Source organism: Symmachiella dynata (assembly GCF_007747995.1).
In the GTDB taxonomy this organism is placed as follows: Bacteria; Planctomycetota; Planctomycetia; order Planctomycetales; family Planctomycetaceae; genus Symmachiella; species Symmachiella dynata.
Window position 1 is genome coordinate 5,023,523 of the sequence record NZ_CP036276.1, and the last position, 57,671, is coordinate 5,081,193.

Genomic DNA, 57,671 nt, shown 5'->3' on the forward strand with positions numbered 1-57,671 from the left:
CGCATTACTCCCCGACGGCACCGCCTGGCTCGCCGACTGCAACCGCGCCGCGACGGAGGAATTCCTGACCGCCGCGCGGGAGCGCGGGTATGAGATCAGCAGTCGGGATTTACCGGCGATCGATTTCCCGGACCGGCCAAAATCTGCATCCGTCGTGCGGCAGCTAACGCGCCGCAATTGAGTAAACACAAGTGCCGAGCGGTATCGTAGGCAGTCCCCAAACCGACGGCTTCGCCGTTGTGCACGTTGTGCGATTGTAGAACTTCGGTAAGGCTTGATTCACGGGCCGATTTCTATTTCCAGATCGGAAAAAACAAGTCGCCTTCTACTGTTCCGCCGAGTGAGTCATAGCATCGCAGCTGGATCGCTTTGATTGCAGACGGTGACAATCGCAAGTAACGGAGCGGTTCTTCCTTAAACATCACGGTAAATTCTGTCCGCTCACCTGGCTTTAGCTTGGTTGTCGATTTCCAATTTGCCCCCAAGCGAAAAATACCGCTGAGAGAATGTCTCTCACCTTTGTCGATCGCAAGGTAGACAACGCCCGGCTCTAACGCCAGCCCCGGCCCTTCGTTCGGTTCGGCTGGGCCTATTGCCATGACGACGTCCCGTTTTGAAATGTTGATAATCGTGATGCGGAAAGTGTGTTCCTCGCCCTTCACAGACTCGACCTGCGCTCGTCCGACAAGGCATTCTGCGGCCCTAGGTACGCGCACTTTCTTATTGTCCGTCTTCGAGCCTGCCTCCTGAACCGGATGAGGTACTCCCTCTTCCAGTTTATCTGCGGGGTTGCGATTTTGACGAACTGCATCGGCTTTTTCGCTCGCACTCACTTGATTGACCATGCGAAGCGTCGCTAAATCTGCGCAAGCCGCGAGAATCAAGAACAACGCGCACAGGGCCAATAACCGTACAGGTCGTTTAATGGTTGAGGGAAACTTGCTCATCGAAATCTCTCCTGAAAGTTCTTGGTCGTCTGGTCCATTACGCTGATGTCTCAGCCAGCCCCCGATTCTATCCCTACCTACTCGCGACTTTCACCTGTTTGGCCGAAGACCTCAGAACATCATAGCGAGGGGCAACGCCCCTGGAATCGGTAACCGCAAATCCCCCTCGTTGGCCAACGGCCAACATCACCCGCCCATTCATTCGTCGCGCGTTGAATATGGCCTATGGCCAAAAAACGTGTCGTCGTTCATGCACCCTACGGCGTTGCCGCAGGCTATGGTGTCGGTTGGCCTTTGGCCAACGGTTTTTTGGAATCCGCTCCGCTCTTCTGGCGCTTTCTTACTTTCCGAAACGTCACCCTACCAAGAATACCCCCGTTCCATCCTCCATTCACCATCAACGATCTTTAAACCGAAAAACACATATGTCTTCTCCGCTTCTTCTTCGAAATCGACGCGTACCGTCCAAAAACCACTTTTACCTTTGTGTGCCCTCGATATTTTGCATTTTTGGGGATCGATTCTCTTGTATCCAACACAAAATTCTTCAAACGTCCTTGGCGCTCCGATTCTATTGGACGGCCCGTAAAACAACTTCCGTGCGGCGTCATAATTGTCCGCTGCGACAAGTTCCAGGAACTTCCTCACCGAGTCATTCGGCAGGTTGCCCTTCTGATCTTCTGGCGGACAAAAATTGTCGTAAACGTAAACGCTAAAACCGACGAGGACAAATAACCCCAGCGGGATAAACAAGAAAACGGATTTCTGGTTTGTCGGTGCATCTGCCTCGTAAATATTTCCATGTGCTTGCTCATGCATTCTATTTTCTCGGCTATTTCGTCAGTCGTTGGAATGGACGGACCACGTAGCGGCCAATCCAATCCTGAACTGACCGATCACGAAGTGCACATACTCGGCCGAAGGCCATTCAACATCATAGCCAGGGGCAACGCCCCTGGAATCGGTAACCACAAATCCCCATCGTTGGCCAACGGCCAACATCACCCGCTCGATGATTCGTTGCGCGTTGAATATGGCCTACGGCCAAAATTCGTGCCGTCGCACAAGATTACCTACGGCGTTGCCGCAGGGTCTGGAGCGTCTCTGCCTTGCAGCTTACTTGGGTCGACTACGAAATCGTCTGCGGGGACGAATTTGCTTGAATCATATACATACAGTTTGTCTTCAATCGTATCCTTCATCAAATCCGCATATTTTAATCCAAAAGTCTCGACCGTGAAATTCACAGGGTCGATCGGTTGGTTGAGCTGGGTTAACGTAAAAGAGACCTCCTGCAAGAGTTTGATTTGTCCCGCATTGACACCATCTTTCACATAGCTGCAATAACGATGATGAGTAGGTACAAATATCTTGCCTCGCTTCTGATATCGTATCGTTCGTTCGGCAAGCATCTGCTTGCCGTGCGATTGAACCCACCGAGTCACATTGAACCCAACAGCTGAGTCGTAGGTGACCTCGAGAAGGTTGCCCGACCTGGGGAAAGTCGTTTTTACGGTGTAGAGCACGTGGTCGCCGTCAGTCTTCTTGTGAATCGATAAGTTGTCTCGACTACTGCGTCGGCCGACATCCGCTGGGCTGGGCGACAACACCTTTACCCACGATTCACACGTCTCCCAGAAAAAGCGGCGTCCATTTCCAAAAACATCTCTCGGATCGAATACCGTTAAGAATTTGTCAGCCTTGGATCGTTCGCGTTTAAACACCACCCGGTTGGAGCGGTCTTCAAGACCGACGACGGCTGGAAGTTCCTCCGAAAAACCGTATCGCTCATTGCCTGCAAACAACAGCCAGTGTTCTGGCGTTGTCACCCACTGCTTGTCCGCCTTGCTTAGCGACCTTTCAATCTCCTTACCAGTTAATACCAAAACAGTACGAGGCGAAGCGACTGCTTTCAAACGGCCTGACATCTTGTTGTCTGCGAGATCCAAATAAAAATGACCGGCTTCCTTAGTCTCTTGCCACACCGATTTGTCCGCCGGTAGAGGAAATAGAGTTTTCTGGTGTCGTTGTATTTCACCTTGCCAAGTATGGATCAATTCATAGTTCTTCCGCATTTGGGATCCGAGCATCTTCATCACCGTTTGATACTCGGACGAATCCACCGCAGCACCTGAGTTGGTGTTGGGTGTCGGCGGAGCCGCATAAACCGATGCACCGCAGCTAAGTAGAACACAGGCTGTCAAACTGAACAGTTGCCGGTTCAGTGTATGCATTGCGGAATTCATTGGAAATCCTTTGCTTTCTTGCAACAAGTAACATAGGGCAGACGCCTGCCGGCCGGCTTTTGGATTGAGGACCAACATTGCTCACGGCAGGCGGGAGCCTGCCCTACGGCCCTTTGCCGGCCGCAACGATCACACGTTTGGCCGAAGGCCTCTCAACATCATAGCCAGGGGCAACGCCCCTGGAATCGGTAACCGCAATTCCCCCTCGTTGGCCAACGGCCAACATCACCCGCTCATTCATGCATCGCGCGTTGAATATGGCCTACGGCCTAAAAACGTGTCGTCGCACATGCTTCCTACGGTGTTGCCGCAGGCTATGATGTCGGTTGGCCGTTGGCCAACGTTTTTGGGAATCCGCCCCGCTCTTCTGGCGCATTCCCTTTATCGCCGCATCTCCCAACCTGGAACCCCTCCGCCCAAAACAGTACGATACCCCCCACCACATTAGAAACTGTAAACGACAGAGGAGATGACTGCGATGGAGAAATGGCCAATTGGTGTGTTCGCTTCGGTCGATGCCGGGCTGGGGGTGCATCTGGATGTTGCGCAAGAACTCGGGGTGCCGACCGTGCAGGTGCATGCGCCGCACCAAGCGACGCGGACGGAAAAGACCGCACAGGAGTTCCTTGCCAAATGCAACGATGCGGGGATCACGATCACAGCTGTGTTTGGCGGGTTTGATGGCGAAAGTTATGCCGACATCCCCACCACCGTCCGCACTGTCGGTTTGGTGCCGGAAGAAACCCGGGCGGCGCGCGTGCAGGAAATGAAAGAGATCTCCGACTTCGCGAAGTTGTTGGGGTGCGACACGGTGGCTTTGCATATTGGCTTTGTGCCGGATGCTGCTTCGGACAGTTATCAAGACTTGCTGACCGTCACCCGCGACTTGCTGGATCATGTTGCTAAAAACGGCCAACAATTGAATCTTGAAACCGGGCAAGAGTCGGCCGAGCATTTGCTGGCGTTCATCTCCGATGTGCAGCGGGACAACCTGTTCATCAATTTCGATCCAGCCAACATGATCCTGTACGGCAGCGGCGAACCGATTGATGCCCTGAAAAAAGTGGGCCATCTGGTGCGGAGCGTGCATTGCAAGGATGGGACTTGGGCGGCGGATGGCCAACGCGGCAAGGAATGGGGGGCGGAAGTTCCGCTCGGCGCGGGAGATGTCGGTATGGAAACGTACCTGCGGACGCTGCAGGAAATCGGCTACGACGGGCCGTTGACCATCGAACGAGAAATCGCTCACGACCCAAAACAGCAAAAAATTGACATCGGAGCGGCTGTCTCGCTGTTGCAGGAACTGCGTGCGAAGATTCTCTGAGCGATTGGCTGCAGTAAGAATTGGCGTGTGGGGTGGCAAGAATTTCGAGTCACTCAAACAAATTTCGGTCGGCGGGGTATCCTTATCCACAGGGAATACTCCGCCGTTCGTAATTTCGGGTGGCGGCCGCCCCGTTCACCATTCGTCTCGCCTGTCAGGTAACATCGCGATGAAAACCTGCCCGAATTGCACAGCTGCGGTTCCCGAATTGGCCAGTTTTTGCGCCAGTTGCGGCTCTGAATTCCACGGCGCGGATGCGGTTCCGCTCGAATCCGCACCCCCGCCTCCCGTCCTCCCACCGCGTCCTTGGCTGTGGGTTGCAGGAATTGGAGCTTTTTTTGTGTTGTTGGTCGGCTGTTTCGTGTCAATACAAACGATTTTGATCTATCGGCAAGCAGCCATTCCGAGACCGACCGTTGCCGCCCCCTCCAATTTCACCTTGAACGAGAGAAATTTCAAACAGATCGGAGTGGCGCTGCATAATTATCACGATGTTTTTAGCGTGATGCCTGCCGGGGGTATTTTTGACGAACAGGGAACGGAGTTTCATAGCTGGCAAACCGCGCTGCTACCGTTTCTTGGTTACGGGGAAACGTATGAAACCGTTTTCTTCGAATTGCCCTGGAATGCTCAGGAAAACCAATGGCCGATGGGGGAAGGGATTCGGCAGTATCTCAATCCAGCCATCCCGCAAACCCATACCGGTAGCGGCTATGCCCTCAGTCATGTCGCCGGGAATTCGCAGGTCTTTCCGGACAACAAAGGACTGGCTTTCAAAGAAATCGTGGACGGAACTTCGAATACTCTAATCGCCGGAGAAGTGGTGGACGGTTTTGCGCCGTGGGGATATCCACGAAATGTCCGCGATCCGGCGGATGGGCTTCACGGGGACAGTCGTACGTTTGGTAGCCTAGGGAAAAAGGGTGGCGTCATGTTTCTCAAGGCGGATGGCTCGACGGTGTTTGTGAATAATGATGTCGACCCCAGCGTGCTGAAGGCGCTGAGCACGCCTGCAGGTGGCGAAGAAACGCCTGAAATGCCCAGCATGCGCAATCCTCCACCGTAAACGCTGTTGCCCGCCGACAATTCGCAGAAAACCTTGCTCACCTTTTGAGACGAGGACGTTGGCTTAAAGTAGCCCCCCGTTACGGTTCGATGAGATTGATATCAGATGCTCACAATCTGGATCGATCGACGCACGTCATAGGTCGACTGCCGGTTTACTTGCGAATCGGTCCACTGAGATTGTCGGGGTCTGCATTTATGTCCACTACCCCCGCGGCGTCTCAAGGACCGAGGCCATGTACGAATCACATTTTCAATTCCAACGGCGTCCATTTTCGGCAACTCCCGATTCCGACTGTCTGTTCATCACGGACAACATCCGCGAGACCATTGCGGAGTTTGTGATCAGCATGCAACGGGGACAGGGGATTGGCGTTTTGACCGGAGCCGCCGGGATGGGCAAAACATTGCTCTGCGGCCGGCTCGCCGAGGAGTTGTCCGAGCAATTTCAAGTGGCGCTGCTCAAGAATGCGAACTTCGCCACCCGTCGGTCCTTGCTGCAAAGCGTGCTCTTTGAATTGGGCCAGACCTACACCGGCATGGCCGAGCAAGAATTGCGGTTGGAATTGGAAAAGTATTGCGAGTCCGCATTAGCGGATAGCGATGGCGTGGCGTTGATCATCGACGAAGCACACTTGATGTCGCAGCGTCTGCTGGAAGAAGTCCGTTGTATCACCAACCTGACGGCCGGTGGAATTCCGCTGGTTCGCGTTGTACTGAGCGGGCAACCGGCGCTTGAGGAGACCTTAGCGAAACCGGGCATGGCGGCGCTCAACCAACGCATTGCTTCACAACATTATTTGGAATCATTGTCCCGTTTCGAATCAAAGCAATACATCGAGTACCGCACGAACTGGGGCGGCGCGAATCCGCAGCAGATCTTTACCGACGACGCAATGGCCGCCATCGCCCATGCGGCCGACGGCGTGCCCCGCGCATTGAACCAACTTTGCGACCACACGCTGTTATTGGCGTTTGTCTCGAACCAACCCTGTGCCGATGCGGAACTGGTCGATGAGGCGTTGGAAGACTTGCGGCAATTGCCACTACATTGGAACGAGCGAAAACACATTGCCGGGCCGCTGGATGCCTTGAAAAAGAAGTCCACCGATTTGGCCGAATTCGCAGACGCGGATGAAGATGTCGAACCATTTGACTTCGAGGCGTTCTCCAACGACGGAATGGAGAGCATTGAAATCGGCGGCACCAGCGAAAGCCCCGTCGAAAACGAAATCCTGGACGAAGAAGTCAGCCTGCCGGTGGAAGAAGAGGAACACATTGTCTATGCCTTGGCGCACGACGATGAAGAGATTTCCATCGAACCGGTGATCTCGGAATCAGATGACGTCATCGAGATGGACAGACTGGAACTCGAAACCGAAAACGAGGAGGAAGTTCCCATGGAGACCATTGACATTTCATCGCAGGAATTGCCTCACAAATCCAGCGCGATCGCGGGGGTTGTGCCGTTGGTCGACGATCACCAAAGCGGAGCGGTGATGTTCGAAGAGGAACTCGTGATCGATCGATACGCCGCACTGGATGCAGAGCGCCGTGAACGGCCACCTTTGACGGCTGCCAGTCACACCGAAGAACCAAAGCCGGAAATGCCGATGGAAACTCCGGTTTTTGAAGAACTGGAAGCTGTCGAAGAACTGGTGACGGCCGAGCCGGTCGCAGCAGACATGCAAGATGTGCCCACCGATTCTCTTGAGCTAGAGAACGAAAACGATACGGTACAGCCAGTCGAAGAACCGACCGGCGATGCACTCGAAGCAGCCAATTTGAACAAAAGTCTGAAATCGCACCGAAACGTCATTGATCAAATCAATGCCCTGGACTTTGGCGAAGTTGCCACCTCAGAGGCATCTGACTTTGACGTTGTGGAATTGGAACCGGCAAAGCCATCGCAAACTTTGCGACATGACCGGCAACCGGCTGCAACCGATCAATCCGCTACGAATGAAACCGAAGAGAGCGCCGTGCCGCGTCCCAACCTGCGGCGGTTATTCACCAAACTTCGCCGCGTGCAACATGAACGCTCGGGACGGTAGTGACACTCGAGATCTTGGGGTGTACCTCAGTAACTCAATTGGCGAAGCGACTGATGGAGTGAAATTCATTGCGTAGCCAGATGCGGAAGTCCGCATCGATCTCGTCCATCGATTCGACCCCGAGCACATTTTGTAACGTCGCCTGCCCGTTGGGGTCGTTGCCAACCGCTGTGCGGAATTGGCGGTAATACTCTTTCAACAACCCGCGCCGTTGGAGGTATAGGCATAGGTAGCGGACGTGGGCGTACTGCAACCCCTCGCCCTCTTGGCGAAATGTCCGTGCATGGATCAATTCCTCAATCGATTTGAGCTGTCCCGACAGCAACGCTTGTTTGAGCGAATTGAGCCGCCAATTGTGATGCCCCAGCAACGTTCTGCCATCCTCACTGAACTCTCCCTGTTCGTGTAGCGACGCTAAGCCTTCGTCGAACCACTCTGGACCGGTGGGAAAATCGAAGCCAAACAGAGCATGCGTCAATTCGTGCGCCAATGTGCCGTTGCCGCTCGAAAGATCCAGCATGATCCGCCGTTGATCTCTGCGAAAATAACCGTGGTAGTGCGTGGCGTCATAATTATCCAACTCGCGAGCGGCCCGGCGATAATTCCGAACCGTGCTCAACATGACGATGGTGATTGGCTGATTGGGACTCGTCTCGAAATAGCTGCTTTGCAAAGCGTGGACGATCGGCGTGATTGTGGTTTCATAATGCCTGCGCAAATCGGCCTCAGGCATATCCCCGGCAATTACAAAGGGAGACTCAACCGCAACGCGGTACTGCTCGCCTAAGCGGAGAATGAGCGCCGCAGCAGCCTTGTTGCAGTCTTCCACTAAAGCGGGATGATCGGCGGCGGATTGATCGCCTTGCCCCAAATCGAATTGCGGTTGTGCTGGATCAATAGCCGTGGCGGCCATGACCTCCCGCGCATCGTGGGGGAATTCAAATGTGACCCAGTAACTCCCGGCGATTAAAACCACCGGTCCGATAACCAGGACCAGAAAACGATAAGTGCTCACGGTGAGTCTCTCAACTGTTGCAGATTCGAAACGGGGTGCATCCGACCTGTTTCGCAAAGTGTACGTCAGAATTGGAAAGGATTCAGAGTATCTCTTGAGGGATATCCAGGAATTCTCCACAATTGCACATACGGTCTGCGGAAAATGTGTTTCAAACGGGCAACTTCACGTGTTTGCCATAATCGCTGGATTGCTCAAGGTGACTTGTTGCGAGGCAACAATTCTAAGGAATGCGAATGGCACGATGGATTTGACACAAAAGTGCCTGAGTAGACAATGCGGCAATTTAGGTAACTGTAGGAAGAGGTACCTAAGTACATGAATGAGTATCTGTTACGGCGTTTTTCATTAAGAATCAGTCGCCTGACTGGAAATCGCGATCAGCCCTCAAGTGCAGGCCCCTAGGCGGACGAAATCCAATTAGGAGTCTTGTTTTAATCCTCATAACCGACATGATGGTCGCATTCGGGGCGCTTCGCCGATTCCGAGTCGTTGAGGTCGCTGCCTGGGTGTGGACATCGCAGGACGTGCGCCAATCGTGTTGGTTACCGAATCAATGGGTCTAGTTTTCTGGGCCTTGCCTATTTTTTTTTGAAGTGCAGAAAATCATGGACGATCTTTCGCCGAAATCGATATCACGACGCCCCTCCGTCCCGTGGCGGAATTCCAACAATCGCGTTCGCAGTTGCGGTCCGTTATTTACTGAAACCGATATTCAAAATATGCGCAATGGCATGCACGCTTCTATCTATCAATTTCAGGGTGCTCATCTCGACGAAGTCGACGGGATTGCCGGGACCCGATTCGCCGTCTGGGCGCCGAACGCCCGCGAAGTCTCCGTTCTCACCGACGCCAACCATTGGACGCACGGTCGCAATGCGTTGCGTCCCTCGGACGAGGGAATTTGGACCGGCTTTGTTCCCGAATTAGCGCATGGCGATGCCTATAAGTTTGGCATCAAGGAACAATCCGGCGTCGTCACCGAACGTAGCGACCCGTTTGCATTTTTTCAGGAGTTGCGGCCCAAGACCGCGTCAATCGTCTATGACATGAGCGACTTTGTCTGGCAGGACCAGGCGTGGATGTCGCGACGGGAAATGACCGACTGGATGGCGCAGCCCATTTCCATGTACGAAGTCCATCTGGGATCGTGGAAAAAGCCCACCGATGGTCGGGAGTTTTTCAACTACCGCGAATTGGCGCACATGCTGGTCGATTATTGCCGAGAAATGGGATTCACCCATTTGCAACTCATGCCAGTCAGCGAACATCCGTTTGACGGCTCGTGGGGTTATCAGGCAACGGGTTATTTCGCACCCACCAGTCGTTTTGGTACGCCGCACGACTTCGCCTATTTTGTGGACTATTGCCACCAGGCAAACATCAGTGTGTTGATCGATTGGGTCCCTGCGCACTTCCCGATCGATGGTCACGCACTGGCCCGTTTCGATGGCACAGCGCTCTATGAACATGCTGACCCCCGCCAAGGGTTCCATCCCGATTGGGGCACCGCTGTCTTCAACTACGGCCGCAACGAAGTCCGCAACTTTTTGCTTTCCAGCGCGCGGTTTTGGCTAGACAAATATCACGTCGATGGGATCCGCGTCGACGCCGTCGCCTCGATGTTGTACTTGGATTATTCACGCAACGCCGGTGAATGGGTCCCCAACGAATTCGGCGGTCGCGAAAACCTGGAGGCGGTTCGCTTCCTCAAGGATTTCAACGTGATGGCCCACGGAGATTTCCCGGGAATCTTGACCGTGGCCGAAGAATCGACCGCCTGGGGCGGCGTTTCGCATCCCGTATACAACGGCGGACTCGGCTTCAGCATGAAGTGGGACATGGGTTGGATGAACGACTCGTTGCGCTACATGCAACTCGATCCGATTCATCGTGCACACCACCAAAACGACCTTTCCTTCCGCATGGTGTACGCCTTTACGGAAAACTTCGTCCTGCCGTTATCGCACGACGAAGTCGTCCACGGAAAACGTTCGTTGCTCTCGCAAATGCCGGGCGACCATTGGCAACAGTTTGCCAACCTGCGGATGCTGTACGGTTACCAATACACCATGTCCGGCAAAAAGTTGCTCTTCATGGGTGGGGAATTGGGACAATGGCACGAATGGGACCATGACGGTGAAATTGACTGGAATCTGCAAGGCCACAAATACCACGATGGCTTGCGGCGTTATATCGGAGATTTGAACGAACTGTATCGCAGCCAAGGCGCGTTGCACGAACTCGACTTCTCCGGAGAAGGGTTTGACTGGATTCAGTGTGATGACTCCGCGAATAGCGTCTTCGCCTTTTTGCGCAAAGGCCAAGAGAAGGATGACTTCCTGGTCATCATCAGCAACTTCACCCCCGTTCCACGAGAGAAATACCGCATCGGGATTCCTCGACCCGGATTTTATTCCGAAGTGCTCAATAGCGATGCCGGAATCTACGGGGGGACGAATATCGGCAACCTCGGCGGCGTCTATAGCGAACCGATCCCCAGCCACGGTCACAAGCAGAGCATCGAAGTGCATCTGCCGCCGCTGGGCATCGTGGCAATGAAACCGATGTCGACGCCCAACGCCTAATCCGCAGACTCTTCTCCCCCCCCTCCGGTTCCGCCGGGGGGAGAGGGGAGAGATCACGTGCGACCGGATCACGCGCCACCGGACTGCCGTCTCAAGACGACCAATTCCCCGCGACGCTCGACTACGATTCCGCCCGGTAAGTCCGCCGTTCCTCCGTTTTGCAACAGTGTCGCCAACCGGTCGTAGTGCGAATAATTCATCCGCTGCCGCGGCCATTGCTGTTGCTTCCACAACATCGCAAAGCATTCGCGGATGACGTGCCGCGTTTGTTCGTTAAGCGGTTGCCACCTTAGCCGCACAATGTCTGCATTCACGTCGAGCAAGGCACCGCGCAGTTGCTGATGCACGATCTGTTCTAGCGCTTCTTGCAGGTCACCGGCCTGCTGGCTCAATTTGCTCAACGCCTCCCGAATGTTGGGATTGAACGACGATTCCAACTGCGGCAGTAACTCGTGTCGAATTCGGTTGCGCGTGAATGCCACATCGACGTTCGACGGGTCGTCACGGTAGTCCTGGCTGACGGTCCGCAAATAATCGACCGCCTCCGCGCGCGTGACTGCAAGCATCGGGCGCAACAAGGCGATCTCCGGTTGACCATCCGACGGCGGAACGAGCACACGCCGCTCTGGCATCCCCCGTAAACCGGCGACACCGGTGCCTCGTAACAGGTGATGCAGAATCGTCTCCACCTGATCATCACGGGTGTGGGCGACAAGGATGTGTGTAAATCGGTTGTGGAGTGCCGTCTGCTTGAGGAAGGCGTAGCGGGCATTGCGGGCGGATTCCTCAATCCCCTGCCCTGTTTCAGCGGCGAGTTGACCGACATCAGCCGCCCCCAGATGGAAGGGGATCGCGAGCCGTTCACACGTCTGTTGCAACCAACGGGCGACGTTGTCGGAGATGGCTGGTTGTAGGTTGTGGTTAAAATGGGCCACCGCTAAGCGGCCGGAATGGGTTTGGTTCAGGTCCAACATGCCCCGCAGCAGCGCCATGCTGTCCGCTCCACCGGAGACCGCCAACAATGCGTCACCGGCGTCCCAAACCGTCTTCACGGCATGACAGAGCGAACCGAGGAAGGAGTGTTGGTGGGGATCTGACATGTTTGAATCGTGTGAAAGTGCGGAGTCCGCCCGGATGATCTTGGAATCACTGACAATACCAACCCAATTGTCGTTTCTCGGTTGAATATCGGTTTTGCTTTGGTAGTATGGACTTACGATTATTCATCGTCCAGAGGTCGGGCGTAAAAAATTGATGCCCAGCGTCTCTGGGGGATGGACAACTTCGTTGTCTTCGATGAATCTTTCACAATTCGACACTTTAGGGTGGCGACGTCGGGGAGAAACGGGGAAACACAACGGCAGCCGTTTTGCGGTTTTATCTCAGTCTGAATGTGTTAAGCGTGGTATCCAGTAACCTACTGCGGACTGTAGGGCGATGCTTCATAAAATTCTACTGGCGTTGATTTCGATCATCCGGCTTTGGGGCCGGATTGGGACGACACCCGCGCGGGCGGCTTACACCGCATTGCGCGAGGACGTGGCGCTGCGGAATTTTTGGATGAATCTCGCTATCGAAAGTCCGTGGTTACGTTCCATCTTGTCCAGCCGCAGGATGCGGGCTTATGTTCCGGTGTTGGCGCGGATTCCGCGCGAATATTCCGGATGGCATCCGCCGCTCCCGGCAAGCAAGAACACGTTTTTGCATCCCAGATTGAGGTAACGACCGGTCTGCGGTTCGCTGCTGCGTTCGACCATTTCTTCATCAAACGGAACTCGATCTTTTCATGGCGAGATTTGGCCACTGAAAGTCGCGCGTCCGTCGCTTCGCTCCCCTGTAATTTGTCATATGACCGTGGCATCGGTGCGTATCGATATCCGGTTGACAATTCAGTTCAACACGGGAAGCCCCTGCCACTCGCTTTGGCGAGCGCCGGGATTTCCGTGATTACAAAAATAATGAAGGAATCGGTCTATGGGGAACGAAATTACTGCGGTGCTGGCGGTATCCGAAACGGTCACCGCCATCTCCGCCGCCCTGGCTTTGATTGTTGGTCTGGGAATCGGACTGGTCATTGAACGAATCAGCCGTGGAGCCGCCTACCAACGCCGCGACGAGATCATCGAACAGGCTCGACAAGAAGCGGAGAACGTCAAGAAGTCACAGGAACTGGAAGCCAAGGAAGAGCTGATTAGCCGCCGCGAAGCTGTCGAGAAAGAACTGAATGCGGCGCGCGAAGAACAACGCGAACAAGAACGCCGACTCGACCGCCGCGAAACCACGCTTGGCGAACTGCAGCAGGACATCAACAAGAAGGAACGGATGATCGAGGGCGTCCAGACGAAACTCGCCGATCGCCAAAAGCAGATGGACGCGCGTGAGGCGGAGTTGGAACAAGTCCTGCGCGAGGAACGGGACCAACTGTTCCAAATCAGCGGACTCTCTCCCGAAGCGGCCCAAGACAAGCTGCTGACGCAACTGCGTGTGGAACTGAAAAACGAAACCGGCGCGGTGATCCTGAAACACAATCAGGAACTCAAGGAAACGTGCGACAAATTGGCCCGCGAAGCGGTCGGCATGGCGGTCCAACGTTGCGCCGCTAGTCACGCCTCCGAGACGACCGTCTCAACGGTCGATATTCCCAACGACGACATGAAAGGCCGCATCATCGGCCGCGAAGGACGCAACATTCGCGCCTTTGAAAAAATCACCGGCGTGGATGTCATTGTCGACGACACCCCCGGCGTGGTGATCGTCTCCGCATTCGATACCGTCCGGCGGGAAATCGCCAGGTTGTCGCTAGCGAAGCTCATTCAAGACGGTCGGATTCATCCTTCACGCATTGAGGAAATCGTTAACGAAACCGAAAAGGAAATGGATGAACACATCCGCACCTTGGGGAACGAGGCGATTCAGGAAGCGGGGATTGTTGACGTCCATGAAAAGCTGATCATGCTGATGGGCCGTTTGAATTTCCGCGTCAGCTACAGCCAAAACGTCCGTCGGCACTCGATCGAAGTCGCCTATCTGACCGGGCTGTTGGCGGAATCCTTGGGACTGGACGGAACTTTGGCTCGCCGCTGCGGATTCTTCCACGACATCGGCAAGGCAGCCGACCACGAAATGGAGGGGGGACACCCCGCCGTGGGAGCCGAGTTGCTCAAACGTTACGGCGAAGGCCCCGAGGTCGTGCATGCGGCATTTGGACATCACGACGATATTCGCGTGGATCATATCTACACGGTGCTCGTCGCTTCGGCCGATGCGATTTCCGCAGCCCGTCCCGGTGCACGCCGCGAAACCTTGGAGAAATATGTACGGCGGTTGGAAGAACTAGAAGCCTTGGCTTGCGGTTTTCCCGGCGTCGATCATGCCTACGCCGTCCAAGCGGGTCGCGAAGTCCGGTGTATCGTCGACGCGAAGCAGGTCAACGACCGCGAAGCCGCCAAGATGTGTCGCGACATTGCCAAAGGTATTGAACAAGCACTCACGTATCCCGGTGAAATCAAAGTCACCGTGCTACGCGAAACGCGGACCATCCAATACGCGAAGTAGTTCGCAGTTGCCGCAAAAGTGATTCCCACAGATAGCCATAACGAACTCGAACCAGTTTCCAGGAGATACGGCTGATGCGTTCCCTCTTCCCTTTGACCATCGTTGGTTTGCTGTGCGGCGGAATTTCTGGAGTCGCGACTGCTGAGGAAAATCACCCCCTGCCGCCGACTGTTGCAAGAGGTGCCGAACTGGTGGAAGAATACGGGGATGATCGATTTTTCGAAGGCCCGACTTGGGACCCGCAGACGCAGCGGTTGTACTTCACCGCTTTTCGCGACAAGGACACGCAGATCCTACGGCTGGATGGTCCCGGCAAGGTGCATGTCTGGCTGGATGATACCAAGGGAGTCAACGGGACCTGCTTAGCACGCGATGGCCGGTTGCTGGGTGCACAGGCGTATGGCAACAAGCTAATGAGCTACCAAATCGCCCGCGAAGCTCCCAGCGACACGAAGATCCTCGTGGATGATCCAACACTCAATCAACCGAACGACGTCGCCGCTTCGCCCAAAAAAGGGGGCGGGATTTATTACACCGACCCTGATTTCAAAAACCGCGCCACCAGCGCGGTCTATCACCTTTCGACGACCGGCAAAGTGACCCAGGTCTTAAACGACATGCAGGTTCCCAACGGCTGTTTGGTCTCCAACGACGGAAAAACGTTGTATGTCGGCGACAGTTACCTGAAGCATTGGCGAGCGTACCCGATTCAAGCGGATGGTTCGCTCGGGCCGGGCATTTTGTTTTTTGATCCCGACACCGAGCGCGACGACTCTCCTGACGGCATGACGATCGACGAGCGGGGAAATTTGTACCTCAGCGGCCGCGGTGGCGTTTGGGTCTGCGACAAGTGGGGCAAATCACTCGGTTTGATCCCGGTCCCCGAATTCTGCTCCAACGTCACCTTTGGTGGTGAAGATGGCAAGACGCTGTATCTGACCTGCGCGACAAAACTGTACAGCCTCAAGATGAACACCCGCGGAACGAAGCCCGCCGGCAAAGGCAAATCCAAAAAACACTAACCCAAACCGACTGCTCGCAGTCCACAGCAGCGCCTGATTTGGAGAACCACCATGCCACGTCAAAACTTGCTGATCTATATGTTGGGAACGGCCGTTTGTCTCGCGATGACGTGTATGACACACACGGTTCATGCCGAGGAACCGGCGGAGATTGAATATCACGAGGATGTGATCTACGGCGTCGGGGGCGACGAACAATTGAAGTTGGATTGGGCGCGCCCCAAGAAATTCGACAAGCCGCTGACAGCGATCATCTATATTCACGGCGGCGGATGGACCTTTGGCAACAAGAACGGCCATCGCGACGAGATTCAAAAGGCGGCCCGTGAAGGTTATTTTTCGGCGACGATCGGTTATCGATTGGCCCCGGCACATCGCTTTCCGGCTCAGATCGAGGACTGCAAATGCGCGATTCGTTTTTTGCGAGCCAATGCCGATCAGCTGGGTCTGGACCGCGAAAAAATCGGTGCGATCGGGTTTTCCGCCGGCGCGCATCTGGTGATGATGCTCGCCACGATGGATGATGAAGACGGGCTAGAAGGCAAAGGAGGCTGGTTTGGTTGGTCCAGTAAAATCCAAGCCGGCGTCAGTTTCTTTGGACCGACGAATCTGCAATCCGAATTCCCAGAGAGTTCGAATAAACTCGTCGTGCAATTCCTCAATGGAACCGCTGCACAGCAACCTGAAGCATATCGTCTTGCCTCGCCGATCACGTATGTCAACGCCGGCGATCCTCCGCTGTTGCTGTATCAAGGGACCAAGGACACTCTCGTCCCCCACGATCAAGCGTTACAAATGGTCGAGGCTTTGACCGCGGTTGAAGTCCCCGGACGCGTGGAATTTTTGATCGGCCAAGGGCACGGTTGGCGTGGCCCCGAAGCAGAGCGCACGTTTCAAGCGGCGATTGACTTCATTGCTGAACAGACCAACAAAACCGAATAACAGATCGTTGCCGTAAGTGCGCTGCTGCGCGACAACACCTTGCGTGGCCAATTCGCCACCTGATAAGAATAGCCAATTGGCGGTCGGCCGTTTTCGTTGGGCCGCGCGGTCACTCGACACGTCAATGGGCGGAGAACAGCATGCCGGATTCATCTCGTACTGACGCGCCGACAGTGACATCAGCGGACCGCCGCTTGGTCGCCGAGCATCCTACATCCATGGCGCTGGAATTGGTCGTCCATGATCCTGATACAATCGCCGAATTGACGAGTCTAGCCGCGGGGGATCCTCGCGAGCAGTTCGCGCTTTCGGCGCTACGGATCGGCGTGTTGGCGTTGCGGCAGGCGCGGGGGCAAATCGACACCGAACAAATCCGCCGCGAAAGCGAACGCATGCTCTCCGGCCTGGACAAACAACTCAGCGAACATGGCCGTGACGTACACACCAAAATGACCGCGATGCTCAAGGAGTATTTCGATCCTGAGGACGGACGGCTGCAGGAACGGGTCAATCGGTTGATCCGCAAGGATGGCGAATTGGAAGAACTGCTCCGCCGGCAAATTGGCGGCGAAGATTCAGAACTTTGCAAAACGCTCGACAGCCATTTCGGACACGGTAGCCCGTTGATGAGTCTGCTCAGCCCCGAGGAATCGCAAGGCTTGTTAGCAGCGTTTCGCGAGACCTTCGAAAAGCAGCTGACCACGCAGCGCGAACGGGTACTGAATGAGTTTTCGCTCGACAATGGCGAAGGGGCTCTGGCGCGGCTGGTGAAGGAGCTCAACGAAAATCATGGCAAACTGAGCGGCGATCTGCAGAAAAAAATCGATGTCGTAGTCGGCGAGTTCTCACTCGATGAGGAAAACTCAGCCCTGAGCCGGTTGGTCCGCAACGTGGACCGCGCGCAGAAAACGATCACCAGTGAGTTTTCGCTCAATGACGAAAACTCGGCCTTGTCACAACTAAAATCGATCTTGGACAGCACCAAGGACACGATCAATAATAACCTGACGTTGGATGATGAAAAATCGTCATTGGCTCGTTTGAAAGGCGAAATCCTCAAGGTGCTGGAAACGCATTCCGAAGCGAATCAGAAATTCCGCGAAGAGGTCAAGCTGTCACTCAACGAAATGGTCACCCGTCGCGATGAAGCAGCACGGTCGACGACGCACGGCCTCGACTTCGAAGATGCGGTCTATACGTTTATACAACAAGAGTCACAACGGACAGGTGACATTGCTTCCCACACCGGCAATACCACGGGGCTGATCAAGAATTGCAAAGTGGGGGACTGCATGATCGAACTCGGCCCGGAAAATGCCGCCGCCGGGGCGAAGATTGTTGTCGAAGCCAAACAGAAAAAAGAATACAACGTCGCCAAAGCGCTGGAAGAGATTGAAACGGCTCGCAAGAATCGCGCAGCTCAGACCGGTCTGTTCGTCTTTTCCAAAAAGTCCGCTCCCGACGGCATGGAACCCTTTGCCCGCTACCGCAACGACGTGCTGGTTGTCTGGGATCCGGAACAACCCGACAACGATCTGTATCTGAAAACAGGCTTAACACTGGCCCGCGCGCTCTGCGTCCGTTCCGGGCAACACAGCGAAGCAAAAGCCGCCGACTTTCAAGCCATTGACGTCGCCGTATTGGAGATCGAAAAGCGGACCGGCAACCTCGGCAAGATCGAATCCTCCGCTCAATCGATCAGTAAACAAAGCGACACGATCCTCAAAACGGTTGAACTCTCACGACGTTCCATCGAACGGCAATTGGAAATCTTGCGGGACAAACTCGGCGACCTCAAACGCCAGGAGGCCGCTGGAGAGAACACGTAGCGCGCGTTTTCGCTTCTTTGAAAGAAAACCTCACGCAAAGACGCGAAGCCGCAAAGAATGAAATAGGCGAACATTTCAGTCCCACCAGAGTGTTTCTTGGCATCATGTCTCTATGTGATTCATTATGCTTTACAACTTACATCGGGATTACAGCCTTCTTCTTCTCTGCGCCTCCGCGTCTCTGCGCGAGTTTTTTTCACTCCAATCCCACCCCCAATTAAAACACCCGCCGCTTGCCCTTTTTTGTTCGACCCACGATAATCGTGGTACCCAAAAAACTTTCTAACTACGGCTCCATAAACGAGAACTGTGATATGTTGAAGATGCGCACCATGTTCCTACTAGCGTTGATCGGACTCTGTGCCGGCAACGGGTTTGCTGAAGAATCCGGCCCTTTGAAACTGAACAAGGGGGACCACGTTGTCCTCATCGGGAATACGCTGGCTGAGCGGATGCAGCATTTCGGGCACTTTGAGTCACTGCTGCATAGCCGGTTTCCGCAGCACGAATTGGTGGTTCGCAATTTAGGTTGGTCGGCCGATGAACTCACGTTGCGGCCCCGCTCTAAAGATTTTCAGGATCATGGCCACAACCTCGAAGACCACAAACCGAATGTGGTGATTGCTTGCTTCGGTTTCAATGAATCTTTCGTTGGCCCCGAGGGGTTGCCGAAGTTTGTTGCCGACCTGGAAGAATTCATCAAGACCACCACGACCACCAAGTACAACGGCGAAGCGCCACCGCAATTGGTCCTGTTCTCCCCCATCGCCCAAGAAGACACCGGCCGGCCGGGCGTGACCGATGGCAAAGCCAACAACGAAAACATCAAAGCCTATACCGAGGCAATGGCGGAAGTTGCTCAGCGAAACAACGTGATCTTTGTCGATCTGTTTACGCCGTCGCAAAAACTGATGCACGATGCCGACCAGAAGCTGACGATCAACGGCGTACACCTAAACGATTACGGTTACAGCCAATTGGCACCGGTGATGGAAACAGCGTTGTTCGGGCCGCGACCTGCTTCCGCCGGGCAAGCCGACTTGAACAAAGTGCGGGCGGAGGTCAACGAGAAAAACCGTCAATTTTGGTACGACCACCGCGCGGTCAATGGGTTCTATATTTACGGCGGCCGCAAAGAGCCGTTCGGCGTGGTGAACTTTCCGGATGAATTCAAAAAGCTCCGCAAAATGATCGCTCTCCGTGATCGGCGGGTGTGGGATGTGGCGCAAGGGAAATCGGTTCCGGATAAAATCGATGACTCCGTTGCCGGCGAAATCAAAAAAGTGCCCACGAACTTCGAACGCGAAATCGTGATCACCAAGCCGGAAGAAACGCTCAAGACCTTTACGTTGCCCGACGGGTATGAAGCGAATCTCTTCGCGTCCGACGACCAGTTTCCCGAGTTGCAAAACCCCGTGCAATTCACCTTCGACGCTCGCGGGCGGTTGTGGGTTTGCACGATGAATTCCTATCCGATGTATCTACCCGGCACGCCGGTGGACGATAAGATTCTGATTCTCGAAGACACCGATGGCGACGGTCGCGCCGATAAGAGCACCGTCTTTGCCGATGGCCTGCACGTCCCCACCGGCATCGAATTGGGAGACGGCGGCGTCTATGTGGCGCAGCAACCCAACTTAATGTTTCTCAAAGACACCGATGGCGACGATGTTGCTGACGAGCGTTCGATCGTGCTGCACGGCTTCGATACGGCCGATTCACACCACTCGATCAGCGCCTTCACCTGGGGACCGGGCGGGGGATTGTATTTCCAGGAAGGAACTTTCCACCACACGCAGGTCGAAACCCCCTACGGGCCGGTTCGCTGCAAAAATGCGGGCGTGTATCGCTATGAACCCAAGACCGAAAAGCTCGACGTGTTCGTCTCTTATGGATTTGCCAATCCTTGGGGGCATACGTTCGATGGTTGGGGACAAAATTTCGTTGCCGATGCTTCGGGGGGAGCCAACTATTACGGCACCGCTTTCTCCGGTCAGGTCGACTATCCGCACAAACACGGCAAAATGAAACAGTTTTTCACCAAACAATGGCGGCCGACGTCGGGGTGTGAATTTGTCTCCAGCAGTAATTTCCCGGACGACGCTCAGGGCAACTATCTGCTGAACAACTGCATCGGTTTTCACGGTGTTTTACAATATCGCATGAAAGACGACGGATCGGGATTCGCCGCCGACCCGGTGCAGCCGTTGTTGCAATCGTCCGATCAAAACTTCCGCCCGGTCGATTTGCAATTCGGTCCTGACGGCGCGCTGTATCTCGTCGATTGGTTCAATCCGTTGATTGGCCACATGCAGCATTCGCTACGCGATCCCAATCGCGACAAAAACCACGGCCGCATTTGGCGGATTCGTCACAAAGACCGCCCGCTGGTCACGCCGGCCAAAATCGCCGGAGAGCCGATTCCGGCACTGTTGGATCTGCTCAAGACCTACGAAGACCGCACCCGTTATCGGGTTCGCCGTGAACTGCGTGAACGCGAGACCGCGGAAGTCATGGCGGCGCTGGACACCTGGATCGCCGGGCTGGATCAGGCGGATGAGAATTACCAGCACAATCTGCTCGAAGCGTTGTGGGTCCACCAGCATCACGACGTCGTCGATGAAGACTTCTTGAAACAATTGCTGCGTTCCCCCGACTATCGCGTCCGCGCGGCTGCGACGCGGGTGTTGTGTTATTGGCGGGACCGCGTGAACGAGCCATTGGCATTACTGCAGGTACAAGTCAACGACGAGCATCCCCGCGTGCGTCTCGAAGCCGTGCGTGCGTTGAGCTTTTTCGATTCTGCTGAAGCACAAGCGGTCTTGTATGAAGCCCTGACTCATCCGGATGACGACTACTTGAAGTACACATTTAAAGAGACTTTGGACACCTTGGATCGCCGCCTGGGCAACCAAAAATAGTTCAGCGGCCCAACGCCCGGTTGGAACCTCCGGGTGCTGGGCCTCCATAAAACGGCGATCATTTTCTGTTAACTTCCTGGCGGGACGGCGGTCATAGACCCGGGCCATGAGAGATAACAGAAAGAAATCCCCATGCAAATCCCTGTGGTTCGTGGAGTGATTGACCGGCGGATTCTGGTCAATTACCGCATCAATCCCGATGTATTGGCCACTCTCCTACCGGCGCCGTTTCGCCCAAAGCTGGTGCAGGGCCACGGCATCGCGGGGATCTGCCTGATTCGTCTCAAGCAGCTTCGTCCGCGCTTTCTGCCGCCGCTGGTCGGCATCTCCTCAGAAAATGCCGCCCACCGCATGGCCGTGGAGTGGGAGGATGATGGGCAACTGCGCGAGGGGGTCTATATCCCTCGCCGTGATACGTCTTCGCGATTTAACACCCTGGCCGGTGGCACGATCTTTCCCGGCCTGCATCATCATGCCCAGTTCCAGGTTCAAGAAAACGGGGGCCACTACAAGGTCCAACTCGACAGCGACGATGACGATACACACGTCGCTGTCGAAGGCACGATCGCTGAAACATTGCCCGACACATCGATCTTTGAATCGATCGCAGAGGTGTCGGACTTTTTCGAAGCGGGTTCGCTGGGCTATTCAACAACACGCAAGTCCAACGAGTTTGACGGCTTGGAACTGCTCACTTTCAATTGGCACGTCCAACCGCTGGAAATCACCAACGTGGAATCGAGCTTTTTTGAGAACACAACCGACTTCCCACCCGGCTCAGTGGAGTTCGACTGTGCGCTGTTGATGACCGGTATCGAGCATGAATGGCATGGGCGGCCGTTGATCAAATCGATCGCGGTCCCGGTAAAATCCTAGCCCTATGACGTATAACGTCAACGTTAGTCCAATTCCTTGATGCGGATGTTCCGCCAAGCGACTTCGTACGGTCCTTTGTCCTTGCCGATGCCGTGGACTTGCAGCCCGATGAAACCTTTGGGGTGCGTTTTGTAGATCGGCTCATCGGTCAAATCGGCAATCGGTTTGCCGTTGATCCAAGTTTGAATCCGCGGGCCGCGGGCGACGACGCGGAATTTGTTCCACTCGCCGTCCTTGAACTGTTTGTGCGGTTTCAACTCATCTTCAGGAGTTAACCAGCCACGCCCGGTCGCTTCGCCGTAAATGTACCCCGCTTCTGCTCCACCGTCGCCGCTGGCTTCGATTTCGACCTGTGGTCCGTTCACGCGACCGGTGGGGGTCTCCTTGGTTTGCGAGCGGATCTGGACGCCGGAGTTCAGTTTGTCGTGGACTTTGACCTCGAATTCGAGCTCGAAATCGCCATAGTCCTTGTCACTGCACAAAAACGAATTCGGGCTACCCGTGTTGGTTTTCCCAACGATCGTTTTATCTTCTACACGGTAGGTGGCGGTGCCGTTGCGTTGTGTCCAGCCATCGAGCGTTTTGCCATCGAACAGTTCGACCCATTCCCCGGCGAATGCGGGGACGGCGGCGAGGGAGACGAACAGTGCGGCGGCGAATCTTAGCGGCAATTTCATAGAGGTCATCCTTTGATAAATGAGTAAATCTGCTCTGATACAGAATACCCACCAGGATGAATTTGTCCAAGGCGCCGGCAGTACTCAATGGCTGCTAAGCATCAAACCCGCACGGGACCCTGGAACAATTCCCCAACCACGCGCGCGCTGGTCACGCGGGCATCGGTCAGCGTTTCGTCGCTGCCATGATGCTCATACGTTAATCGCGTATGGTCCAGCCCCAATTGATGCAACAAGGTGGCATGCAAATCCGAGACTCCCACCGGATCGACGACCGAACGATAACCGATGTCGTCGGTCGCTCCGTGCACATGCCCCGCTTTAAAACCGCCGCCGGCGAGAATCAAACTGAATGCATTGCGATTGTGGTCACGGCCTTTGCCGTTTTGCGAAACGGGTAAGCGGCCGAATTCTCCCGACCAAACGACAATCGTGCTCTCCAGCAGTCCCCGCTGCTTGAGGTCCTTGATCAGGGCAGCGGAGGGCAAATCGCACTTAGCGCAAATCGCCTCGTTATCGGTCTTAGAATTGTCGTGCGCATCCCATGGCTGCGAGTTGGGTTTGACCGGCGGCAAGATTTGCACGAAACGAACACCCGATTCGACCAGCCGGCGGGCCATCAAACACCGCAGCCCATACCCCGCGGTTTCGGGTTCGTCCAGACCGTACATCTTGCGCGTTGCCGGTGTTTCCCGCGACAGGTCCAATGTTTCCGCAGCTGCCAATTGCATGCGAGCGGCGAGTTCGTAATTTTGGATCCGCGCTTCCAGCGACGATTCGTAGGCAAAGTCCTGCTGATGCCTTCGATTCAATTTGGCCAACAGGTCCAAATTTTCTCGCTGTACCGCCGGGGGAATGGGTTGGCTAGGATTGAGATTCAGCACCGGCGTCCCCGCAGTGCTGACTTCAGTACCGCGATACAGCGCGGGCATCCAACCGTTTTGCCACAGCAATGTACCGCTCGTGTTATAGCCCTCGGGGTCGCGAAGCACGACGTAGGCGGGCAGGTTTTGGTTTTCTGTACCGAGTCCGTAACTGACCCACGAACCGAGTGCGGGACGACCTTGGAAGATCTTGCCGGTGTTGAGCGCCACCAGCGATTCGGTGTGGTTGTTGTGAAGATTATACATCGACCGCACCAGGCAAATGTCATCGGCGACCGAACCGAGGTGCGGCAGGATCTCGGCCATCTCGATGCCGCTCTCGCCGTACTTGCGAAACTTCAGCGGGCTGCCTAACAGCGTATTTCCCTCGCTGCCGGGTTGGAACATCTCGACTTTTTCGACGTGCACCTTGCCGCTGTGCTTGGTGAGGTCCGGCTTGGGATCGAACAGATCCATCTGCCCCGGTCCGCCGTTTTGCATCAGCATGATCACCGCTTTGGCGGGAGCCTCGAAGTGTCCCGACTGGGGAGCCAGTCCATTGGCCACCGGCGCGGCAGCTGCGGATTGTTCCATACCGTCGAGATACGAGCACGCAATCGAACCAAATCCCAGCGCGCCGATTTTCAACATTTGCCGCCGGGACAAACGCGATGCATTTTCGATAGGTCGCTGTGCCATGCTCGAACCCCGTCGTCTATTGTCTCAGCGGACGTACAAAAACTCGTTGGTGTTGAACAGAACCTTGCAAAGCTGTGCCAAAGCCAATTGGTCCGCTTGCTCGGCGTTTTTTTCATCCGTGCGGAACCGCTCTGCCTGCCGCTGGAGCAATTCCGCACACCAGCGGGTCTCCTCTTCCGTGGGGAGTCGCCCTAATGCGATACGATAAGCGGCGGCGATTTGCTCCGTTGTTGTTTTGTGTGCGGCAAGTCGCTCTGCAAAAAATGCGGCTTGCTCTAGTACGAAATCATCGTGTAATAGCGTCAATGCTTGCGTGACGACCGCCGACGGCTCGCGCTGCGTGCAATTGCGGGCCACGATCGGTTGGTCGAAAATTCGCAGCATCGTTAGGTGATAGTTGCGGCGCGCTAACACATAGATGCTGCGCCGCCATTGGTAAGTCGGCGTGGGCAATCCCGCTTTTTTGATGACCACCATGCCATCGGGTCGGACATCGACCGGGATAAACTCGCCAAACAGGCTGCGATCCAACTTGCCACTGCTGGCCAAAATTGCGTCGCGGACATATTCCGAATCCAACCGTCGCAAATTCATCCGCCACAGCAGCGCATTCTCCGGATCCGCCATTTCCGCAGCCGCCATCTCCGGCGTGAGAACCGCTGCCTGTCGATACGCATGGGACATCACCATTTGTTTGATGATCGGTTTGGCCCGCCAACCGCTGCGTAAAAACTCGGAAGTCAGCCAGTCCAACAGTTCCGGGTGCGAGGGCGCCGCCCCGGCAACACCGAAATTGTCGCTGGTCGCCACAATGCCCCGCCCGAAAACCTGCTGCCAAAACCGATTGACGATCACCCGCGCGACGTATTGTCCAGACAGTTTGTCCCTGTTAGTCAATTGACGGGCCAATGCCAATCGGCGCCCGCTGGAATTTCCAGCTGCAGCAACCGTTTGGGACTCTTCCGTGCTCGGTGATTCCAGAATGCTGAACAACCCGGGCTGCACTTCCAAGCCGGGTTGTAAATAGTTTCCGCGGCGGAGCACATACGTCGGCGGCGGGGGGTGCGATTCGTGCACGTGCTGTATCGTGCCGTAGGCGCGCTTACTGCTTTGCTGTTTGGCAATTTGCTGAGCGATCAATGCGCATTGCTGTCTGTGTTCGTCGCTTAGCGCCGCCTCGATTTCTTCGGCCGTCACGTTCAATTGGGTTTTATATTGAGCAGCGAGTTGCTTTTGAGCGTCGCTGCGTTTCTCAACGGGCGTGGCGATGGCGGTTTTTGCGGCATCCCGAACGGCGTCGGGTAATGCAGTGAGTTTTTTGTCGTAGACTGTTTGTCGGACCTGCGCGCGAATCGCTGCCTCCTGCTGCGTTAGCTTGGCGATTTCGGCGTCGGCCTGTTGATTGATGTTGTCGATCTCGGTTTTCACAGCGTCAGGAACATCTGCCCGCGCTTTGCCGGTCGACACAACCCAGTGCCGCACATTGAACGCCGGTGCAAAGACCGCTTGCAGACGATAATAATCGGCTTGCGGCAAAGCGTCGTATTTGTGGTCGTGGCATTTCGCGCATTGCAGCGTCAGGGCCAGCAAGCTGTTGGCAACCAGTTCCGACGTACGTTGCACGACATGATGCCGCACGTCAGGCGTATTGAGTTCGTTTTGGTCGGTGTCGTCGTTGGCGGAGAGCAGAAAACCGGTTGCGATCAGGCATTCCAACATCTCTGGCGTGAAAGCCTCGGCGGATTTCCAATCATACAATTCATCCCCCGCCAACTGCTCGACCAAAAACCGGTCAAATGGCTTGTCGGTATTGAACGCCTGAATCACGTAATCGCGATACCGCCACTTTCCATTGAGCGGCTTGATGATTGCCGCATCGTTGTCGCTGCCGAACATATCCACATACCCGACAATATCCAGCCAATGCCGTCCCCACCGTTCCCCGAAATGCTCCGAACCTAACAGCCTGTCCACTAAGCGTTCGTAGGCGCCAGGACCTGCGTCAGAAAGAAACGCGTCAATCTCCGCTGGAGTGGGTGGCAGACCGATCAGGTCAAAGTAGACGCGGCGAATCAACGTTGTACGATCCGCCGGAGGTGAGAGTTGCAGGTTGTGTTCTTCAAGTTTCGCGACGACGAACCGGTCGATGTCATTTTCGATACGATCGGTGGCGTCGACCGACGGCGGTTTTTCGACGTTCAACATCTGATAGGCCCAGTGCTGACGTTGCTCGGCCGTGATGTTCGTTACATCAGCTGTTAAAACGATTGATTCTTTGGACGGCGCATCGGCTTCGATCCAATCGCGCAGCATGCGAAGTTCGTCGACGGAGAGCGGGTTATCCTCGTCGGGCGGCATCTTGCCGGTTTCGATCATGGCGACGATTTCGCTGCGATCGGGAAAGCCACGGACGATGACCGGTCCTGCTTGTCCGCCACGGAGCATGTCCGAGACAGTCCGCAAATCCAACTCCGCTTCCCGCACATCGCCGCCATGACAATCTTGGCAATGCGCTGCCAGAATCGGCCGGATGTCCCGTTCGAATTGCGGGATCGGACGAAAATCGGTCTTGAGGGCGTACTTCTTTGTCAGATACTGCCCCGTTTCGTACTGCTCCGTCGCCGTCAATCCGCGGTCATAGACTAGGACCTCGGCGATGTCTCCTTCAAAGTAGCTGTCCTTGGCATCGACCTGGCCGAAGTGTTGCCCGAGGGCCAACGAGACATGCGGTTGGAATCCCAGAAAATGCGTCCCGTTGAACACCGCTCGCTGTTCGCGCCGGCCGTTGACGTGCAGCGCAAAAGCTTGTTCGCCAGTATAGACCGCTTCGATCAATGTGGGTTGATCATTCCACGCCTCGCTTTGCCCCTCACCTTCGTCGCCATTCTGAATGCCGATCCGGAGTTTCTTACGGCCTTGTTGATAGCCCACCCACAGGCCCGCGCGTTTGGGGAACTCCCCCGTGGCGACGTCGCGGGAATTGAGGTCGATCAACCGCTGCGCCGTGTGCGAGGAATTCGCACTGCCGCGCATCACAATCAAAATATGAAACGGCCGGTCACCGGTGGCAAGTCCTGCAAACTTCTCGGCGACCAAAAGATCATCACCGTCGAAGTGAACCGCCGGATGACCGTCCCAGGCATCTTTGCTGAAAGTCGGCCGCCGCTCTGCGGTTTCCTGGATGACATGATTCCCACGTCCGCTTTTATCAGTCCATCGCGAAATGGCCCCATCAGGCAGCGCGTCGCCGTCGATCTCGCTCGCATCTAACCACAGGATCAACCCCTCTTGAGGCGGCGCCGCATGCGTACTGCCTGGCTCCACAAATCCCGCCATGACAGCGAGCAGAATCGCCAGCCGGTTGAGGAGTGTTCGCGAGTTCACGAAAATCGTTCCTACCAAAGGTCGGCCAATTCCAGGATCGATCGTCGCATTGAGATCGCTACGGAACCGCTCGACCGTCAAAGTGATTTTATGCCGACCGCGTTCACCGTGGGTACGGTCGTGGTACTTCCATTCTAATTCCGTTTTGAAAACTCGTCCAGCAGGACGGACTCGCCAAGCTGTTTTGGGGAATTCTGCATCACCACACTTACAATGTCACGGTGCGGCCGGTGTTAACTTTTCGGTTCGATAATCTGGATTTCCGAATCGCTCAACAACGCCGTCACCGGGGTGCCGCGGCCTGCTTCAAAATGTGCGTAGTTCTTTTCTGCCACGACCGATGCCGCCTCGATGACCCGCACGACGTCACGTTGGCTGGCGGCTGTGGGGTAGGAATCGCCGATTGCTTCCAGCGATTCGCCCAAGATGCGTCGGCGAATCACGGCCAACATCCCAGCGGCAATGGAGGCTTTCCCGTAACCAAAAATTTCCAATTCCCCGCCAATATGATGAATCCGCCCGCCGAACGAGGGATTTCGAGTGCGTGATCCGTCACCGATGATTGCTTCGCGATAACCGCGATCTTGTTGATCGACATAACCCCGGCCGTAGATGCCGTAAAGTTCGATCTCCTGATTGACCGCCCCTTCGAACTCCGCCGGGTTGATCCAATTGTTGTTGTAATCGCCCCGCATGCCGTTGTCATACGTCACTGCTACATCGACGCTGTCCCAGGTCTTGATTGCATGTTGCCGTTTGAATGTCGAGGGGTCGACGCCGCGGCGGCGGGCGATTTCTTTGTGGTGTTCATCCCAGTTGAGCAGTAGGTTCTTTTGGCCTGTGGCAAACACTGTGACCGGTTTGACGCCCAAATAATGGTGGACGACATCCAACCAATGGCAACCGACATAGGCGAACGGATTGCTTTGTTCGGCCCAGGCGAAAATGTCCGTACTGACCTCCAGCGGTTCCTCAAGCACCGTCCGCACGCGGTTGATCGGCCCATATTGCTCGGGGGCTTTGGACATCATCTCTCGCACGAACGGGTCGTACCGCTTGTGCATATCGACAGCGACAATGCGACCCGCCGCGTGGGCCTTGGCGATGATTTGATCCGCTTCGCTGGTCGTCAAACAGAGCGGCTTTTCGGTGATCACGTCGCAACCGGCATCCAACGCATCTAAGATTGGCTCCGCATGCACATGATCGGGCGTCGCCACAAACAGCACGTCCGGTTTGTGTGTGGCCAGTATGTCTTTCCAAACAGCGTCTCCATAACAGGCATCGATCTTGCCGTCCGGAAAGTCCTCGGAAAACCATTGGACAATCCGTCCTGCGGTCCCGCTCTTTTCGCTCCGCGTCCCGACCGCGCAGACGCGAATCTCGACATCCGCTACGTCAGCTGCCATATGGCTCATGCCAATGCTGTTGAGCGCGCCGGCGATTCCGCCCCGCATAAAGTCCTTGAAGGTCTGGCCAATGATATCATCAAAAAACATCCCGCCGCCAATAATGGCAACGTCGATCGTCCGTTTGCTTGCGGTCATGTCGGAAATATCCTGAACGGTAGTGCAGCGGTCATAGAATCGGTCGGGCGCGCAAATCGTCGGCGCGCCAGCGAGTTTTTTTGTAACAGACCGAGGCTAGCCCGGTCCAGTCAACGGCCAGTTCCACCACATCCCGATTCAGTCAGAATTTGCGGATAACTGCTTGGTTTCCCAGAAATCCCGCTCCGAAACGGCCTAAACCGGCTACGGGTGAGCTATTTATTTTGACTATTCAAAATTTATAGTTGCCATTATTAAACTATTTGTTATGCTCGCCCCATCCTGGAATTTCTTTAAGACAAAAACCTATCTACCGAGGATAACCCCATGTCAGCCACACAGCATCGACGCGGATTCACGCTCATTGAATTGCTGGTCGTGATTGCGATCATCGCCATTCTCGTCAGTTTATTATTGCCCGCCGTACAACAAGCCCGCGAAGCCGCGCGGCGGACGCGTTGTAGAAACAATCTCAAACAACAGGGGTTGGCACTGCACAATTACCACGATGTCCATTCCGCGTTTCCGGCTGGATATTACTCGTACGGAACCAGTGATGGTTCAGGTCCCGCTTGGGCAAATATCGATCCACTGACCTGGGATGCAGCACCAGGTTGGGCGTGGGGGACCATGCTGTTGCCATACCTCGACCAAGCCACGCTGTATCAGGCATTGGACGTGGATCGCCCCTGCTTTGATGCTGTGAATGCGAACGCAGTGCAGACCACGCTTCCGGTTTTCTTATGCCCCTCCGCCAGCGGAGCGACGGAACCCTTTACGGTGCGGGACGCGGCTGCAGACCCGTTGTTGGTAGGGGGATCTCCGGTACAGTTGGGACGATCGCACTATGTCGCCAGTCACGGGCAGGAGTCCTGTTGGGGCGAGTGCGGTGCTGCTCCCGCGGGCGTTGTGTTTTCCAATATCTATACCTCAACGACCCGAACCGTATCAATTAATGGCGACGCATCGCGGGTCGCCGACGGGCCGTTTTATCGCAATTCCGTCACGCGGATCAAACACATCACCGACGGCACCACCAACACGGTCTTCCTTGGCGAACATTCGTCGAGCCTCAGCGAAAAGACTTGGGTTGGCGTCGTTCCCGGCGCGTTTACGCATCCAAATTTCACCTCACCTGAAAACGGACCCGATGCTGCTGCGACGCTTGTGCTGGTTCACGCCGGTCCTTCCGGCGGCGAACTGGACATCACCGGCTTTCCCATCATCCACCCCGTCAATTTTCCCACCTATCACGTGGGACAAATGTACTCCGAACATACCGGCGGCGGATTCGTATGTCTGGGGGACGGTTCGGTCCGTTTTGTTTCAGAAAGCATCGACCTATTCGTCTGGGCCGAACTGGCTAGCATCGGCGAAGGCGAAATCATCGGAGAATATTAATCATGCGATTTCGCTATCACCCAAGCTGGGCCGTTGCGATTCTTGCCGCGGCATTCTGCACACAACTCGCCGGTTGCGGGTACCCGCAGGTTAGCCCCAAAGCCTACGAACTCAGCAAGGCCTTGTACTCGGCCTGCAACCAGAAAAGCGCCGAGCGGCTGCCTGCCATCAGCCAACTAATCGAAGATTCCCTGGCCGACGGATCACTCCAGGAAAACGAAGGAGAATGGCTCAAGGAGATTGTGACTTTGGGCCAAAACGGAGATTGGGAATCCGCCGCACGGGAAACCCGCCGCATTATGGATGATCAGGTCGGTCGTTAGTTGCGTGGTGAAAAACCTCACGCTAAGGCGCAAAGCTAGCGAAGGAGTTGGGTGGGGAGGCCGGGTTCTTGGCTTCGCGTAGATGCTTTTTGCGATTCACTCATCGTGCGCGGCTCGGCGGGAGCCTCGCCCTCCCTTGTCGCTGGTTTTGATCATCGAGGTCTAGGGGTTGGGTGGGGATGTGCAAATTAGGACGACCAACATTTCGGTGCCGGTGTTTTCGATGCCGTGCAGACACCACGGCGGCAGGTAGACGAAATCGCCTTTTTTCACCGGACGCGTCCCGCTGCTGAAGGTCATGGTCCCGGCGCCTTCCATGATTACGTAGGTCTCTTCCGTCTCGTGTGATCCGGGTTCCAAGATCGCGTGTGGCGGAATGTAGAAAACGACCAAGCCCATATTTTTTGCTGGGGCGTTGGGATTGACGGGATGCACGACTCTTACGGCGGGGGCGACGCAGTTGGGATAGACGACCGGCACCCCTTCTTGAACGGTGACGATCATCGGCTCAGGCGGTGTCTCCGGCTTGGGGATCTTGGGAGGTTCCGTGCCTTGGTAGCCGACAAATTGTGTGAACTTGGCCATGTTGGGAATCCTAACTGTGATGGTGATTTGATAATGAAGAGAGGTGTCTGATCGTGGTCTGAGCAACAACGCCCATTAAAAGTCGCGGGTGTAGCCGGCGGTCCAACCGCCATCGACAGTGAGAATGTGACCGGTGATGTAACTGCTTTCCGGAGCGGCCAAAAACAGCGCCGCATGGGCGATTTCTTCTGTTGTCCCCGGCCGTGCCAGCGGGATGTGTGCCAGCAATTGTTGAACGGAATCACGAAACGAGCCGTCCTCGCCATAAAACAATTGGCGGGTCCCCTGGGTCATAATCGATCCCGGTGCGATGCCATTGACCAGAATGCCATATTGCCCCAGTTCGATCGCCATTGCTTTGGTGAGATTGATCACTCCCGCCTTGGCAGCGACGAAGGCGCACTGCAATCGCAGTGGCACCAAACCGGCGACCGAGGCGATGTTGATGATCTTGCCGCTCCCCTGTCCTCGCATCACGCGCGCCGCCGCTTGACTGACAGCGAACAGCCCGTTCAGATCGACGTTGAGCAACCGGTCCCATTCTTCGCGGGGAAATTCATCGATCGTCACGCGATGGGCCATGGTATTGACGCCGGCATTATTGACAACAATATCCAGCCGCCCCAATTTGTCGACGGTCGCGGCGATCACCTCAGCAATCTGCTCCGGATTCGTAACATCCAATTGCCGTGCCAGACAACCGTCATGCCCGGCCGCGGTTTCGGTCACGGTCGCGAAGTCGACATCCGTAAGCACGACTCGCGCCCCATTGGCGGCCAGCGATTCGGCAATTGATTTCCCAATCCCTTGCGCCGCTCCAGTCACCAGGGCGACTTGATCCTGCAGGTTCACTTTCATCGAGCAGCCAATCGACAGAGGCCATGTTAGGTATGAATCGTCAACCCCGGCGACCGGGGTAACCGGGATGAGTGGTGAGACGAAAGTATATCAAATTGACCGAAGCAACGTGGACTTCACCAGGGCTTTAAGACAAAAGCATTTCGGTTGACCAGGCGGTAAGCTTGGCAGCTCAAAGGAAATCCTCAACGCATTTGCTGATCTCAATCCGTAAACCCTTGCCGTTATGTATGGCTCAAACTAGATTGTCGACTGCAAAGTTGATCTGCGCAGCTTGGCGACCACGATATGCTTAAATCCTGGGTAAAATCGAGGAGACTGCAAAATGGGGTCCGATGCTTTCGTTGTATTCTATGGAATTTGCGAGACGGTCACCGTTGACGACGACCAACAACTCGAAATGCTTGAACTGGAAACGCACTCGCTGATTCAATCTTCCAAGCAGGCAGGTCTCGACTCGTGGTGGGGTCGGCTTACCGAAGGATCCGACTATCATGTTCTCATTGGAAAGCAAATCGGTGTGTTCGGCATCGAAGGCGATTTGGAATCGTCGACGGAATCCGCTGAGCTTTTACAGATCATCAATGATGTCCATACCACGTTGAAATCGCACGGAATTCGCGGCACACCATCACTGCATTGCCAAGTTGAAGCCCAGTACTGAATTGTTAGCGATAATCGAGCCCATAAAACGCCCGGGCTCACTTCATCTTGTAAACGACTTTCGATGCTGCACCGTTTACGCCGATTTTCGGAGGTACCATAAATCATGCGCGTTATTCTTGCCGCTGCCGATACAGCGACGGATCGACGACGGTCGCCATGGCTTCCAGATCGAGTTGCAGTTCCAAGAACTCGGCAACGCTGCGAGCGGCATCAAGAGGTGCGTCGACGACTGAGCGATATTCTAATTCCATCGATTGAATGTGTTCTTGCTGGGGCAGCCATTTGGCCAGATCTTGGAGATGGCGTTCAAAGTGCGGACGGATGTCCATTCCCGCTTGTTGAGGAGCCGTGTCGGCCAGCATTTTGTCTTGGGAGCGAAGAATCTCATCCATATTTCGCCGCATGAAGACCACGCGGTATTCCAAGTCGCTCGGCAAATTGTACAGCAACAACGAAACGACCTTGAGAGCCATCCCATCCGCCTCGGCCAGCCATGCGTTCTCCTTGGCCAAAGCCTTCACGCGGCGGTCTTCGTAATAGCCGCGGAGGTTATGCGTATCGGCCTCTCGGACATTGTCCGTTTGTAGACGCAGGCCCCCCGCTTGCAGCATTTGCATCATCAATGAGGTGCCCGAACGCGGGAGTCCGGAAACGATGGTGATCATGAGACGCCTCGAAAAGTGAATAACCGAATCAAAAGCTGACCTTCATCACTCGTCCGATCAACAGGCCAAAAATCATCGTCAGGATCAGGAACGCAATCACCCATGGCATTTCGTAACCAGCCACAAAAAGTTGCCGGTGGGGATATTGCACGGATATCTGTTTGATAGGTCCCACATTTTCAATGGGAGGTTCAGCCGGGTGAAACAGTTCGTCCCAAAATCCGCTGCTGACGCGCCGGTCGGATATTTTCAGCAACCGGTCGCCAACGACAATCTGCTTTCGGACCGATTCCTGATCGGTCTTCACCTCAATCCACTGGGAACCATCCGCCTCAGCCCGCAAACGCCAATTCGCCTGGTTTAAGGCGGGGACGCGCATACTTTCGGTTTCGACCTGCAATCCCTCGGAGGGAACGAACTGAATGTCTGCGCTCATCAAGGGAAAATCGTCGGAGAAATCGACTTGCACAAGAATCGATTCGCCGACAGCAAACGGGCGATATTCATACCAGCAGGAGAGTTGAATCAACACCAGCAGCGCGGGAATGAGGCTCACGCCGATCGGCTTAAGCAGCTCTCCCAGGTAACTCAGATTGGCGACGGCCAGGCGACCAAAGGCCGTGACACTGACGATCATATCATGGCGAAAGATCAGCAATTCCAGCGCGCGGGCCAACATCCGCCCTTTTTTACGCTTCAATGCGTGCTGGTTGGAGAAGACTTTGAATGCCCAAACGAAAACGATCGATGTGACGAACGAAATCGCCAGCATTGCCGGCCAAGGATTCTCCCCGCTTAATGGGGAGATGAGTAAATCGCCAAGCGAATTGCAGATAAAATTGACATAGGTCATGGTTGCTAATCGATGTATCCCAGACCCTGCAATCGTTTGCGCACTTCTTCCTCGGACTCAACCTGTTCTGTTTCAGCGGCTGCTTTTTCCAGGATGTTGATGATGAATTCATCAACGCTCGAGCAACCCACTGCCTGGGAGGCTTTCTTCAGACTCTCGTAAAGTCCCGGTTCAATTTTCACTTTTGGACCGAACATGTTTGCCTTTTCTGAAATATCAATACAGGGAATTAAAGTATGTTTTGCCCCGACATCTCTTCCGGAACGGGGACTCCAAAGGCCGACAGAATTGTGGGGGCCAAGTCAGTCAGATTGGGATCTGTTTTCTGGATCGCCCGGTTGCACAGTAAGACCCCCGGTACAATTTGTGAATTCACGCAATGATCTCCGCTCCAGGCATCGGTATTGTCCAACAGATGCTGCCGCGGAAACGCCCCCAAGACTGTGTCCCATGATGCGCGGTAGTAATTGCTATAAGCCACGATAAGATCCGGCGCGTCCTGAAGATAGGGTCCGCTGTAAATCTCCTCGGCTCGAAAGACATTCGCAATGACCTGCTCGCCGTTCTCGGGATCGCGCACCTCTTTCAAACGGGCAATCAATTCGCTCTTCAGTTCCTCCGCCTCACTCCCTTGCGCCACCGTTCCTTGGGTCTCGCGGCCGGCAAGGTTGAGATAAAGTCCGTTGATTCCCAATCCATACGCGCGTGTGTTGGGCCAATCGACATCTTTGAGATAACTGTCGACTCCACGTTTAGCGGGGTTCTTTGCGCCGACGTAGCCATTATCCATCAGCCAGGAATTCAGATTGAACTGCCGGCGGAATGATGTAAATCCGTGATCCGACATGACCATCAACAGGGTGTTTTCGTCCGCCTTCTCCATGGCTTGGCCAATGGCACGGTCGAGTTTGCCATAAAGTTCCGGTATGAAATCGCCATGCTGGTCGGCGAGCTCTTGCGAATAGGCGGGATGCTCGCGATCGCGGGTCCGCCAAAAGACGTGCGAGTTCAAATCGAGCGACGAAAAGTAAAAGAACAGAAACCCATCCTCGAAACGTTCTAGTTCGTGCTCAAAAAACCGCATCCGTTCCTCGATCACGAATGTCGATTGCTGGCGGTATTCATCAGGAGTCAAAATCCCAGCCGACAGCGCGCTGGTATCTTCGATCATGCCTTGCGTATAGAAGTATCCCATCTCCCGCACAAGTCGCTGAGCATAATCGGGTGGAGTCGAAATCGGCATGGAGGAATCAGAGGGATCAATATTCACCGGCGAGACATACAAACCGAATCCGTCCTGGGCTTTCTTCAGCAAAACACGGCAGATTCCCGAGACTTCCACCACGTGCGGCAGCATCGGAAATTTGACCACGATCCAATCACTCCATTCGCCTTCTCGGAGCAGCACCTCCGCATCGGGAAAAACGATCTTCGCCAACGGCCGCTGAGGATCCAAATAGACTTGAAACGGAACTTCCGAACTGGTCTCCTCGGCCAGGAACGAATTCACCGGTCCCTTCAGAGAGCATTCCACAACATGATCTCGCACGGCCACCTTTTGGATGTTTCCGCCCGGCACGTCACGCGTCCGTTGCCGCGAATGATCCGTGAAATAGCTAAACGTGCCATACCCGCCTTGCAGATCGGGGGTTCCCATTCCCGAGAGTGTGGTGGCATCTGAATCAGTGGCTGGAAAATTAGCGGGCACACGAAAAATGGTGCAAGGGACACCCGAATCCTGCAAGTCGTTCCAAAACGTCTTTCCTTGGCGACGGTTTTCAATCCGCCCCGGAGAAAGCGGGACCTGCCAACCTCCCAAGGAGAGCATGCCCGAAGCGGGCTCTGGTTGAGCCGTGGAGTGAAACGGCTGCATCGTCTTCGGATCACGGGCAATGAAATCAAAAATCCCATGTCCGCCGGGATTCGTCCCCGAAATGAAATTGGACCAAGCCACCGGACTTTGCGGGGGATCGCAGGTTTGTAAGTTCCCAAAAGAACCCGCTTCCATCAAACGTTGACAATTCGGCATCCGCCCCTCAGCGACGAATTGCTCCAACAACTTCGGATCCATGCCATCCACGCCGAGCACAATCATCCGCTCGACGGGTGCATCGGTCCCTGCCCCACCTGTGGAGTCACCAGGGCGTGTGGATTTACCGCAACCAGCAACCAACGCCGCCGAAGCCGCGGCTTGCAAAAAACGGCGACGGGAAACAGCGGCAGCGGTTTGTTCGGATGGTGTTGTCATGCGGTCACCTCCACGGAAGAGACGTTAGATTCTGCAGTCTCGACTGTCGGCAACTGTGGCTTGCCGTTCCTTGTCAACGCTTTCCCATCCATGTACGGCGGTACCGGGACTCCGAATAAATTCAGAATCGTCGGTGCCAAGTCTGTGATCGCGGGTTTCTCGTCGCTGAATTGTTGGTTGGAGAGAAACACGCCGGGGACCAGCTGCGGATCGACACAATGATCGCCGCTCCAATAACGTGTGTTGTCGTAAAACATCGGTCCCTCGCTGCCCCCAACGGCCGTCTCCCACGAGACACGATATCCTTTTTCAAAGCCCACAATCAGATCCGGACCGTTGTCGACATACGAACCCGAATAGACCTGTCGACTGTCATAGACTTCGCGAATCGCGCGGCATTGTTTTTCGTCATCCATCATGTGTCGCAAGGCATCGGCAATTTCCGTACGCAACTCCGCCGCCTGTTCGGCTGGGACACATCCCTTCGACTCCCGCCCTACTCGATTCAGATAGATCCCATTGAGCCCTAGAGAATAAGCACGGGTTCGCGACCAGTCGACGCCGGCAAAGTAATCACCGGGCGTCGCCGATTCGTCCATCACGAGATAGCCCTTTTCGCGCAGCCAATAATTGAGATTCATCGCGCGACTGAAATCACAGAAACCATGGTCGGAGAGGACCATCAAGACCGTGTCTTCATCGATCGAATCGCGCACGCGCCCGACCAGACCGTCCATCCGCTCGTACATGTCATCAAGCACGTGCGCGTGACGGTCGGAATCTTTACCTTCGTTCGCTGGATGGTCTTTGCGATTGTGGCGATAAAACATGTGCTGAATTCGATCGGACCCGTCAAACACACACATGCACAATCCGCGCCGCGTCCGTTTGAGTGCGTCGAAGAACATCGTCTCGCGTTCGGCATGGATGTCGTAGGCCTGGTCCAGAAACGCCTGTTCGTCGATGGCGCCGGAATTCAAAGCCCACATATCTTCGGCCAAGCCGAGTGTGGCAAACGAAGAGTGCAATTTGCCGAGATACAGCGAATAGTACAGCGGTGCGGAGATCGGCATCGCCGGCCGTTCCGGATCGAGGTTGATCGGCGTGACATACAACCGAAAATCCGGTGAGGCTGATTCCAAGCGAAACCGGCAAATCCCGTGCACTCTCTTCAGCCACCCGCACCGAAACGTCAGGTGGACCCATTCAGAATATTCCCCGGGTCGCAGATGAATGGTCTGGCCCGATATCGTGGCATCGACACCATCGTCTTTGGGACGCCGTTGGATGATCAAGGGAAGCGTCAATTCCGCAGGTTGACGTCCCGCCTCATTCGGAGGTCCACTGAGACTCGTTTCGATCCGGTTGTTCGCCTCAGTCACATGAATCCAGACGCCGCCGGTCGAGTCTTTGCACTCCGTCTCGTTCGACGAATACATGGTGAACGTGCCTTGCGTGCCCCGTAAATCGGGAGTGCACATCGCCGAGAGCGTCAGGCCGAAAAACTTCTCGGGCGGAAAGGTAATCGGCACGCGAAGGATCGTGCTGAAAATCCCGTATTTGCCTAGCACTCGCCAAAAGGGTTGATTCTTACGCAGCAAGCGAATTCCCGATCCCCCCAGACCAATCTTAGACAGCAGACTCGTCTTGCCTGCCGAGGTCACTTTCGCTGAGGATAATTCGGGCAGATAGCTGCGTAGGTCACGGTTTAGAAAGTCAAAGATATTATGCTTGCCCGGATTGACGCCGGTCATGAACGAAGACCAAGCCACGGGAGAAATGGGCGGCAATGTCGTTCCCAGCTCGGAGAACGTTCCCTCATCTTTGAGGGCTTTGAAATTGGGGAGCCGGCCTTCGTCGATCAACCGCCGCACACGCTCAGGGTCCAACCCGTCCAGACCGACCACGACGACCCGCGAGACACCACCGGACACGCCGCTGCGGATCCGGCGCACCCATTGCGTTACAAATCGGATCGGCCAAGTCGCCAGCGAGATCAACAACAGACCAATCGCGGCGAACAGAACCAAGAATGAACTCAGAAATGTGAAGCCGGCACCGGGACCGATATACGCCAAATTCGGCGCAAGCACAGGCGCTGCTGTGGCAATCATTTCGTAGAACGTGGGAATCATCGGCTCGCACCATCACTCTTCAAGAGACTCGACATGATCTGCGAAGCCTCGATAATCATCAACAATTCCTGATCATTGCCACGCTCCGAATCGCCGACAAGTCGTTGGGTCCTGCGCAGCAAGTCCATATCTTGTATACCTTTACTGCCACGCAAACACAAGGACGCCTCCCCTTCAATGGCAAAGCGAGACCGCTAACTAGAATACGCCCTCAGAGAGATATTCGTTGGGCTTGTTTAGTTGACCGTCACACTGAATTCCAAGGGATAGCCTGCCCAGCACCCTACTGGAAAAGGTCTTCCTGCCCCTTTTACCACCGCATTGACTCACCGAGATTTTGTGGCGACTGGCCGATTCTCCATTTCCCGGATTGGCTATCGACTCCCTTTTCTCAAGGCTGCTTCGATCTGGCGGATTTGTTGCGTGGGACGTGGATCGTCCGGACGGATTTTCTGAGCCTCGCGCAGCTGGTGAATACCGTCTGCGTATTGTTGGTTTTGGACCAGCATCAGTCCCAGGTTGAATCGCGTTTCGAATGATTTCGGGTTGAGCGTAATCGCCCGCAGGCCAATTTGGATGCCTTTGGCAGGCTGTCCCGTTTGCGCGAGGACCATCATCAGATTCTCATGCGCAGCGACATTACGGGGATCAACTTCGATTGCCTTCTCCAGGTAACCAACTGCCTCCTTGGGTCGCTGTAACCTCGCCAGCAGATGTCCCAAATAAACGTTCGCAGCGACCGAATCGGGCGCGAGTCGCAGTGCTTCACGAAACTCGGAAATCGCCTCCTCATATTTCCCCAGTCGCCCCAACACATTGGCTAACTCCAAATGCCCCGCGGGGTCATCGGGGTTGGCTTTGATGAATTCACGAAAATTCGCCTCTACCTCTTCGAATTTGCCCTGGGTTGCCAGAACACCGCCCAGTTTAAAATAGGCGCTGACAAAGTCAGGCCGCCGCGCCAGCACGGATCGATAGACCGTCACGGCCTCCTCGTGGCGCCCCGCATCAGCCAGAAGATCGCCGAGCCTTAAGTCGGCCTCCGGATAATCCTCCGTGGCATCTGCAATCTCTTGAAGCAGAACCATGGCCTCTTCCTGATGCCCCTCGGCGACGATGTGTTTGGCTTCTTCGAATTTTGAAACAAAGGGCACCATGTCTTTGACATCGATGAGCGATTGGTCGGTCGTCACAACGGCATCCTCCTCAGAGGATGTCCCGCCAGCCACATACCCCAATGATCTTAAATTCGCCACATCTTGTTCCGACAGATCCACTTCGCCAGCTTGAGTCCGCTGGAACGATTCAAGCATGTTGGTCAAAAGGGCTTGCAATCGATTGGCTTCTTCGCCGACGGTATCGAACAGATTATTGAGTTCTTCGGGATCTTCTTCCAGATTGTAGAGTTCGGGCCGCGTGGATTGGATGTACTTCCATTGCTCAGAAATCACCGTTCGTGGCGGGCACCAACGATTCATGTAATACGGCATTTCCGACTCGGCATAACAATCTTGTGACTCGATCGACTCGCCCTTCAAGGCCGGAAGCAAGCTCCGGCCGCTCATACGTTCTGGTGCCGGGATCTCTAAAACGTCGAGCAGTGTCGGCATGATATCAACAAGCGACACAACTTCCCTGACACGCGTCCCCGGTTTTACAAACTGCGGGCCGGCAAACGCAAAGGGGACATGCACGGTCGTGTTATAAACCAGCATGCCATGCTCGTATTCACCATGATCATCCAGCCCTTCCCCGTGATCGCCGGCAACAACAACCAAGGTATTTGATTCCAGGCCGTTCTCTTTAAGAAACTCATTCACACGGTCGAATTGCTGGACTTCCCAAGCCACTCCGGCATCGTACGGTTTATTCGCAAATCGATCCTGATAAACTTCCGTAAAGGGATCGTACGGACCGTGCGCGTCATACAGGTGAATCCAGCAAAAGAACGGCTCAGCGGTGCGTAGTCCCAACCACTCCAGAGCCAAGTCCACGACTTCTTCTCCATCGCGCCGCGCGACGCCATAGCTCCGCGTTCGAGACAACATCTTGGCCGGGGCGTCGTCGTAATTATCGAATCCACGATTCAGACCGAACTGTGCTCCCAAGACCGGGGCAGCGGCGATAAAGGCGCCGGTCTGATAGCCATGTTCTTGAAGGATTTCCGGCAGCAGTGGAATCTCACTCGCCAATGCGCCCGCCCCGTTCACGCGCAAGCCATGTTCAGGTGGATAGAGGCCCGTCAACATCGTCGTGTGCGACGGCAAGGTAATCGGCGCCGGCGCGTAGGCCTGCTCAAACAACACGCCCCGCTTGGCAAAGTCATCGAAGGCGGTTGTCAGTCCCTGCTCATAACCGTAGGCCCCCAGGTGGTCCGCCCGCGTCGTGTCGAATGTGACAAGAATGATATTCGGACGAGGAGATTTCCAATACCACCGCAGTCCTCCCGCCCCCACCAAAACGAGGAGTGCGCAAGCGACAATCCACATTCGACGAGAGAAAAACGATTTGCCCCTCATAACGTAAACCTCAGTCTATATCAGCAAAAGTTCCTCGTGGGGCACGCGACGGCGCAGAAGCTTGGCCACCAAGCAGGTCGCAACATCAAAGCGACCGTAGGGAGATTTAACCAATCATCGGAAAGCTAAAGTATAAGTGATCCAGGGGGGGAAATCCTAGTCCCGAACCAACGGAACCATTTCCCCGATCCACACAATGGAACCTACGCAGGTTCTTGTTGATTTCGCAAACTTTTTGCTGTGTCTGCTCCACAACTTTGCAAATTCCACGGCAGCGACATCGCTCCCATCCATGTAGTCAACGCAAGCGAGACACTCTGCTCTCAGTACGCGACAGATCTGCTCCAACCCTGCAATGCCCCTGAGCCCCAACCAGCACAATCGGCAGCGATGACTTTTTCCGTGGCTTTGACAAAACCGGACCACTCACTGCTGACCAGTCTGCGCGCCCCCTACGGTTGCTCGCTTAAAATGGAAACTGCTGATCCGTTTCAGAGTCGGCCAATTCAACCAGAAAGCCAGAGAGTCGCTCGACGACACCCTCCACAAGCCGCCGCCCCTTGTCGGCGGTCGCGGGGTGCGGGTTTCCTGACCCGGTGTTGGTTGTCAATAAATCCCAGCGGCGAGTGATGCTAACCCATCCACGATTGACCGCATCAAAGCGTGTGGGATTGACCGCACCGTCATCCGCCTCAATTGCTCCAGTATCAGGATCGGTGGCGACCAAATCAGCGAAGTAGGCCAAACCGATCGCCGTTTCCATCTCCCCAGCGTGGTCACCCGCTTCGGTGAAGATATCTTTTTGCAGATCAGCTGAGATCCCACGAAACCAATCGCACAAAAACAAATGCGCGGGCGTCTGACCATGCAATTCCCGCAATAGCGGCTTGAATTCATTGCCGCCATGACTGTTGAGGATCACGATCTTGTGCACGCCGTGATTGACAAGCGACTGGACCAAATCGGTGATAACCAGCCCCAAAGTCGAGGGATTGAGATTCATCGACAAGTGAAACGCGGATTGGTTGGTTTCGGTCCCGTAGGGAATCGCCGGCAGCATCACAACACGCACTCCGCGCTGAAAAGCCGCCTCACAAGCCAAACCGCCAATGACTTCCGACTCCAGCGTGTCGGTCCCGTAAGGCAGATGCAAATTGTGCGGCTCCGTTGCCCCCATCGGTAAGACAGCAACGTCGTAGTGATGATCTTTGACAAAGCCGTAATTGACTTCCGAAAGAATCCACGGTCGCATATTCGGCCTCGTGCGTTTGTTGGTTACCAAAAGCAAAACGGTACTTCACAAGGCATCGTTGCCCTTGCGATACGCCGCTCGTGGTGTCTTACCAAATCGCACAGTCGGCTGACAATCCACCATGCAAAACCGGGCTGCTAGGCCATTGCTGTTTGCTCAAGCATTGCCAATTCACCCAAAGCATAACGCGGTGTAATGTGCTGCGGACAATTCCAATCGAAGGCCTCGATCGTGTAGACGACCACGCGTTCGATCCGAGCACGATAGGTCGGGTCTTCGACCTGTTGCAACAATTCCGGGTGCTCCTCAGCATCGAGCACGTTGGCTCGCGCCATGATTTTCAGACGGCGGCGATTGGCGTAGTCCATAAAAAACAGCGAGACACGATCATCGTGAGCCAGATTGCCGGTGGAAATATACTGCCGATTGCCGCGAAAATCGGCGAAGGCCAGGGTGCGGTCATCGAGGACTTTGAGAAACCCTCGCGGTCCGCCGCGAAATTGCATGTACGGCCAACCATCGTCGCCGACCGTTGCCATATAAAACCCATCGCGCTGGTGAATGAATACCGCTTCGCGCTCGCTCAATCGATCATCAACAACGTCCATCTCCTCCATCCGTGCCGCTTGAGAACGGGCTCCATAGCGAGACTGCGCTTGCTTGACCGATTCGGTAAATGTCAGTTCGGTATATTTACGGGGCATGGGAGATGGCTTTCTAGGTCGAGATAGAAAACAAGGCCGGCCGCACGATGGAGACCGCACGACCGGCGAGCTTGATGTTGCTGCTGCCTAGACTGCACAGGCCGTTTCCCCGAGCAAGGCGACTTCGGGAAAATCAATGTCGATCTGCCCAGCTTTGCCCAGGAAGTTGGTCCAGGTGTTCAATGCCACATGGGCAATGATCTCCACGATCTCGTCGTCGCCATAACCGGCGTCACGAACCGCTTGCAATTCCGCCGCTGTCACTTCGCCGCGACCATCCAAGACCTGCCGCGCGAATTGCACAGCAGCATCCGCTTTGGAGTCGGCCGATCCGCCTTGCCGGGCTGCCAGGATTTCGTCTTCACTCAACCCGGCTTTGCCGCCCAACATGGAATGCGCCGAGACGCAGTATTGGCACGTGTTGGCCTCCGCCATGGCTAAGGCAATCCGCTCGCGGGTCTTGAGACTTAAGTTTCCGCGCCCCAGTTGCGTATGAAAATCCAAAAAGCCAGCCAACGTCGCTGGGGAATTCGCCAGTGCCCGCATAAAGTTAGGCACGCCGCCTAATTGTTTTTGCACGCCTTGCAATAGCTCTGCGGAATCGTGATTGTCTTGTTGTGGGTCGACGAGTTGAAAACGGGCCATGATCTTTTTCCTTTGCGAATGATTCGCGGAGAGTGAAATGGGACATTGAGATTCGTCAGACAACTAGGCCGGACGAATCCGCCGCCCCGAATTGAGAAACCGTCGTATGAAATCGGACGCTCTTAAACGCCCAATGCTTGTTCGTAACGCTTTTGCGGCTGAACACCGACAATCCGTTCGACCACTTCGCCGCCCTTGAAGACGAGCACGGTCGGGATGGAGTTGATGCCATGCTGACTGGCGGTCTGCGGGTTTTCGTCGACATGCAGTTTTCCCACGACCGCTTGACCAACGTGGTCCGCCGCCAAGTTTTCGATGACCGGAGTCAGCATCCGGCAGGGAGCGCACCAATCGGCCCAAAAATCGACAAGGACAGGAACGTCACTCGCCAAGACTTCGGCAGCGAAATTGTCGTCGGTAAATTGGTGCAGGGCCTGCGTTGTTTGTGAGTTTGACATTTCGTTTACTCCTCAAATTCAGTTCTGGGGTTTGTTTCCGATTGAGACAACATGCAATGCACGTCGCGTGCCAAACGGAACAACAAAGCCATAACTCACTTCTCAGTAGAACTTTGCGACACACCACGCCAACCACCATGCACAATGACATTTCATGGAACATGATATTCCATTGCATCTCCCTGATATTTCATGCACAATAGTCCTATGCAAGATCCCAGTTGCCCCGATCATGATCTGGATTCGCTCAAATGCCTGTTACTCGACTTGGCGCGGCAGCGGAGCGTGGAGGATCTGCTACCACTGATCGTCACACGACTGTGCGATTTGAATGGAGCAGCTCTAGCGCGGATCTGGACGATTAACCCGGGCGACATTTGCGACACCTGCCCGATGCGGCAGGAATGTCCGGACCAGACGCGTTGCTTGCACCTGGTGGCCAGCGCCGGTCGCTCACTCGATGGCACGGAGGATTGGTCGGGACTCAACGGTAAGCATCGGCGGTTTCCGCTGGGAGTTCGCAAAGTGGGGCGGATCGCCGTGACAGGTGAGCAATTAGAAATGACAATTCTCAAGCCCGATGGCGAATGGATCGCTGATCCCCAGTGGGCGGTGCGGGAACACATTCGCGGGATCATTGGCCACCCACTGAGTTTCCAACAGGAAATTCTTGGAGTGCTGTTTGTCTTTTTAAGGCAACCCCCTTCGGAAGAAGCTGTCACGTGGCTGCGGATGATCGCCGACCACGCCGGCGCAGCCATTGCCAACGCGCGGGCGTTTGAGCAGATCGAACATTTGCGATCGCAACTCGAATTGGAAAACGAATACCTACGAGATGAGGTCAAAGCAGCCACCGGCAGCCCCGGCGGCGTCATCGGTCAAAGCCCTGGTTTGCGTAAGATCCTCGAACAGGTCGCACTGGTTGCAGCAACCGAAGCCACGGTGCTGATTACGGGAGAATCGGGCGTTGGCAAGGAATTGATCGCCCGCGCGATTCACGAACAAAGTCCCCGCAGTCGCGGACCGATGATTAAAGTCAATTGCGCTTCGATCCCCCGCGACCTTTTTGAAAGCGAATTCTTCGGCCACATTGAGGGGGCCTTCACCGGAGCGGTGCGCGATCGTATGGGGCGTTTTGAATTGGCCGATGGGGGGACTTTGTTTCTCGATGAAGTCGGCGAGATCCCGCTCGAAATGCAAAGTAAACTGCTTCGCGTCTTGCAGGAAGGGACCTACGAACGGATCGGCGAAGAACAGACGCGGCACGCAGACGTCCGCATTATCGCCGCCACGAACCGTGACCTGCAGCAAGAAGTGGAAGCGAAACGATTTCGGCAAGACCTGTATTATCGCCTCAGCGTGTTTCCCATCGACATGATTCCTCTGCGCCAGCGAAAGGAAGACATCCCCGAATTAGCAGCCACGTTTCTGGAGACACAAAGCCGCAAGCTGGGTCTGTCTGTGCCGCCACTGAAAAAGAAACATATTCGCGATTTACAGACCTATGATTGGCCCGGCAACGTGCGGGAATTGCAAAACGTGATCGAGCGCGCGGTGATTCGTGCACGGACTGGACCGTTGCAATTCGATCTACCAACTACGGCAGCGACGGTATCGCCGGTCGATGTCGAGAGCGCGAATGAATCGCGTGAACCGCTAACGGACCGGGAGATGAAACAGCTAGAGCGCAGTAATTTGCAGGCCGTATTGAAATTGACCGGAGGCAAGATCTACGGCACAGGCGGGGCGGCGGAGTATTTGGGCGTGCACCCGGCAACATTGTCGTCGCGGTTAAAAGCTTTGGATATCAAACGGCCTTCGCGTTGATTATGACGGCACTGCTAAGACAAGCTCTCATGAATTCAGCAGCACACCCATTTTTTTCTCTGTGACCTCGGTGCTCTCTGTGGCTAAATTCTTTTCGTCAATACGTGTGCGATGTGTTAGTTCGTGGGGATGATTGTTCGTACTACATCGAAAGGTGCGTCGCGACGCACCCTACGTTTATTTGCCGAGTAGATGTTTTTTGAGGAACATCACGACAACTTGTTGGTACAGGTCGACGTTTTCTTTTTTGCGGTAGCCGTGTCCTTCGTTGAGGGCGTTCATGTACCAGACCTTAGTCCCCTGCTCTCGCAGGCGTTTGACGATTTGTTCGGCTTCGGTGACCGGCACACGGGGATCGTTTTGGCCTTGGATGACGAGTAGCGGTGTTGTCATTTTATCGACGTGGTTCGTCGGCGAGATGCTCTCCAAAAAGGCCCGCATGTCGGGATCGCGTTCGTCGCCATATTCCACGCGGCGCAGGTCGCGGCGATAGTCCTTGGTGTTTTTCAAAAACGTCACAAAGTTGCTAATGCCCACGATGTCGATGGCCGCTTTCAATCGCTCGCTGTAATGCACCACGCTGGCGAGCACCATGTATCCGCCATAACTGCCGCCGAACACAGCCACCCGCTCTTTATCCAGATCGGGCCGCGTGCCGATCCAATCGAGCAAGGCGCCAATATCCTTGACCGAGTCCTCGCGGAGTTTGCCGTTATCCAACCGCAGATACTCTTTGCCATACCCATCCGAGCCACGCACGTTGGGAGCAATGACGGCGATCCCCAGTTTGTCCGCCCAGAGTTGAAATGTCCCGGAAAACCGCGGCCGAAACTGCGATTCCGGTCCGCCGTGAATCACGATCACGACAGGAAAAGGCCCCTCGCCGCGAGGACGATAATAAAACGCCGGGATTTCGCGTTGCCGGCCGTCGACTTTGTCGAAGGTGGGATAACTAATCAATTTTGGTTCGATGAACTGCGTAGTATCCAAACCACCCACTTCACTGAACGTCCACCGCTCCAGTTCACCATGCTCAAGCGGTTTCTCGTCAAGCGACAGAACGTACACATCACTGGGTGACGTGGGCGAACTGATGGTCATCGCCAATTGCGAATTGTCGGGACTGAAGGCAATCGAATTGAAGATGCCTTGCGGGATTGACTCGACGGGCGCGTAGGTCTTGTCGGCCGGATTGAATAGGTACAACCGGCTGATCCCGCCGGCGTTGATGGTAAAAGCACCGCGCGTGCGGTCTTGGCTGAGGGCGAATTGTTCGACGTCCCAAGGGATATCGCCGGTAATGATCTCGACCGAAAGATCCTCAAGATTCAGGTAAGCCAATTGTGCGAAGTCGGAGGCGCGATCGGTGATGAAAAAGACCCCCTGCCCGTCGGCGTCAAAACTGTTGGCAAACTCGACGAGATTCCGCGACGGGTGTTCGGCCGATCCGACCAGTAATCGTTGCTTGCCTGTTTCACGATCCAACAGATGGACGCGCGAGTCGGTTACGCTGACGTACTGTTGAATCAACAATTGCCGGCCGTCTTGGGTGAAGTCGGCGGGGATCCAAGCGGTGTTGTCAGGAGCTTCCCAAAGCAACTCGCTTTTTTCGTCGGCTAAGTTGGTCAGCCACACATCGTTGGTGCGGCCGTTGCGGCGTGTGCTTTGATAGGCGACGGCCGTTCCGTCGGGTGTCCAGAGGACATACCGATGCCGCGACTTGCCGTCGCTGAGCATCCGGTAATCGCCCGAGTCAGGATTGAGCAAGAAAATCTGCGAGGTTTCGTTGCCGCCTGCGTCCATCGTAAAATTGAGTAACTCACCGTCCGGTTGACGACTGACGCCGCCGATTGGCTCTTGGAAAAAAGTAATCTGCGTCCGGGCGCCGGCCGGTTGGTCGACCCGATGGATTTGCGACACTTCGCCGAAACGGGTCGTGATGAACAGGCTTTTACCGTCGCGGGACCAGGCGCGCAAATAGGCGGAACGGATGTTCTGATATCGGTTCAAATCCGCCACGATTTCAGGCGGAACCGGCGGAATATCCTCCAGCACGACATTGCCGTTATTGACGGTCGTTTTGGATTCTTGGCCGCTTGCCACCTTGTAGGGACCGACAATCCCCACAAGGACCATCAACAACAAACCGATTCTTTTGACTTGCATGGGCACGTGTTCCTCATCCGTAAGTAGTTTGCATGCCGTGATTCTAGCGGATTTAAACGTCAGCTTCGACGGCTGGTTCCGGTTCGGGCTGCTCGACGGTTTTTTCAAGGTCCCGATTCGAATCTGCGTCGATCGCAACGCCGGGTGCTGCCAAGACGCGTTTACGTCTGTTGGGGAAATCGACGATGTATTGCTTCACTCCCAACGTCAACGTGAAGACCGTCGGCACCAGGATTAGTGTGAAGATCGTCGAGACCAATAACCCGCCGAGCACCACGCTCCCCAGCCCCCGATACAGCTCGCTCCCTTCGCCGGGAAACAGTACTAACGGCAACAAACCCAACACGGTCGTCATGGTTGTAATGAAAATTGGCCGGATCCGGTTCCGCACGCTTTCAGGAATGGCCTCCTTGGGCGTCATGCCTTCGACGCGCATATGATGCAGCGATTGGTGCACGATTAAAATTGCGTTGTTGACAACCGTACCAATCAGAATGATGAAGCCCAGCATCGTCAGAACATCCAGCGGTTGCAAGATAAACACATTGAGAAACCGCAGCCCCAACAATCCACCGACCGCTCCCAGCGGCACGGTCAGGATGATCACAAAGGGATACAACCAGGACTCGAACAGCGCCGCCATGAGCAAGTAGGTAATCGCCAGCGCCAGCGCGAGGTTCCATTTGAGCGCCTCCCAGGTTTCCTCCAATTTGTCGGCCGTTCCGGAGATGTTAATCATGTACTCGCCATCGACGGCAATTTCGCTCAGGATCGGATTGACGATTTCTTGTTCGATCCGTTCCCGGGCTTCCTCCAAAGGAATTTCCGGCGGCGGAGAAACTTGGATCGTAATCGCACGCAGGCGTTCACGACGATTGATCTGTTCGGGACCGCTTTGCAATGTGATATCTGCGAGCGCCCCCAACGGGACCAATTGCCCCGTCGGTGTGGCAATGGGCAGCGACGCCAAATCGTGTGTGTGCGTTTCGGTCGAGTTGCTCCCCATGATCGTCACATCAATTTTTTCACCGCCGACGAAATAGTCCCCGGCATAGGCCCCGTCGACAAGAGAATTGACCGTATAGCCCAACTCCTGTGCCGTGACTCCCATTTCGGCCGCTTCCACCAGTCGAGGCTCAAGGTGAATTTCCGGGCTGGACAAGTCCAGACTCGGTTGCGGTAAAGCTTGGGCCTCGGGCATGATTTGTTTGACCTGCCCCAGCACCTTTTGGCCCATTGTGACCAGTTCCTTCAGGTCGGGGCCGGTGATTTCGACATCGATCGTTCGTCCGCCGGTGATGCCCCGCTCGAACAAGCTAGACTGCTTGGCGACGCCGATCGTGCCGGGGAATTTCGATCCGACTTTTTTGAGCAGCGGAATCAATTCGTGAACCCGCTTGGGATCCGCTGAGCGAGCCCCCATGAATACCCGTCGGCCCCGCACGACGTAGAAATAATAATTGATGCCGGGATATTCGCTGTTCTTGTCGTTCATCCCCTCTTCGTCAAGATCCCAGTAAGGCTGCAACTCCTCTTCGATCTGCGTCCCCATTTCCAACAGTTGGTCCATGTTGTATCCAGGCGGGGGCGAGATGAACATGAAGACGAAATTGCGATTTCCGCCGGGCAGATATTCGACCTTGGGCCAAAATTGGTAACTCAACGCGATGGAGACGCCCAACAACAGCAACACCACAGCCACAGAGCGTATCTTGCTATGCTGAATCCAACGGTTGATGCCCACGATCATCTCGACAAACAGCGTGCCAAATTTGCCGAGGATTCCAGAGACCTTGCGAACAGAACTCGCTGCGGAGCGTGCCTTTGCTCCTTGCGCTTTGTGACCATTGCCGTTTAGGTTGTTGTTGCTGGAATCCTGTTCGTGTCTCTTTTCACCACCAACGCGGAATAATCGCGACGCCGCTGTGGGAATCACGGTAAACGAAACGATGAGCGACAACCCCACCGCAAAACTGATCGCCAAAGCGATGTCGCGGAACAGTTGACCGGACATTTCTTCGACAAACACGACCGGCAGAAAAACGGCGATGGTGGTCAATGTCGAAGCGACGACGGCGCCCCAAACCTCTTGTGTCCCGCGGGCAGCGGCGGTCATCGCTGATTCGCCCAGCTGAAAGCGGCGGTGAATGTTTTCCAAGACCACGACAGCATTGTCGACCAACATCCCCACAGCAAAGGACATCCCCGCCAGACTAATCACATTCAGCGACCGGCCCGCAATTCCCAGCAGTAAAAATGTGCCGACGATACTGATAGGTATCGCCAAGCCCACAATCAGCGCGCCGCGGGCGTACCAAAATCCGGCGCCGACAATCAGAGCCAAGCACAACAGCGCATACCAGGGGGAGATGTAGGCGGCCGCCATAGCGGTCGCCGCGATCAACGGCATCAACAACATCGTCCGTAAGCCGCGATGCAAGAACAGCATCAACACGATCATCGTCAGTGCACCACCGATGAAAATATTTTGCTGCACGCGACTGATAGCGGCGTTGATATAAGTCGTTTCGTCGTAGTATTGATACAACTCCAAATTGCGGTGCTTGAGTACTCCCTCGTTCAATTCCACCGTCGCCTCACGCAGCCCTTGCATGACTTCCAACACGTTGGCGCCGGTTTGTCGCTGGACACTCAGCCCGTTACTCGAAACGCCGTAGCGTCGCGAAATGCTGGTCGGTTTTTTGTAGCCCACAGCCACTTCGGCCACGTCGCGAATGTAAACCGGCATGCCGTCGCGCACAGCTAATAATTGATTTCCCACCTGTTCGGGGCTGCGAAACTGGCCCAGCGTGCGGACCACCCAGCGGCGTTTGCCTTCCCACAGGTCGCCACCCGAGGTGTCTTGATTTTGTGATTGCAAAACACGGCGCACGTCATCGATCGTAAGTTGCCGTGCAGCCAACCGCGCGGGATCGACGACGACCTGCAATTCCTCTTCCATGCCGCCGTAGACCTCGGCGTCGGCGACACCGGGAACGCGTTCCAAGCGAGTCTCGATCACATTTTCAGCAAAGCGGCGCAGCTTCTGCAGATCAATCTCGGCCGGCATCACCTCTTTGAGTTCGGGGTGTTCTTCCCCGATTTCTTCATACAAATTGTTCAAGCGAAAAACGGCCAATCCCGGGTTCGCAGCACGGACCACCGGTTGCAGGGCCTCTTTCAAATCAGGATGAGCCTCCGCGAATGTGGCGACCTGTTCCTTGGTTGGCGGCCTTGCGGTGAGCACAAATCGGGCGATCGCGCGGTCGGAAACATTCCGCGTGCTAATCATCGGTTCCAACGCATCGATCGGATACTCGCGCACCTGTTGCAAACGCGTGTTGACCTTAAGCATCGCTTCATCGATGTCCATCCCAATAATGAATTCCAGCGTAATCCGCCCTTCGGAATCCATGCACTCGGAGGACATCTTGATCAGGCCTTCGACCGACTTGAGCTGCTCCTCTTGCTCCTGCACAATTTCGCGTTCGATCTCTTGCGGCGAAGCACCAGGCCAACGGGTTTCGATCCGCAGCACGGGGGTTTCCACTTCCGGCGTCAACTGCTTGGGCATCGTCACCATGGCAATGATGCCGAATAGCGAGACTAAGAGTACGCCAACGGCGACTTTGACCGGATTTCGTAAAAGTGCTTCAAGAAACTGCATAGTGGTCGCGCAACCGCAATAGGAGGGGGGGGAGGGACATTGTGCGGCAGTGAGAAGGCTGTCCCCACCGCCAGCGAGGACGTGACTAGATTGTACCAAGCCCACCAAGCAATGTCAGCCGCAACCAGCGCAAGGCGGTCTTATTGATCTCAAGCCTGTCCCCTCAAGCCTCAGGCCCACTTACGTTGTGTACTCCGAATTGAGCCGCACATACTCCGCCGTGAGATCGCTGGTCCAGTACCGCACCGCGGACTCGCCGCTGCCGCAAATCAAATCAATGTGGACTTCCCGATTGTCGCGCATCGACTGCGACACGGCTGCTTCGTCGTATGAGACAGGCGAACCTTGTTCGTAGAGCAGTGTGTCATTGAGGCGCAGCGTGATATCTTCCTCGCGCAAGGTGACACCGGCGTAACCGACGGCGGAAACGATGCGGCCCCAGTTGGGATCGGCGCCGGTCACCGCTGTCTTCACCAACACGCTGTCAGCGACCGTCTTGGCAATGCGAAACGCATCTTCGCGGGTTGCTAAACCGGCGACGTCGATCGTAATGATGTGGTCGGCGCCTTCCGCATCGCGAATGATCAACTGCGCCAACTCGGCCGCAACCTCATCAAACGCTTGTTGCAATGCGTCCCCGGCTGTCTCATCCATCGCTCCACCGGCAGCGGCGTTGGCTAACAAGATCACCGTATCACTGGTGCTGGTATGCCCTTCGACGCTGATGCAGTTGAAACTGCGATCGACTGCGTGCCGCAACATCGCATCGGTGGTTTCGGGCGACAGCGCCGCATCGGTCATGATCACCGACAACATCGTCGCCATGTTCGGCCCAATCATCGCCGCTCCCTTGGCGACACCAGTGACGGTGACTTCGGTCTCTCCCACCATGATTGTCCGGGTGGCGAGTTTGTGAAACGTATCGGTCGTCATGATCGCCTGCGCGGCTTGCACGAGCGATGCGGATTCCGGTTGGAGTTGCGCCGCCACTTGCGGAATGCCGGCGGCGATTTTTTCAAACGGCAGAAAATGTCCGATCACCCCTGTCGAGCAAACCAGCACGCTTTGCGATTCACAACCGAGTTCAGCAGCCACCAATTCCGTCATCCGCTCCGCATCGTCCATCCCGCGTTCACCGGTGCAAGCATTGGAGTTGCCCGAGTTGATCACCACGGCACGCGCCGTCGCCGCAGGCACCCGTTCGCGGGAGACCTTCACCGGCGCACCATGCACAAGATTTTGCGTAAACACCCCCGCCGCCGCACACGGGGTCTCGGAGACAAACAGCGCCAAGTCCAATTTGCCAGGGTCGCTCTTAATCCCGCAAGCAACTCCGGCAACGCGAAATCCGCGGGGCAAGGGAATTTGATCAGTCACAGTCATATCGTCCGCAGGGTTTTAATCAGAAGCTAGGATGCATGACGGACAACCACAAATTTTCTCTCTCTCCCGGGAGAGGGCTGGGGTGAGGGACCGCCGCACGATTACGCTCGCCATCGTAACAATCTTGCTCCTGAAGACAAATGCTGCTCAGCTGGTTACGTTGATTCCAGCCTCACAAACAAAAATACGCTCCGATACCGTTAACGATCGCCAGCAGAATGACCGCACGGAGAAAGGAATACGTGAGATCGTCCTCCGACGTGAGTTTACGCATTAGAATTAGTGGGGACGAAGTGATTAAATAGGCGATGCCAGAAGGATCGTCGCCTCCGAGCAAGAGTATGATCCCCCCAACGAGAAGCGCCACGCCTGACATCGCCCACCCAGCGCCTTGTACGCCGGCGATTAGATACCCAAAGAGAACCAGCCCCGCGTTGATGCTGACCGGCACAATGATCGCCGTGCGAAAAAGCCATTTCTCGGCTTCCCATTGGACTTGCTCTTGGCGTTGAACAACAGTGCGGTCGTCAGCTTGTGAAGATCCAACGCCAGTCGCCCCCCCACCTACGCTCGCGACCTGTTCGCCGTTGCACAGCGGACAGACCGTGTCACTCAGCAGAATCGCTTTTCCGCAATGTTGGCAAGGACGCATGAGATTGAATGAGCAGCGGAGACGAATTGATCAAAGGAGTAAAACGACAAGTTTGTTCAGCCTAGTAGCGAACAAACATAGTCGATGGTTCGTATCAGGTCGAACTGCTTGATTCGCAGGTGAGCGGAAATATTTCTATTACGCCCGCCATCGTAACAATCTTGGCACCAAAGACAAATGTTCCCCCATCATTCCCACTCAATGCACTCTTTCAAGCCAATAAGCGCCCCCGCCGTTGAGAATCACCAATAGAAGGGAGATATAGAGCAAGTGACTACCTCCGACGGGCAGTCCATTCGAGAGAACGGCGAGGACAATCCACGCTAAGACAATACCAGATGCAACAAGAAACATTGCAAACGCGGCACCTTCAACACCGCCGACCAAGTATCCAAAGAGGACCAACCCCGCATTGATGCTGAGTGTGACGATGATCACCGTGCGCACCAACCAGTTTTCCGCCTCCCGTTGAACTTGGCCTTGGCGTTGAGCCACAGTGCGATCGTCGACAACTTGTGGAGCAGCGACTTGAGTCGCTCCCCCGCCTACAGTTGCGACCTGCTCGCCGTCACATTGAGGGCAGACCGTGTCACTCAACAGGATTGCCTTTCCGCAATGTTGGCAAGGTCGCATGAAATCACCGGTCGTGTATTTGGGCGAGTGACAGACTAACGGCGCGTCAAAAATAGGATGCTACGGGTGGATTGACAGTCAGTACAACTTGTATCAGCGACAAAAAACGGCTGCATAAGTCAAAAACGGTACCCAGCACCAATACGTTTGCTATCGTAATGAGGTCACGGTCAATGAAAAAAGCTGCCGAGCTGGTCCCATGGAGTGAGCTTTAACAAGCAATAAAGCAATAAAATGCACCAACGCCATTGGCGACCGCCAGCATTATCGCTGCAAGAAAGAAGGAAAACCCGAGATCGATCACGGATGTTGGTTTAAGCTTGCGGAACACTGAATATAAAACGATCAAATAGATCAACAAATAGATCGAAACGGTAAAATAGACCGAAGTGTTTGAAAAGGTTAAAAAGACAGCAGCGACGAAGTAGTAGAAGAGAAAGAAGAGAATAATGATCCTTAATTCTCCTATGGGCGAGACCGCTCCCACCGTGATATAAAGCGCCACCAACGACATCGCCCACCCGGCGCCTTGCGCACCGCCAATCAGATATCCAAAGAGGATCAACCCCGCATTGATGCTATGCGTGACGATGACCAACCTGCGCATCGACCAGCTTTCTGGGTACCATTGGATTTCTTTTTGGCGTTGATCCAGGGTGTGGTCGTTCCTGACGCCTGATGCGGGGGCCTTCGCCACTCCCAGGCCTACGCTCGCGACCTGTTCGCCGTCGCACAGCGGGCAGATCGTGTCACTCAGCTGGATCGCCTTTCCGCAATGTTGGCAAGGTCGCATGAAATCACCGGTCGTGTTGTCGGGCGCGTGACTGACTAAGCAACTGTTAGTGTACACATCCGCACTGCCGGTGCCACTGCTGGCTTGTCCAGCAGTGCCTTTGCCGGTCACTTGGATACACTGCTGGGCAAGCCAGCAGTGGCACCCGATTTCTCAACGGGCGATTAACCGCGTAGCGAACGCAAACGATCACTGATCAATTTGCGCGCCTTGTACACGTTGTCTTTCCAGTAGTCGGGATACCGGTACTGCAGAGCTTTATTTTGGCAGCGCCAGTACATTTTGGCCAGTGCCGAGGGGTGATAGTCGGTCGGTTCGAATTCGGTTTCATACCCGTACCGCTGCAGTTGCGGCTGCGCGAATTGCTCGAACTGCCGGCGCTGGGCAGGGGTCATCTTCTTGCGCCATTTGTCGAAATTGCCCGCGTCGAGTTGTTCGTTCAGCAGCGGCTCCAACTCTTTGAGCAATGCCTCGCGAGGCTCAATCTCTAAGAACTCGATGACGGCATCGAAAGTCGGAACCGGATTGGAGAGCAACTGTTCGTAGGTGATCTCCAGTTTTTGCTCGGCGGGCAATGTTTGCAGAAATTCGTCGATGGCATCGACCGCTTCGATCCATTCTTGAGCCGCCGTATAGATATTCTGCGCGCCCCAAAAACGTCCCATCACCGACAACGCCACATCACGGCCATCGCGGGCGAGATGAATGTACTTGGCATCGGGACAAATCTCACCAATGACCGGCAGATCGGTCGCATAGCCAGGAGTCTTATCCCCCCAGCGAGGAGCCATCTCGTTGTACTGAGCGAGTTGCAAAAAGATCGCATCCAACACACCGCGATACGTCCGCTGCGTGACGGCGGAAAACGCCGCCTGTGGATCGAACGTAAAACCGAATTTCTTGTGGCAACGTTGAAACCAGCGTTCGCCGCTGATGTCCGCGATCAGCTTGCGAAGATTCGCGTCGTCGCTTAAGTCGCCGTAACGGTTCAATCGACGGTAATAGTCGACGATGAACTGACTTTCCGTCCCAAAGCTGACACGGAGGTGATTCCGCAGTAGCCGCGAAAAGATCGACGTCCCGGAACTCCCGTGGCCCACCAGGATCACCGGACACAGATTGCCATGTTGGACTACAACTTTGTCGCTCATCGTATCAGTGTCAACATCGTTCACGGTAGCCAAAGGGTTCAATCCTTTAGAGCAGTTTTCAATTTGCGCTAGCCGCTTTTGACGGCGTTTATGCCCATGGATAACTCATCGTGTGCTTTTCGCGGCTTAGTTTTTATGGGGGGGGTGCCACTGGCTTTGCCAGTGCAAAACCAAATCGTGCCGCCACTCACAAAACACTGGCAGAGCCAGTGGCATCCCAATTTCTTGGTGTGACAATGGACTGGTTTTTGAGTGCACCTCGCCCGGTATCGGCGATTATTCAGCGGGACCCGCAATTTGTTTTGAGATAGTCCCATCGATCGGAACGCAACGATTATTCACAAATCGTAACCCAACAATCACAATCGTTCAGATACCATTGCTCGCTGGGTTGAGTCTGCGGCGGAGGATTGTTGCCGTAATCGACGACCCAGATATTGCGAAACCGAACCGGGTTGCTGTGGTCCTGAATTTTGATCGGCAACGGATCGGGACCTTCTGGTTTCCCGGCTCCGGTCTTGGCGAGGATCTCG

The 57,671-nt window shown here is 55.2% G+C and carries 45 protein-coding genes (2 of these 45 running past the window's edge); 16 read left to right on the top strand and 29 right to left on the bottom strand.

The window, feature by feature from the left end; all coding sequences use genetic code 11:
- Window positions 1–181, top strand: the end of a protein-coding gene (locus Mal52_RS19050; protein ID WP_197534326.1) for a class I SAM-dependent methyltransferase. Its footprint begins 470 nt before the window's first position; only the last 181 of its 651 coding nucleotides appear in the window; the start codon falls outside the window, past its left edge; the stop codon is at window positions 179–181.
- Window positions 182–293: 112 nt separating this feature from the next.
- Here the strand turns inward: Mal52_RS19050 and Mal52_RS19055 are convergent, their stop codons facing one another.
- The 3 genes from Mal52_RS19055 to Mal52_RS19065 all read right to left on the bottom strand — a co-directional run bounded on the left by Mal52_RS19055 (window position 294) and on the right by Mal52_RS19065 (window position 3,193).
- On the bottom strand, window positions 294–947 hold the full coding sequence (locus Mal52_RS19055) for a hypothetical protein (protein ID WP_145378001.1): 654 nt from the start codon (window positions 945–947) through the stop codon (window positions 294–296).
- Window positions 948–1,307: 360 nt separating this feature from the next.
- Window positions 1,308–1,766, bottom strand: coding sequence for a hypothetical protein (locus Mal52_RS19060; RefSeq protein ID WP_145378002.1), 459 nt, complete (start codon window positions 1,764–1,766; stop codon window positions 1,308–1,310).
- 254 nt (window positions 1,767–2,020) lie between these two features.
- Window positions 2,021–3,193 carry a hypothetical protein gene (locus Mal52_RS19065; RefSeq protein WP_145378004.1) on the bottom strand — a complete coding sequence of 391 codons (1,173 nt, stop codon included), beginning with the start codon at window positions 3,191–3,193 and terminating at the stop codon, window positions 2,021–2,023.
- A 478-nt stretch (window positions 3,194–3,671) separates the two neighbouring features.
- On the opposite strand from Mal52_RS19065, the gene Mal52_RS19070 reads away from it, so the two are divergent.
- From Mal52_RS19070 to Mal52_RS19080, 3 genes are all read left to right on the top strand, one after another.
- Window positions 3,672–4,517 carry a sugar phosphate isomerase/epimerase family protein gene (locus Mal52_RS19070; RefSeq protein WP_145378006.1) on the top strand — a complete coding sequence of 282 codons (846 nt, stop codon included), beginning with the start codon at window positions 3,672–3,674 and terminating at the stop codon, window positions 4,515–4,517.
- A 169-nt stretch (window positions 4,518–4,686) separates the two neighbouring features.
- Window positions 4,687–5,583, top strand: a complete 897-nt coding sequence (locus Mal52_RS19075) for a DUF1559 family PulG-like putative transporter (protein ID WP_145378008.1) — start codon at window positions 4,687–4,689, stop codon at window positions 5,581–5,583.
- 235 nt (window positions 5,584–5,818) lie between these two features.
- Complete coding sequence (locus tag Mal52_RS19080; protein WP_145378010.1) at window positions 5,819–7,636, top strand: ExeA family protein; 1,818 nt, start codon at window positions 5,819–5,821, stop codon at window positions 7,634–7,636.
- A 34-nt stretch (window positions 7,637–7,670) separates the two neighbouring features.
- Here the strand turns inward: Mal52_RS19080 and Mal52_RS19085 are convergent, their stop codons facing one another.
- Window positions 7,671–8,651: a hypothetical protein gene (locus Mal52_RS19085; protein WP_145378012.1), complete on the bottom strand. Its 981-nt coding sequence runs from the start codon at window positions 8,649–8,651 to the stop codon at window positions 7,671–7,673.
- Between the two features lie 608 nt (window positions 8,652–9,259).
- Between Mal52_RS19085 and glgB the strand changes: the two genes are divergently transcribed.
- The gene (glgB, locus tag Mal52_RS19090) at window positions 9,260–11,239 is read left to right on the top strand and encodes a 1,4-alpha-glucan branching protein GlgB (RefSeq protein WP_145378013.1); all 1,980 of its coding nucleotides are present in this window, start codon (window positions 9,260–9,262) and stop codon (window positions 11,237–11,239) included.
- A 68-nt stretch (window positions 11,240–11,307) separates the two neighbouring features.
- Here glgB and tilS read toward each other — a convergent pair whose 3' ends face one another.
- A complete protein-coding gene (gene tilS / locus Mal52_RS19095) occupies window positions 11,308–12,339 on the bottom strand; it encodes a tRNA lysidine(34) synthetase TilS (protein WP_145378015.1) in 1,032 nt (343 codons plus the stop codon).
- Between the two features lie 337 nt (window positions 12,340–12,676).
- Here tilS and Mal52_RS19100 point away from each other — a divergent pair, with 337 nt between their 5' ends.
- The 7 genes from Mal52_RS19100 to Mal52_RS19130 all read left to right on the top strand — a co-directional run bounded on the left by Mal52_RS19100 (window position 12,677) and on the right by Mal52_RS19130 (window position 22,384).
- The gene (locus Mal52_RS19100; RefSeq protein WP_145378017.1) at window positions 12,677–12,961 is read left to right on the top strand and encodes a hypothetical protein; all 285 of its coding nucleotides are present in this window, start codon (window positions 12,677–12,679) and stop codon (window positions 12,959–12,961) included.
- 252 nt (window positions 12,962–13,213) lie between these two features.
- A complete protein-coding gene (gene rny, locus Mal52_RS19105) occupies window positions 13,214–14,794 on the top strand; it encodes a ribonuclease Y (RefSeq protein WP_145378019.1) in 1,581 nt (526 codons plus the stop codon).
- Between the two features lie 74 nt (window positions 14,795–14,868).
- On the top strand, window positions 14,869–15,816 hold the full coding sequence (locus tag Mal52_RS19110; protein ID WP_145378020.1) for an SMP-30/gluconolactonase/LRE family protein: 948 nt from the start codon (window positions 14,869–14,871) through the stop codon (window positions 15,814–15,816).
- Between the two features lie 51 nt (window positions 15,817–15,867).
- The gene (locus Mal52_RS19115) at window positions 15,868–16,758 is read left to right on the top strand and encodes an alpha/beta hydrolase (protein ID WP_145378022.1); all 891 of its coding nucleotides are present in this window, start codon (window positions 15,868–15,870) and stop codon (window positions 16,756–16,758) included.
- 140 nt (window positions 16,759–16,898) lie between these two features.
- Window positions 16,899–18,587: a hypothetical protein gene (locus tag Mal52_RS19120; protein ID WP_145378024.1), complete on the top strand. Its 1,689-nt coding sequence runs from the start codon at window positions 16,899–16,901 to the stop codon at window positions 18,585–18,587.
- A gap of 314 nt (window positions 18,588–18,901) precedes the next feature.
- Window positions 18,902–21,508: a PVC-type heme-binding CxxCH protein gene (locus Mal52_RS19125; RefSeq protein ID WP_231962393.1), complete on the top strand. Its 2,607-nt coding sequence runs from the start codon at window positions 18,902–18,904 to the stop codon at window positions 21,506–21,508.
- Window positions 21,509–21,640: 132 nt separating this feature from the next.
- Window positions 21,641–22,384, top strand: coding sequence for a DUF2071 domain-containing protein (locus tag Mal52_RS19130; protein WP_145378026.1), 744 nt, complete (start codon window positions 21,641–21,643; stop codon window positions 22,382–22,384).
- A gap of 23 nt (window positions 22,385–22,407) precedes the next feature.
- Here Mal52_RS19130 and Mal52_RS19135 read toward each other — a convergent pair whose 3' ends face one another.
- The 4 genes from Mal52_RS19135 to Mal52_RS19150 form a co-directional block, all read right to left on the bottom strand.
- The gene (locus Mal52_RS19135) at window positions 22,408–23,061 is read right to left on the bottom strand and encodes a 3-keto-disaccharide hydrolase (protein ID WP_197534327.1); all 654 of its coding nucleotides are present in this window, start codon (window positions 23,059–23,061) and stop codon (window positions 22,408–22,410) included.
- 101 nt (window positions 23,062–23,162) lie between these two features.
- Window positions 23,163–24,623 (bottom strand): DUF1501 domain-containing protein, encoded by a 1,461-nt coding sequence (locus Mal52_RS19140; protein ID WP_145378030.1) that lies wholly within the window; start codon window positions 24,621–24,623, stop codon window positions 23,163–23,165.
- A 24-nt stretch (window positions 24,624–24,647) separates the two neighbouring features.
- Window positions 24,648–28,007: a DUF1553 domain-containing protein gene (locus Mal52_RS19145; protein ID WP_145378032.1), complete on the bottom strand. Its 3,360-nt coding sequence runs from the start codon at window positions 28,005–28,007 to the stop codon at window positions 24,648–24,650.
- 233 nt (window positions 28,008–28,240) lie between these two features.
- Complete coding sequence (locus Mal52_RS19150; protein ID WP_145378033.1) at window positions 28,241–29,554, bottom strand: Gfo/Idh/MocA family protein; 1,314 nt, start codon at window positions 29,552–29,554, stop codon at window positions 28,241–28,243.
- A 327-nt stretch (window positions 29,555–29,881) separates the two neighbouring features.
- Between Mal52_RS19150 and Mal52_RS19155 the strand changes: the two genes are divergently transcribed.
- Window positions 29,882–30,955: a DUF1559 domain-containing protein gene (locus Mal52_RS19155; protein WP_145378035.1), complete on the top strand. Its 1,074-nt coding sequence runs from the start codon at window positions 29,882–29,884 to the stop codon at window positions 30,953–30,955.
- Window positions 30,956–30,957: 2 nt separating this feature from the next.
- On the top strand, window positions 30,958–31,278 hold the full coding sequence (locus tag Mal52_RS19160) for a hypothetical protein (protein ID WP_231962394.1): 321 nt from the start codon (window positions 30,958–30,960) through the stop codon (window positions 31,276–31,278).
- Window positions 31,279–31,440: 162 nt separating this feature from the next.
- Here Mal52_RS19160 and Mal52_RS19165 read toward each other — a convergent pair whose 3' ends face one another.
- Together Mal52_RS19165 and Mal52_RS19170 are read right to left on the bottom strand one after the other, a co-directional pair.
- The gene (locus tag Mal52_RS19165) at window positions 31,441–31,863 is read right to left on the bottom strand and encodes a cupin domain-containing protein (protein ID WP_145378037.1); all 423 of its coding nucleotides are present in this window, start codon (window positions 31,861–31,863) and stop codon (window positions 31,441–31,443) included.
- A gap of 75 nt (window positions 31,864–31,938) precedes the next feature.
- Window positions 31,939–32,721, bottom strand: coding sequence for an SDR family NAD(P)-dependent oxidoreductase (locus tag Mal52_RS19170; protein WP_145378038.1), 783 nt, complete (start codon window positions 32,719–32,721; stop codon window positions 31,939–31,941).
- Window positions 32,722–33,046: 325 nt separating this feature from the next.
- Between Mal52_RS19170 and Mal52_RS19175 the strand changes: the two genes are divergently transcribed.
- Complete coding sequence (locus tag Mal52_RS19175) at window positions 33,047–33,385, top strand: hypothetical protein (RefSeq protein WP_145378040.1); 339 nt, start codon at window positions 33,047–33,049, stop codon at window positions 33,383–33,385.
- 112 nt (window positions 33,386–33,497) lie between these two features.
- Here Mal52_RS19175 and Mal52_RS19180 read toward each other — a convergent pair whose 3' ends face one another.
- The 10 genes from Mal52_RS19180 to trxA all read right to left on the bottom strand — a co-directional run bounded on the left by Mal52_RS19180 (window position 33,498) and on the right by trxA (window position 44,866).
- Window positions 33,498–34,052, bottom strand: coding sequence for a sulfotransferase domain-containing protein (locus tag Mal52_RS19180; protein ID WP_145378042.1), 555 nt, complete (start codon window positions 34,050–34,052; stop codon window positions 33,498–33,500).
- A gap of 28 nt (window positions 34,053–34,080) precedes the next feature.
- Window positions 34,081–34,905: a hypothetical protein gene (locus Mal52_RS19185; RefSeq protein ID WP_145378044.1), complete on the bottom strand. Its 825-nt coding sequence runs from the start codon at window positions 34,903–34,905 to the stop codon at window positions 34,081–34,083.
- 5 nt (window positions 34,906–34,910) lie between these two features.
- On the bottom strand, window positions 34,911–35,102 hold the full coding sequence (locus Mal52_RS19190) for a hypothetical protein (protein ID WP_145378046.1): 192 nt from the start codon (window positions 35,100–35,102) through the stop codon (window positions 34,911–34,913).
- Window positions 35,103–35,134: 32 nt separating this feature from the next.
- Window positions 35,135–37,153 (bottom strand): alkaline phosphatase family protein, encoded by a 2,019-nt coding sequence (locus tag Mal52_RS19195; RefSeq protein ID WP_145378048.1) that lies wholly within the window; start codon window positions 37,151–37,153, stop codon window positions 35,135–35,137.
- Window positions 37,150–39,288 carry an alkaline phosphatase family protein gene (locus tag Mal52_RS19200; protein WP_145378050.1) on the bottom strand — a complete coding sequence of 713 codons (2,139 nt, stop codon included), beginning with the start codon at window positions 39,286–39,288 and terminating at the stop codon, window positions 37,150–37,152. Before Mal52_RS19200 ends, Mal52_RS19195 begins: the two co-directional genes overlap by 4 nt.
- A gap of 374 nt (window positions 39,289–39,662) precedes the next feature.
- The gene (locus Mal52_RS19205) at window positions 39,663–41,807 is read right to left on the bottom strand and encodes a sulfatase-like hydrolase/transferase (RefSeq protein WP_145378052.1); all 2,145 of its coding nucleotides are present in this window, start codon (window positions 41,805–41,807) and stop codon (window positions 39,663–39,665) included.
- Window positions 41,808–42,273: 466 nt separating this feature from the next.
- Window positions 42,274–43,059, bottom strand: coding sequence for a creatininase family protein (locus Mal52_RS19210; protein ID WP_145378054.1), 786 nt, complete (start codon window positions 43,057–43,059; stop codon window positions 42,274–42,276).
- A 137-nt stretch (window positions 43,060–43,196) separates the two neighbouring features.
- Window positions 43,197–43,763, bottom strand: a complete 567-nt coding sequence (locus Mal52_RS19215; RefSeq protein WP_145378056.1) for a pyridoxamine 5'-phosphate oxidase family protein — start codon at window positions 43,761–43,763, stop codon at window positions 43,197–43,199.
- An 87-nt stretch (window positions 43,764–43,850) separates the two neighbouring features.
- Complete coding sequence (locus Mal52_RS19220; RefSeq protein ID WP_145378058.1) at window positions 43,851–44,408, bottom strand: carboxymuconolactone decarboxylase family protein; 558 nt, start codon at window positions 44,406–44,408, stop codon at window positions 43,851–43,853.
- 122 nt (window positions 44,409–44,530) lie between these two features.
- The gene (gene trxA, locus Mal52_RS19225) at window positions 44,531–44,866 is read right to left on the bottom strand and encodes a thioredoxin (protein WP_145378060.1); all 336 of its coding nucleotides are present in this window, start codon (window positions 44,864–44,866) and stop codon (window positions 44,531–44,533) included.
- Between the two features lie 192 nt (window positions 44,867–45,058).
- On the opposite strand from trxA, the gene Mal52_RS19230 reads away from it, so the two are divergent.
- Complete coding sequence (locus Mal52_RS19230) at window positions 45,059–46,693, top strand: sigma-54-dependent Fis family transcriptional regulator (protein WP_231962395.1); 1,635 nt, start codon at window positions 45,059–45,061, stop codon at window positions 46,691–46,693.
- A gap of 177 nt (window positions 46,694–46,870) precedes the next feature.
- Here the strand turns inward: Mal52_RS19230 and Mal52_RS19235 are convergent, their stop codons facing one another.
- The 8 genes from Mal52_RS19235 to Mal52_RS19270 form a co-directional block, all read right to left on the bottom strand.
- Window positions 46,871–48,859 (bottom strand): S9 family peptidase, encoded by a 1,989-nt coding sequence (locus Mal52_RS19235; protein WP_197534328.1) that lies wholly within the window; start codon window positions 48,857–48,859, stop codon window positions 46,871–46,873.
- A 52-nt stretch (window positions 48,860–48,911) separates the two neighbouring features.
- Window positions 48,912–52,526, bottom strand: coding sequence for an efflux RND transporter permease subunit (locus tag Mal52_RS19240; protein WP_145378062.1), 3,615 nt, complete (start codon window positions 52,524–52,526; stop codon window positions 48,912–48,914).
- Between the two features lie 180 nt (window positions 52,527–52,706).
- Window positions 52,707–53,903, bottom strand: a complete 1,197-nt coding sequence (gene argJ / locus Mal52_RS19245) for a bifunctional glutamate N-acetyltransferase/amino-acid acetyltransferase ArgJ (protein WP_231962396.1) — start codon at window positions 53,901–53,903, stop codon at window positions 52,707–52,709.
- A 178-nt stretch (window positions 53,904–54,081) separates the two neighbouring features.
- Complete coding sequence (locus tag Mal52_RS19250; protein WP_145378066.1) at window positions 54,082–54,561, bottom strand: hypothetical protein; 480 nt, start codon at window positions 54,559–54,561, stop codon at window positions 54,082–54,084.
- A 198-nt stretch (window positions 54,562–54,759) separates the two neighbouring features.
- Complete coding sequence (locus tag Mal52_RS19255) at window positions 54,760–55,194, bottom strand: hypothetical protein (protein ID WP_145378067.1); 435 nt, start codon at window positions 55,192–55,194, stop codon at window positions 54,760–54,762.
- A gap of 211 nt (window positions 55,195–55,405) precedes the next feature.
- On the bottom strand, window positions 55,406–56,098 hold the full coding sequence (locus tag Mal52_RS19260) for a hypothetical protein (protein ID WP_145378068.1): 693 nt from the start codon (window positions 56,096–56,098) through the stop codon (window positions 55,406–55,408).
- Between the two features lie 53 nt (window positions 56,099–56,151).
- Window positions 56,152–57,162, bottom strand: coding sequence for a sulfotransferase family protein (locus tag Mal52_RS19265; protein ID WP_231962720.1), 1,011 nt, complete (start codon window positions 57,160–57,162; stop codon window positions 56,152–56,154).
- 310 nt (window positions 57,163–57,472) lie between these two features.
- A protein-coding gene (locus Mal52_RS19270; protein WP_145378070.1) for a 3-keto-disaccharide hydrolase crosses the window boundary here: on the bottom strand, window positions 57,473–57,671 show its end. The gene runs 866 nt beyond the window's last position; 199 of the gene's 1,065 nt are visible here — the last part of the coding sequence; the start codon falls outside the window, past its right edge; the stop codon is at window positions 57,473–57,475.

Bases quoted from the DNA above. Each gene is read 5' to 3' on its own strand.
- Mal52_RS19125 (WP_231962393.1), top strand. From the start codon at position 18,902: ATGTTGAAGATGCGCACCATGTTCCTACTAGCGTTGATCGGACTCTGT.
- Mal52_RS19165 (WP_145378037.1), bottom strand. From the start codon at position 31,863: ATGGCCAAGTTCACACAATTTGTCGGCTACCAAGGCACGGAACCTCCC.
- Mal52_RS19230 (WP_231962395.1), top strand. From the start codon at position 45,059: ATGCACAATAGTCCTATGCAAGATCCCAGTTGCCCCGATCATGATCTG.
- Mal52_RS19220 (WP_145378058.1), bottom strand. From the start codon at position 44,408: ATGGCCCGTTTTCAACTCGTCGACCCACAACAAGACAATCACGATTCC.
- Mal52_RS19175 (WP_145378040.1), top strand. From the start codon at position 33,047: ATGGGGTCCGATGCTTTCGTTGTATTCTATGGAATTTGCGAGACGGTC.
- Mal52_RS19160 (WP_231962394.1), top strand. From the start codon at position 30,958: ATGCGATTTCGCTATCACCCAAGCTGGGCCGTTGCGATTCTTGCCGCG.
- Mal52_RS19200 (WP_145378050.1), bottom strand. From the start codon at position 39,288: ATGATTCCCACGTTCTACGAAATGATTGCCACAGCAGCGCCTGTGCTT.
- Mal52_RS19070 (WP_145378006.1), top strand. From the start codon at position 3,672: ATGGAGAAATGGCCAATTGGTGTGTTCGCTTCGGTCGATGCCGGGCTG.
- Mal52_RS19110 (WP_145378020.1), top strand. From the start codon at position 14,869: ATGCGTTCCCTCTTCCCTTTGACCATCGTTGGTTTGCTGTGCGGCGGA.
- Mal52_RS19080 (WP_145378010.1), top strand. From the start codon at position 5,819: ATGTACGAATCACATTTTCAATTCCAACGGCGTCCATTTTCGGCAACT.
- Mal52_RS19130 (WP_145378026.1), top strand. From the start codon at position 21,641: ATGCAAATCCCTGTGGTTCGTGGAGTGATTGACCGGCGGATTCTGGTC.
- Mal52_RS19140 (WP_145378030.1), bottom strand. From the start codon at position 24,623: ATGGCACAGCGACCTATCGAAAATGCATCGCGTTTGTCCCGGCGGCAA.
- Mal52_RS19215 (WP_145378056.1), bottom strand. From the start codon at position 43,763: ATGCCCCGTAAATATACCGAACTGACATTTACCGAATCGGTCAAGCAA.
- Mal52_RS19065 (WP_145378004.1), bottom strand. From the start codon at position 3,193: ATGAATTCCGCAATGCATACACTGAACCGGCAACTGTTCAGTTTGACA.
- Mal52_RS19240 (WP_145378062.1), bottom strand. From the start codon at position 52,526: ATGCAGTTTCTTGAAGCACTTTTACGAAATCCGGTCAAAGTCGCCGTT.
- Mal52_RS19055 (WP_145378001.1), bottom strand. From the start codon at position 947: ATGAGCAAGTTTCCCTCAACCATTAAACGACCTGTACGGTTATTGGCC.
- Mal52_RS19235 (WP_197534328.1), bottom strand. From the start codon at position 48,859: ATGCAAGTCAAAAGAATCGGTTTGTTGTTGATGGTCCTTGTGGGGATT.
- glgB (WP_145378013.1), top strand. From the start codon at position 9,260: ATGGACGATCTTTCGCCGAAATCGATATCACGACGCCCCTCCGTCCCG.
- Mal52_RS19190 (WP_145378046.1), bottom strand. From the start codon at position 35,102: ATGTTCGGTCCAAAAGTGAAAATTGAACCGGGACTTTACGAGAGTCTG.
- Mal52_RS19075 (WP_145378008.1), top strand. From the start codon at position 4,687: ATGAAAACCTGCCCGAATTGCACAGCTGCGGTTCCCGAATTGGCCAGT.
- Mal52_RS19120 (WP_145378024.1), top strand. From the start codon at position 16,899: ATGCCGGATTCATCTCGTACTGACGCGCCGACAGTGACATCAGCGGAC.
- Mal52_RS19060 (WP_145378002.1), bottom strand. From the start codon at position 1,766: ATGCATGAGCAAGCACATGGAAATATTTACGAGGCAGATGCACCGACA.
- Mal52_RS19180 (WP_145378042.1), bottom strand. From the start codon at position 34,052: ATGATCACCATCGTTTCCGGACTCCCGCGTTCGGGCACCTCATTGATG.
- Mal52_RS19135 (WP_197534327.1), bottom strand. From the start codon at position 23,061: ATGAAATTGCCGCTAAGATTCGCCGCCGCACTGTTCGTCTCCCTCGCC.
- Mal52_RS19250 (WP_145378066.1), bottom strand. From the start codon at position 54,561: ATGCGTCCTTGCCAACATTGCGGAAAAGCGATTCTGCTGAGTGACACG.
- Mal52_RS19155 (WP_145378035.1), top strand. From the start codon at position 29,882: ATGTCAGCCACACAGCATCGACGCGGATTCACGCTCATTGAATTGCTG.
- Mal52_RS19100 (WP_145378017.1), top strand. From the start codon at position 12,677: ATGCTTCATAAAATTCTACTGGCGTTGATTTCGATCATCCGGCTTTGG.
- Mal52_RS19210 (WP_145378054.1), bottom strand. From the start codon at position 43,059: ATGCGACCGTGGATTCTTTCGGAAGTCAATTACGGCTTTGTCAAAGAT.
- Mal52_RS19115 (WP_145378022.1), top strand. From the start codon at position 15,868: ATGCCACGTCAAAACTTGCTGATCTATATGTTGGGAACGGCCGTTTGT.
- Mal52_RS19170 (WP_145378038.1), bottom strand. From the start codon at position 32,721: ATGAAAGTGAACCTGCAGGATCAAGTCGCCCTGGTGACTGGAGCGGCG.
- rny (WP_145378019.1), top strand. From the start codon at position 13,214: ATGGGGAACGAAATTACTGCGGTGCTGGCGGTATCCGAAACGGTCACC.
- Mal52_RS19205 (WP_145378052.1), bottom strand. From the start codon at position 41,807: ATGAGGGGCAAATCGTTTTTCTCTCGTCGAATGTGGATTGTCGCTTGC.
- Mal52_RS19150 (WP_145378033.1), bottom strand. From the start codon at position 29,554: ATGACCGCAAGCAAACGGACGATCGACGTTGCCATTATTGGCGGCGGG.
- Mal52_RS19255 (WP_145378067.1), bottom strand. From the start codon at position 55,194: ATGCGACCTTGCCAACATTGCGGAAAGGCAATCCTGTTGAGTGACACG.
- Mal52_RS19195 (WP_145378048.1), bottom strand. From the start codon at position 37,153: ATGACAACACCATCCGAACAAACCGCTGCCGCTGTTTCCCGTCGCCGT.
- Mal52_RS19185 (WP_145378044.1), bottom strand. From the start codon at position 34,905: ATGACCTATGTCAATTTTATCTGCAATTCGCTTGGCGATTTACTCATC.
- tilS (WP_145378015.1), bottom strand. From the start codon at position 12,339: ATGTCAGATCCCCACCAACACTCCTTCCTCGGTTCGCTCTGTCATGCC.
- trxA (WP_145378060.1), bottom strand. From the start codon at position 44,866: ATGTCAAACTCACAAACAACGCAGGCCCTGCACCAATTTACCGACGAC.